The following is a 55932-nucleotide window of genomic DNA, read 5'->3' on the forward strand; positions in this document are numbered from 1 at the left end:
CGACGCCCTGCCATGAGGACGCCAGAATCATGACGACCGTGTTGAGGGGGGCATCCACCAGCCATCGCGGCGGATCGGTGACGCCGAACACCGCGAGCGCCTGGTCGAGCGCTCCGTTGGCGGAGAGGATGAACGACCAGATGACGCCGACGCCGATCCCCGAGATCGCGTACGGGATGAGGAACGGCAGTCGCAGCCAGATGCCACCGGGCAGGTTCCAGGTGAGCAGCGCCAGCGCGAGGCCGACGCCGACCGGGATCAGCAGAGTGCCGGCCACCCACAGCAGGGTGTTCATCAGCGAGCCGACGAACGCCGGATCGGTGAACATCTCGACGTAGTTGTCGATGCCGACCCAGTCGGGGTCGCCGAGGCCGTTGTACTCGGTGAAGCTGAGGAACGTGGTCCACAGCAGCGGAAGGTAGAGGAGGACGGCTACCAGGAACACGCCCGGGGCTACGAAGCCCCGGGCGGAACCTTGATATGGCGTTCTCCGCCGCCGGCGGGCGGGGCGGCCGGGGGTCCCAGTGGGACCTCCGGCCACCCGCTCCGCTGCGGGCGTCTGAGCGACAGCCATCCGGATTACTCCTGGTCGGCCCAGTACTTGTCCGCTTCGGCCTGAATGGCCTCGAGGAACGGCATCGGGTCGCCGGGGTTGGCGTTGAAGGCACCGAACTGCTCGAGCGCGACGGTGAGGATCGGCGTGGGCGTCGCCTCGAAGTAGCGCGTGAACAGGGTGTGGCTGCCATCGGCGACCGTGGTGCCGAGGTCGGAGAGCATCGGATCGTTGACCGTGGCCTTGGGGTTGAAGGCGACGTCGCCGCGAGCGGCGTTCCATGCGGTCTGCGCGTCGGGCGACATCCACCATTCGGAGTACGCCATGCCGAGGTCCTTCTGCTTCGAGTTCTCGGCGACGCAGATCGGGCCGGACTCGACCGCGACCGGGGTCGTGCCGAGGTCGGCGTTCACGGCCGGGATCACGAACATGTCGTAGTCCTCGCCCGAGACCATGCCGGCGCCATCCAGCGAGCCGTTGAAGAACGAGCCGAAGTTGATCATGGCGAAGTCGCCCTGCTTGAGCCCCACCGCGGGGTCGACCGTGCTGCCGGCGTCGCTGAACCAGCCCTTCTCCTGCTCGTCGAGCCAGATGTTCATGATGTCGACGATCTCGGGGTCGGTGTACTTCACGTCGCCGGTCGACAGACCCTTGTACAGCTCGGGATCCGTGCCCGCGACGAGCTGCTGGAACCACTGGAAGGTGAACAGGATGCTGGTCTGGTAATACGGCGTGATGCCGGCGGCCTTGAGCTTGGTCGCAGCAGCGTCGAGCTCCTCCCACGTGGTGGGCTCTTCGATGCCCTGCTCCTCGAAGATGTTCTTGTTGTAGTACATGACCCAGTACGCGATGTTCATGGGCACGCAGTACTGCTTGCCGTCGAACGTGTACTCATCGCGAAGGTCCTCGGTCGCCCAGCCCTCGTCGATGGCCTTCGTCCAGAGGTCCGTGGTCTCGGCGACAAGGTTCTCGTCGACGAGCTGCTTCAGCGAGTCACCCGTGTGCCAGGTGAACAGGCCCGGGCTCTTCTGGGTGCGGAACGACTGCTTGATGAACGCGTCGTACTGCGCGGCATCCGAGTAGCCGGTCGTGTTCAGGGTGATGTCGACGGCCTCCGCGCTCGTGGCGTTCAGCTCGTCGAAGTCCGGCTCCCATGCCGCCTTGTCGGTGTAGAAATCGAGCGTGCCGGTCGTTGCACCGGCGTCACCGCCTTCGTTGCCGCCGCCGCCCGAGCAGCCGGCCAGCAGCAGCGTGGCAGTCGCGAGCGCGGCGATGCCGGCTCCGACCATGCGTCGTGACTTCACTGGAACTCCCTTGTCCTTGTTTTGGTATCGTTACCAACCGCCCCGCAAAGGTATCAACTCTCGCGAGTCGATGCAAGGGCGTTGCGATCGGATGCGGCGGGTGCCGCGTTGCTGTGTTCTTTCGATGTTCAGTTGTGGTCTTGAGGCGGCCCGCGTCAGCTGTCGCTGGTGCGCGTTCCGCGGACGTACGCCTTCACGGTCCCGAAGCTTTCGCTCCGGGAGTTCGGTGAACGGCGGATGACGTAGGGACCGACTGCCGCAGGGACGATGAAGGTCTCTGCGTAGTGGATCGTGTACGGCGGGAACGCGTCGGTGGGGCTGACGACCTCGACCTCGTCGCCCTCGACCAGATTGAGCACATTGACGGTGCCCTCCGTGTCGTGGGCTGCCTCCTGCTCGAACCAGTGCCGGCGGACCTCGATGAACTCGAGCTCGTGCAAGCCGGTGCGCTCCTCGACCAGTCCGGGCTCGCGGCGCAACTCTTCGACCTGGCCGACCAGATTGCGCTCGACCCACTCGGTGTCGCGATCCCACTGGATGTTCTGCGCGCCGTGGTCGATGTGCACCGGGCGCGGGACTCCGTCGAGACCGACACGGCCCCAGTCCCAGAGCTTGAAAGTGAAGATGTAGGGCGTCGCCGAGATCTCGAGCACCATCGAGTTCGCACCGGAGCAGTGCACGGTGCCCGCGGGGATGGCGAAGTGATCGTGCTTGCGCGCCGGGAAGACGTTCACGTACTTCTCGGCATCGAAGGGATGATCACCGTCGGTCGCGGCACGTAGATCTGCGAGCATCGCTGCCGGATCGACATCCGTCTTGACTCCGAGGTACACGACGGCATCATCGTCCGCGTCGAGCATGTAGTAGCTCTCGTCCTGCGTGTAGGCCATGCCGAACGCGTCGCGGATGTACTCCGTGAGCGGATGCACCTGCAGCGACAGGTTGCCACCGCCCATCGTGTCGAGGAAGTCGAAGCGGATCGGGAACTCTGCCCCGAAACGCGCGAACGTGCGCTCGCCGAGGAGCTCGCGCGGCCTGCTGAGGACGAGGTCCATCGCCGGGATCTCGACGACCCGGCCGCCTGCCTCGAGCAGCAGCGAGTTCTCCTCGGGCACGCAGTCGAAGCACCACGCGTAGTTGTGGACCGTGGGGTCGAGGTCGAGCTGGCTCTTCATCCACTGCCCGCCCCAGACGCCGGGGTCGAAGAAGGGCACGACGCGGAATGGCGACGCTGTCGCGTTGGAGAGTGCTGCACGGAAATCCGCGCCGCGCACCGCACCTGCGTCGTCGAGAGACGCATTGCCGTCGACGAGCAGATCGATCCGGTCGAAGAGGGTCCGCTTGTGCCGATCCGCCGTGCGCCACTCCACGAAGAACCCGCGCTTGTACTTGCGCAGGACATCTTCGTCGCCGTTGCTCGCACGCCAGTTCGGGGTTCCGGCGCGCAGGCGCTGCTGGATCTCCCAGCGCGCGAGATCCACGAGCACGAGGGCGTCCGCTTCGCGACTCGCCGCGAGATCCGCGCCCCAGCCGACGAGCACGGTCGGCCGAGTGCGCTCCGAAACCCTCAGCTGCAGATCGGCGAGACGGTCGGCGTCGTAGAACTCGTCGAGGGTGAAGTGACTCATGACGCCGAACACGCGGTCGTCGGTGAGGTTGCGCCCGATGAGGGCATCGATCACCTCGATGTCGGCAGCGGCGGCATCCTCGACGTTGATGACGTCGGCGTCGGGCAGCACCTCGTGGATGCGGGCGGCGATCGCCGCGACGTCTCCGCCGGGGTACACGTCGACGGCGATGAGCGGGTGGTCGGTCGCGGTACCGGCGATCTGCATCGCAGTGGTCCACGCGGCGTCGCCGACGAGCACCTCGCTGCCGGCGGGCAGCGCAACGGTGGGCAGCTTCACGTAGCTGCTGCGGTCGTCGAGCATGTAATCCTCGAGCGGAATGCCGGGCGGGTCAACGGTCGTCATGGCCGTCCTTTGCTGTCGAGGTCGTCGGCGAGTGCTGCGAGTCCGCGAAGGACCGAGGTGGCGGGGTCGTCAGGAGTGACGAGTGGTGGGCGGAACGACGAGGACCACAGGTCGGCGTGCACGCGGGCTTCGAGTGCGGGAAGGATCACGTCGGCCGAACGCATCACACCCCCCGTGACGATCACGACGTCGGGGTCGAAAGCGTGGCACTGGGTCACGATGACCGCGGACCAGGTGCGAAGGTAGCGGTCCAGAATGGCTGCCGACTCGGCTTCATGGCGCGTCTCGACGAGATCGCGGATGCCGATGGTCCCCGGATCGGCGAGTCTCGAGGCGAGTTCACGCCCGAGGGTGAGGCGACCGGATGCCGCATCCGCCGCCAGTGCCCATGTGCTCGCGAGCGCCTCGGCGCAGCCGATATTGCCGCATGGGCACCGCGGTCCGTCGAGGTCGAGCGTGATGTGTCCGCCGAGGATCGCACCGTGGCCTCGCCGGCCGCGGATGATCCGGCCGTCCACGATGGCCGCGGTGCCGATGCCGGTGCCGAGGACGATCAGCAGCGCATCCCGCGATCCGCGTGCGACACCGTCCGTGATCTCGCCGATGAGGGCCGCGCGAGCGTCGTTCTCGACGACGGCCGGGCAGCCGAAGCGGGAGGCGGACCAGGCCGACAGGTCGAGGTCGTGCAGCTCGGCATACTTGCCGTGTGCGGCCAGCAGGCTCGAGCCCTGCGGGTCGACCACCCCGGGCACCGCGATCCCGATCGCGCCGGCACGCTCGCCGTCGAGGAGCGACTCCACGCGCTGCGCGACCTCGTCGAGACCGATCTGGCCCTCAACGGTGGCGAACTCGTCGTGTGTGACGAGGCGGCCGGACTCGAACACGCCGAGCTTGACGGCAGTGCCGCCGAGGTCGATCGCGACAGTGCGCACCCTCGTCCTCCTCGTCTTTGTGGTCTAGCAGTTGGTAACGTTACCTTACCTGCGATGGCGAGGATGACGCAAATCGTGTTCGGCGATCAATCCGACGGCGGGGGCGCCAGACGCACCGGCATCTCGACGACTCGCGCGGGCACCTGAGTGCGATCGCCGATTCTGAGCCGCGACAGGAGCAGCCGTGCCGCCTCGCGACCGAGCTCACGCGGATCGTGGTCGACCACCGTGACGGGCACGGGCATGAGCTCAGCGAGCTCGAAGTCGTCGAAGCTGACGAGCGCGGGCAGCTCCGCCGCGCTCGCACCACCGCGCAGGCGGCGGCCGATCTCGTGCAGCGCGCCCACGCTGTTCCGGTTGTTCGCGCTGAAGATCGCGGTCGGCGGCCGCTCGAGATCGAGAAGCCGCCGCGTGGCATCGCTCGCCGAGCCCGAGTCGTGGTGCTCACGGAACACGAGGTCCGGGTCGACCTCGATGCCGCGCTCGTCCAGCGCCCGCATGTACCCCTCGTACCGTCGCGCGCCCGTGAACGCCGAGCTGACATTGCCCAGGTAGCCGATCCGCGTGTGCCCGGCATCCAGCAGGGCACGCGTGCCGCGGTAGGCGCCTCCGACGTCGTCGAGCAGTACGACATCCACGTCGAGCCCGTAGATGCGGCGGGATGCCAGGACGAGCGGCACATCGCCGAGGCGCTCCGGTCGCAGGTGATCGGAGGGGCCACCGGAGGGGACGAGCACCAGACCCTCGACCTGACGGCCCATGAAATCCGCGACGAGCTGGCGCTCGCGTGCCGGATCGCCACCGGTGTTGCCGAGGACGATGCGTCGGCCCGTCTCGGCCACAGCCTCCTCGACACCCAGCGCGAAGTTGCCGTAGTACGGATTGCCGAGGTTCGTGATGGCGACGCCGATCAGCCCGCTCGCCTGGCCCGGCCGGAGACTCCGCGCGTTCTCATTGCGGTGGTAACCGAGCTCGCGAACCGCAGCCAGCACCCGCTCCTGAAGGTCGGGCCGCACGTTCGCGCCACCGGCGAGGGTCCGCGACACCGTCATCGGGCTCACGCCGGCGTGCTGGGCGACCTCTTTCACGGTCGGCTGCTTGCCGGGATGGCTGACACCGGCCATGTGGGTTCCTCTCGCATCGTCGGCGAACTCACGGTATACCGCAGCACGGGCGTCATGCCGTACCGAACGCGGGACCGGGGTTGGCAATGGTCGTGACCACTGCTACGCTCCCGTCCTTGATAACGTTAACAGGAACGGGTGCCGACCGCACTCGTTCCCTTACCGGCGATGTTGCCGGGGAGGAGCACGACCAGCATGCCTCAGCGAACTCCAGCCCGATCCGGACGGATCGCCCTCGCCTCCGCGGTGGGCGCACTCGCGCTTGTCGCGTCATCCATCCCGCTGTCCGCGGCAGCGGCACCGGATTCCGCGGCAGCGCCGCCAACTGCTGCGGCGGCGAAGACGTGTGCAGCCATCTCGGCCGAAGTCGACGCCGAGCTGACCGATCGCTTCGGCGATTACGGTGACACGGCCGGCCAGTGGACGGGAGCCGACTCGGCGTACAGCGTCGAATTGCCCGACGGGCGGATCGCGTGGATCTACTCCGACACCTTCCTCGGCGAGGTGAACGAGACCCACGGGCGCCCGCTCGACTCGCTGTTCATCCACAACTCGATCAACGTCGACGACGACGGCGTGATCACGACATATACGGGCGGCACGGCTCAGGCTCCGGAATCGCTGGTCAAGGTCGCGGGCGGCGATGAGGCCAAGGACTGGTACTGGTTCGGCGACGCCACCGTTCACGGCGACGAGCTGCAGGTGATGCTGGTCGAGTTCATCAAGACGGGCGACACCATGTGGGACTTCGCGTTCAAGGGCAACGCCGTTGCGACCTTCGACGCTTCGACCCTCGAGCTGCTCTCCGTCGACCCCGTCGCCACGAACGGCATCAACTGGGGGTCGGCCATCTACGAGGATCATCACTACACCTACGTGTACGGCGTGGAGGACCTCGGCGCCCAGAAGTTCGCGCACCTTGCGCGGGTACAGGGCGGTGATCTCGCGCACGGCACCTGGGAGTACCTCGGTGACGCGGGCTGGTCGACCGATCCTTCTGCCACGAAGCGGATCCTCGAAGGGGTGTCGAACGAGTTCAGCGTGAGCAAGTTCCAGGGCCGCTACACGCTCGTCACGGGAGACGCGACCGAGCTGCTGAGCTCGAAGGTCGTGATGTACCGCAGCAAGAACCTCGAGGGACCGTTCACCGGCAAAACGGTCCTCTACGCGACGCCCGAGACGAGCGGCAACATCTTCACTTACAACGCGAAGGCCCACCCCGAGCTCGGCAACGGCCACACGCTGCTGGTCACGTACAACGTGAACAGCTTCGACACGAACGATCTGTACGTGGATGTCGACAACTACCGCCCGCGGTACATCGACGTCGACGCGAAGATCAGCAACGGCAGCCACTGCGGCTGACCTGCAGCGCACGCACGGATGCCCCGTGGCCCTGGGCCGCGGGGCATCCGCCCCGGTATGCCGCGCGTGCCGGGCTGTCAATCCCCCCTGGCCGCTGGGCGAGACGTGTCTTACTGAGACCTTCCCGCACAACGCCCTGAATGGAGAAGCTCTATGAAGAAGCTCATGATCATCGTCCTGGTCACGGCTGTCGGCGCTGCCGCGTACGTCGCCGGCTCCAAGGCAGGCAGGGCTCGCTACAAGCAGATCTCCGGCACAGCCTCCGCGGTATGGAACGACCCCGAGGTCCGCAAGCTGCGCGCCCGTGTCGAGAAGCGCGCGCGGAAGGCCGCGCGAAAGCTGGGCTGATCAGGCGGCGGATTCGTCCGAGGGCACCGGGACCTCGATCAGCCGGCCGGTACGCACATCGTAGAGGAATCCGTGCACCGGGATCCTGGGGGGAACGAGCGGGTGCTCCTTGATCCGCACGACGTCGTCGACCACCGCCTGCGTCTGGTCCGAGATCGTGAGCCAGTCGATGTGCTGCCCGTGGTCGGACCCCGGTCCGGTGCCGACGTCGTAGAACCCGTCATCGCCCAGCGCCGCCGTCTCGAGGCTGTTCGCCAGAAGACCCGTGATCACCTCGTCGGTGAAGAACTCCATGCCGCAGTCGGTGTGGTGGATGACGAACCATTCGCTCGTGCCCAGCAGCTTGTACGAGATCACGAGTGACCGGATGGCGTCATCCGATGCCCGCCCGCCCGCATTGCGGATCACGTGGGCGTCGCCCTCGCTGAGTCCCGCATACTTCGCCGGGTCGAGCCGGGCGTCCATGCAGGTCAGGATCGCGAAACCTCTGGCCGGCGGGAGCGCCAACCCGCCTTTGTCGAAGGATGCCGCGTAGGCCTCGTTCGCTGACAGAACCTCATCGAGTACGGACATCGTCGATCCTTTCCACGCGGGTATGAGCCGACGGTACGCCGCCGAAAAGCACGCGCGACGACTGTGTCTGGATGTGACGCTCCAAACGAGATGCCCCTCCCCGCCGGTGGGCGAGGAGGGGCATCGAGAGGTCGGTTCAGTCGATCGATCTGTAGATCGAGCCGTTTCGCCGGTCTTCGAATTCGTAGGCATCGATGTCGCCGCAGAGCGCCGCCTCCAGTGTGGAGGGGTACTCGCGACCGCAGGACGTGCATTCGGTCATGATTCCCCCTTGCCAGATCAAGATTCCCCCTTGCCAAATGAAAATAGGTCGCTCCCCGCATCAGGGCGCGACCTACGCCTTCAGGCTAGCGAGACCGCGTCCACCACAGGTATCCCGCAAATCTCCGTTGCGTTACGAGTTGTCGCCTGCAGCCTGCTCCCCAGGGGACGGTGGATCGGGCAGACTTGGCAGCACAACCAGTGGCGTCGCCTCGCAGCGTCGCTTGGGGCTCGGTCGAGCGTCATCGACGGTGGGAGTGGAGCGACGCGTGGAGGCTATCGGCCACATCCTTCCGATCGCACTGGCGGTTGCGATCAGCTCGGTGCCGATAATGGTCACGATCCTGATCCTGCTGTCGCCGAACCGGGCCCGCTCCGCGCCGCTGTTCATGATCGGCTGGGTGATCGGGCTCATCCTGGTCGTCTCGGTGTGCACGCTCGTCGCGGAGCTGATACCGACGGCACGCTCGCCTCGCAGGCCCGACACCGCGATCGGCATCGTCGAGATCATCGTGGGCCTGGCGATGATCGTGCTTGCGGTCGTGTCGTGGCTCCGCTCTCGTCGGGCAGAGACCCCTGCTGTCCCGAAGTGGCTGAGCTCGGAGAAGTCGCTCCGTCCCTGGCAGGCGTTCGGTGTGGCACTCATTCTGAACATACGGCCCAAGGCTCTGCTGCTGGCGATTGCGGCGGGTTTGACGGTGCGGGCGGATTCCCAATCGCCAACGGATGCTGTGGTCGCGATCTTGATCTACACGATCATCGGAGCATCGACCGTCGTGACGCCGATCGTCGCGACGATGGTCGCCCCTGACCGGATGGTGCCGCGGCTGACGAGCATGCGCAGCTGGCTGACACGCAACGATGCGGCCATGACGAGCATCATCCTGCTCCTGGTCGGCGTCTTCGTGATCGGCTCGGGAATCGGACGGCTGGGATGATCGACGGCGCCTGAGGCCGAGTCGGTGCGCCGCGTCGGCTCGGCGTGGGCGATGTGGTGAATTCCCTATGAGCCTGCCGTGAGGGATCGTTTCTTGGCGCTGTCTCAAAGGCGTGACCCGAATATCGAGACATGACAGTCACCGCGCGCCCGCCCGCCGTCTCCGGTGTGCTCGCGCCGTCAACCTCGCCGACGGCCGTTCACACTCGCCCGTCTGCGCGACGGGCGCCGCGCTCCGCGTGGACCCTCGCCGCGACGACGATCATCTGGCTCACGAGTCTGATCGTGACCGCGCTCTGGGTGCAGGGCGGGGGTGTCTCGGCGCTCTTCGCCTTCGACGCCGAGACGCTCAACAGCCTGGGAAGACTCGCCGGGCTCATATCGGCGAACCTCCTTCTCTATCAAGTGCTGCTGATGGCCCGTGTGCCGATCTTCGAGCGAGGATTCGGGCGCGACGGCATCACCCGCATGCACCGGCTGGTGGGATTCTGGTCGTTCTGGCTTTTGATCAGCCATATCGTGCTGCAGGTATTCGGCTACGCGGCTCAAGCCGGCGTGAACCCTTTCGTGCAGCTGTGGGAGTTCGTCTGGGACTACCCGGGGATGCTGCTGGCCACCGCAGGCACGGCGCTGCTGGTGCTCGTCGTGATCACCTCGATCCGCCGCGCGCGGCGCGCACTGCGGTACGAGTCGTGGCACCTCCTGCATCTCTACGGCTATCTGGGCGTCGGCCTCGCGATCCCCCACATGCTGTGGACGGGTGCGGACTTCACCGCTTCCGCGCTCGCCACCGCCTACTGGTGGGGACTGTGGGCGGCGGTCGCGGCATCCGTCCTCGTCTTCCGCGTCGGACGGCCGGTGTGGCGCTCGTGGCGTCACGGGTTGCGGGTGACAGCCGTCGAGCGAGACGGGCTGCGCGGAGTCGCGGTGCGCATGCGTGGACGCAGGCTGCACGCGCTCGGCGCCCAGCCGGGTCAGTTCTTCGTGTGGCGGTTCCTGGATGGAGGCGGCTGGATGCGCGGCCACCCGTTCTCGCTCGCCGGCGCGCCGCACGGCGACGAACTGGTGATCTCCGCGCGGGTCGTCGGTGACGGCACCCAGCGGCTGACGACATTGAAGCCCGGAACGCGCGTCGTCTTCGAGGGACCCTTCGGACACATGACCGGCGAGACCCGGCAGAGCCCCAAGGTGCTGATGCTCGGTGCGGGCGCGGGGGTCGCGCCCCTTGTCGCATTGCTCGAGTCGGAGTCCTACGCCCCGGGCGGGGCGACGCTGGTCACGCGTGATCATGCGGATGGCGACGCGCTGCGGCTCGACGCGATCGCGCGACTGGTTGCGACCAGGGGCGTGCGCCACTTCACCCTGAACGGCGCGCGGTCCCGTGTCGGCGCGAGCTGGATACCCGCCACCCACTCGACGTGGGACGGAGCCGACCTCATCCGGTTCCTGTCCCCCGACCTCGACCAGCACGACGTGTATCTGTGCGGGCCGATCCCGTGGATGGACGCCGTGCGCAAGGATCTGCGGGCCGCGGGAGTCGCCGCGGACCGCATCCACAGCGAGGCCTTCACCGTCTGACCCACCCCATCCCGACCTTTTCGGAGCCATCATGAAGAAGATCATCTACGCGGTGCTCGCGACGATCAGCGGTCTCGTGCTGCTCTTCAGCTACCGCACCTCACGCGGCGATTCGGTCACCGAGTCGGTCGCGGTGGATCCAGCGTCCGTTTCGGGCTCATCGTCGTCGGGATCGAGCATCGGCAGCGGTTCGAGCGGGAGCGGTTCGAGCAGCGGCTCCTCGACAGCGGCGTCCGGCCTGACCGATGGCTCGTACACCGGTCAGGCGGTCGACACCCGCTGGGGACCCGTGCAGGTGGCGATAACAGTATCCGGCGGCACGATCACGGCGGTCGATGTGCCCGAATATCCGAACGGCAACCGACGCGACCAGGAGATCAACCAGCGGGCGCTGCCGCAGCTGGTGTCCGAGACCATCAGCGCCCAAAGCGCGAACATCGACATGGTCTCGGGCGCCACGTACACGAGCCAGGGCTACCTGCAGTCGCTGCAGAGCGCGATCGATCAGGCGACCTCGTGAGTCCTTCGGTCGAGCCTCGGCGCCGAGTGTGGGTGCAAGACATCATGGGCACCACCATCAGCATCCACATCCTCACCCGTCCGGCAGCATCCGAGATCGATTGCGATCCCGTCGTCTCAGACGCGGTCGCGGACTGCTTCGCCGACCTGCGTGACGTGGACCGCGTGTTCTCGACCTACCGCGGCGATTCCGACATCTCGCAGCTGCGGAGGGGAGAACGCACGGCGGCAGAGCTCGACCCGCGCGTGGTGCAGGTCGCCACCGCCTGCGACGATTGGGAGCGAGCCACCGAGGGATGCTTCTCGGCCCACTGGCGAGGCTGGTTCGATCCGACCGGATACGTCAAGGGATGGGCGGTCGAAACCGCCGCCCGCCGCCGTCTGGCTCCCTTGGTCAGCCGGGCGGATGTCGTCGCCGCCGGAATCAACGCCGGCGGCGACCTGCAGCTGTTCAGTTCGGATGCCGCGGACTGGAGCTGGCGGGTCGGCATCGCCGACCCCGCACGACCGGGCACCATCGTCGCGACGATCGACGTGAAGAACGGTGCCGTGGCGACCTCGGGCACCGCGGAGCGTGGCGAGCACATCATCGACCCGCGAACGGGACTCCCGGCGCGCAGCGTGCTCAGCGCGACGGTCATCGCGGACGGACTCACCGCGGCCGACGTCTGGGCCACCACTGCCGCCGTTGCCGGGATCGACGATCTGGCGTGGATCGCCGGGGCGGGCACCCGCACCGGGGTCGTGATCGGGGCGGACGGCACCGTCCGCCGGTGGCTCGGAAGCACCGAGATCAACACGCGGACCGCGTCGGTGGAGGCTCGAGCCGCCCTACGCTGACGGCAGCACGACGAGGAACGTCGTGCCTGCCGAAGAGGTCGACTCGATGGAGACCGAGCCGCCGTAACGGGTCACCGCCTCGCGGACCAGCGCCAGGCCCAACCCGAACCCGCGCCGGTTGCCGGTCTCGTCGGCGCGCGCGAAGCGTTCGAAGATCCGGTCCACATCCTCGGCCCGAATGCCGGTTCCGCGATCGACCACGCGCAGCTCTACCGAGCCGCCGACCGCCCGCGCGGAGAGGCCGACCGTGGTGCCGGATGGGGCATGCACGATCGCGTTGTCGAGGAGCGCCACGCACAGCCGGGTGAGGGTGACGCGCGGGATGGCCGCCGCGGGTCGACCGTCGACCTCGACATCGACGGCCACATCCCGCTCTGTGGCCATGGGCCGCAGCGACTGCGCGGCAGCCGCGACGCAGGCGGCGACATCCGTCGGATCGGCGGTCTGCGCAGCGTCTGCTTCTGCCGAAAGCAGCATGTCGGTGAGCACATCATCCATCACGGCGGCGTTGCGGCGAAGGTCGACGATGGTCTCGTCGATCGGCTCGCCCCGGTCGTGTCGGCGCTGCAGGATCTGGATGCGACTGGTGAGTGCGGTCAATGGGGTGCGCAGCTCGTGACTGGCATCCGACACGAAGTTTCGCTGCATCCGCAGTGCTTCGGCGAGCGGCCGGACCGAGCGACGGGCCGCGAACCATGCCACCAACGCGAGGAGGACCACGCCCAACACCCCGAGTGCGATCACCCACGGCACGACGCGATCGACGTCGACCACCACGTCGTCGAAATCGGCGTGTCCCCTGCCGGGGCCGCCGCGCTCGGGTCGAGCGGTGGCGAAGATGACGAGGATGAGGACGCCCACCCCCGCGGCGAGGATCAGCGTCGATGCCGCGCCCACCCACAGCCCCACGCGCATCGACGTCTGCCGCACACGGCGTTCATCGTTGAGGGCGCTCACGTCGGAGCCCCGATCCGGTAGCCGCGGCCGCGGATCGTCTCGATGATCTCGGGCGTCGACTTGCGACGGATGTAGTGCACGTACGTGTCGACGGAACCCGGAGCGTCGCCTGACGCGAAGACGGCCCCGAGGATCTCGTCGCGAGAGAAGACGTGCTCCGGACTCGCCGACAGCAGCTCGAGCAGCGCGGTCTCGGTCGCCGTGAGCCCGACACGCAGTCCGGTCGGTGAGTAGAGCGCCCATGAAGCGGGAGTGAACGTCCGGTCGCCGAGGTACCGACGCTGTCCGTCAGCGCGGTAGCCACGCAGCAGCGCGCGCAGCCGGGCGAGGAGTTCGTCGAAATCGAAGGGCTTCACAAGATAGTCGTTGGCACCCGCATCCAGGCCCTCGACGCGGTCGTCAACCGAAGAGAGGGCGGTCAGCAGCAGGATCGGCGTGGTGATGCGTGCGGTGCGGACAGCCGCGACGAGGCGAGCGCCATCCATCCCCGGGAGGCGTCGATCGACCAGCATCAGGTCGTAGTGACCGCTCAATGCGCGCGTGAGGGCGACGTCGCCGTCTGCGACGTGGTCGACGGTGTAGATCTCCGAGAGCACCTCGATCGTCATCTCGGCGATCTCCGCGTCGTCTTCGACATAGAGGAGCCGGGCACGGGTCACGTCTGCCGAGCTATCCACGGCCCCCCCTCGATTGCTGCTCGTCGCCCAGTGAAGCGGAACGTCTCCAAGACAACACCAAGACGTTCATGGATCAGGCCCCGGGTTCGACGATGACCTTGCCGAGCGCTCGGCCTTCGCCGACGCGCTTCAACGCCTCGGCGGTCTGGTGCAGCGGGTAGGTCCGATCGATGTGGATGCCGAGCTCGCCGGCCGCGCAGCGTTCGCCGACAGGCCCGAATCTCGCCGGTCCGCTCTGCACGGCGAGGACTCCCATCCGTCGACCCGACAGGCGCGCGGCGAGCACACCGACGGTCAGGATCCGCAGCAGGGTTCCTACGTCGCCTCCCACCGCGAGGTATCTCCCGCCCGGAGCGAGCGCACGACGGTAGGCGAACACGGAACGGTGCGCGACGAGGTCGAGGATCAGGTCGTACCGCCCGGTGACGGTGAAGTCCTCGGCGCGGTAGTCGATGACCGCATCCGCGCCGAGTGCGCGCATGAACTCGAGCTTGCCGGCGTTGTCGACACCGGTCACGTGCGCACCCGCTGCCGTCGCCAGCGGTATGGCGAAGGCTCCGGTGCCCCCGCCCCCGCCGTTGATCAGCATACGGATGCCGGGTGTCACGCCCGAAGTCCCATGCACCGCGATCGCACCGGCCTGTGGAATCGTCGATGCCTCGGCGAAGGTGAGTCCGGCAGGCTTCGGTGCGAGCACCGACTCGGCGGCGATCGCGAACTCCGCGAATCCACCGAGGCGCTGCAGGTTGTCGCCGTAGACCTCGTCGCCGACGGCGAAGCGCGTGACGGCCGGGCCGACGGCGGCCACGACGCCCGCGATGTCCGAGCCGAGGACTTTGCGCCGTGGTCGTCGAAGCCCGCCGAACCGCGAGTACAGCGGCGAGCCGACCAACGCCTCCCAGTCGCTGAGGTTCAGCCCCGTCGCGACGATCCTCACGAGGACGTCCCGCGGCCCCGGCACGGGCACGGGAAGGTTCACGACGCGCAGAACCTCGGGGGGTCCATACCGGTCGTACACCACTGCCTTCATCATCGGGGCCATGTGCACAGCGTATGGGCGAGGGCCCACCTTCCGCCTCGGATGGTGGGGGACTACGTTCTGTGGCATGACCGGCTTGCTCGAGCGGCTGCAGGATGCCATGAACAGTCATGATGCGCAGCGCATGGCGTCCTTGTTCGCCGACGATTATGAGAGCTTCCAACCCGCGCATCCGAGTCGCGGCTTCGGCGGAAGCGCCCAAGTGCTGTCCAACTGGACCTCGGTGTTCGAGGGGATTCCCGACTTCACGGCGCAACTGCTCTCGTCCGCGGTCGACGGCGACACCGAGTGGGCGGAGTGGGACTGGGCGGGCCACCATACAGACGGTGCGCCGTTCGCGGTGCGCGGAGTGGTGATCATGGTCGTGCGTGACGGGTTGGTGGAGCGGATGCGCCTGTACCTCGAGCCCGTGGAGGTCGGCGGTGGCGACATCGATGCTGCCGTCCAAGAGATGTACAGGCCGCCCGCCGCGGACTCCGCCTGAGCGGCGACGGTCAGCGGAAGTCCCGGGATTGGTGCTGCACGCCGACCCTCAGGTCTTCGAACCGATCGGCGAGCAGGTTCGTCACTCCTTCGATCGAGCGCTCCAGCATCCCTCGCACGATGAGAGCAGGAGAATCGCGGACCACCCGCCGGTAGTGGTTCCACACCCCGACCGAGCAGATCACGTTGACGAGGCCATGTTCGTCCTCGAGATTCAGGAACGTGATGCCGGATGCCGTGGCCGGCCGCTGGCGGTGCGTCACAAGACCGGCGACCTCGACGCGTCGACCCGTCTCGTGCGAACGCAGTTCGCGCGAGGTGAGCACCCCTCGCGCATCCAGCCCGGAGCGATAGTGCGTCATGGGATGGTCGTCGGTCGAAATGCCGGTCGCCCACAGGTCTGCGGCGAGCACCTCGTAGCTCGTCGGGTCGGTGAACAGGGGCGGCTGCACCGAGACGAGGGAATCGGGAAGGAACTCGACGCGATCCTGCGCGGCGGAGCCGGCGAGCCAGATCGCCTCGCGCCTCGTGAGTCCCATGCTCTCGAACGCACCGGATGTCGCGAGCGCCTCGATCTGGGCGGCCGTCAGCCCGGTACGCCGCACAAGGTCGCGGAGATCGCGGAACGGCCCGTTCGCATCGCGCGCGGCGACGATGCGCTGCGCGACCGCGGTGCCGATCCCCTTGACGCCTGCGAGGCCGAGTCGCACCGCAAGGTTGCCGTCCCGTCGGTGGTCGGCGGAAACGTCCGGAGCGTGCAGGTCGAACGGCGGCACCGGCGGCTGCACCCGGTGCGTGCACGAGTCGAGGCCGGTGGGCGGCATCACTTGCCTGGTCGCCTCGCCCGCATCCGCCGCCCCTGCTCCCCCTGCCTGCCCTTCGACGAAATCAGGAGAATCGACCAAATCAGGATCGATTCCACCGAGAACGTCCTTACTTGGTCGATTCTCCTGATCCGGAGGACGGCGCTCAGCGAACAGGTCGGGTTCGGCGCGTTTCGGCTCGGTCGCTGCGCTCCCTCGCTCAACGACCGGGGGTTCCGCGTCGGTCGCTGAGCCTGTCGAAGCGTCCGCTACCACGCCGGACCCTTCGACGAGCTCAGGGACCGGCCGGCGCTCAACGACCGGGGTCACCGGCTCGAGCAGCGCCTCGACGCCTGACGCGTGCAGATCGGGACGGCGCACCTCGACACCGTGGCGACGCGCATCGGCCACGAGCGACGCGGGCGAGTAGAACCCCATCGGCTGCGCCCGCAGCAGTCCCGCAAGGAACGCGGCGGGATAGTGCAGCTTGATCCACGAGCTCGCGTAGACCAGCAGCCCGAACGACAGCGAGTGCGACTCCGCGAACCCGAAGTTCGCGAACGCCTGGATCTTCGCATAGATCGCGTCGGCTTCTTCGCCAACCAGCCCGTTCGTGGCCATCCCTTCGTAGAGCTTCTCGCGCAGCGACTCGATCCGCTCGACCCCGCGCTTCGAACCCATCGCGCGACGGAGCAGGTCGGCATCCTCACCAGAGCACTCCCCCACCGCCATCGCCATCTGCATGAGCTGCTCCTGGAAGACGGGGATGCCGAGCGTGCGCTCGAGCACCGCCTCGAGCTTGGGATGCGCGTAGGTCACCGGCTCGTAGCCGAGCTTGCGTCGCACGAACGGGTGCACCGCCCCACCCTGGATCGGACCGGGCCGGATGAGGGCGATCTCGATCACGAGGTCGTAGAACCGCCGCGGCTGCAGGCGCGGCAGGAGACCCATTTGCGCACGCGACTCCACCTGGAACACCCCGATCGAGTCCGCACGGCACAGCATGTCGTAGACCGCCTGCTCCTCCTTCGGGATGGTCGCAAGCTCCCACTCCTCCCCCGTGGCAGCGCGGATCATGTCGAAGCAGTACTGCAGGGCGGCGAGCATCCCTAGTCCGAGCAGGTCGAACTTCACGAGCCCCATCCATGCGGCATCCTCTTTGTCCCACTGGATCACCGTGCGGTTCTCCATACGCGCGTGCTCGATGGGCACGACCTCTCCCACTGGCCGGTCGGTGAGAACCATCCCGCCTGAGTGGATACCGAGGTGGCGCGGCGCCTTCAGCAGCTCGGACGCGAACTCGATGACCTTGTCGGGGATGTCGTGCTCCGGTCCCGTGGACAGCGTCGCTCCCCACTGCTCCACCTGCTTGGACCAGGCGTCCTGCTGCCCGGGCGAATGTCCGAGTGCCTTGGCCATGTCGCGCACGGCATTCTTCGGCCGGTACTGGATGACGTTCGCCACCTGCGCGGCGCGCTCCCGCCCGTACTCCGCATAGACCCATTGGATGATCTCCTCACGGCGGTCGGAGTCGAAGTCCACGTCGATGTCGGGCTCCTCATCGCGCAACGAAGACAGGAACCGCTCGAACGGCAGGTCGTACGCGATCGCATCGACGGCCGTGATGTCCAGCAGATAGCAGATGGCGCTGTTGGCGGCAGAGCCGCGACCTTGACACAGGATGCCGCGCCGCCGCGCCTCCTGCACGATGCCGTAGACGATCAAGAAGTAGCCGGGGAAGTCCTTGAGCTCGATGACCCCGAGCTCCTTCTCGATGCGCTTGCGGTTGTCTTCGGTGAGATCGGGGTACTTGCGCGGCACGGCCTCCCACACGATCTGGCGCAGCCACGACATCGGAGTATGTCCCTCCGGCACCTTCTGCTTCGGCAGCGCGGGCTTGGCACGCCGCAGCGGAAAGGCGAGCTCATCGGCGAGCGCGACGGTGCGGGCAACGGCATCCGGATGCCGCACGAACCGCTCCGCCATCTCAGCACCCGACCGCAGATGTGCCCCCGCGTGCGCCGGCAGCCATCCGTCGAGCTCGTCGAGCCCCCGGTTCGCGCGCACGGCCGCCACCGCAGCGGCGAGCAGCTGCCGCTGCGGCACCGCGTAGTGCACGTTGTTCGTCGCGAGGAGCGGCAGCCCGCGTTCCCGGGCGAGCCCGGCGAGCACTTCGTTGTCACGCGTGTCGAGCGGATTGCCGTGATCGATCAGTTCGACATGGACGGCATCCTGGCCGAACAGCCGCACCAGCCGATCGAGCTCGAGCGCCGCGGCATCGGCCCCGTCGGCAGTGAGTGCACGGCGCACCGCGCCCTTGCGGCATCCGGTCAGGACGGCGAAGTGCCCGTCCGCCTGCGCGGCGAGCTCGTCGAGGTGGTAGACCGGCCGTCCCTTCTCGGCCCCTTGCAGCTGAGCGTGCGTGATGGCGCCGGCGAGCCGGTGATAGCCCTCCTCGCCCCGGGCGAGCACGAGCAGATGCGCACCGGTGGGGTCGGGCTCGCCGTTCTGCGGCTTGGGAAGCTCGAGCGAGAGCTCGGCACCGAAGACCGTCTTCAGCTGCAGCGTTTCGGAGGCTTCGGCGAAGCGCACAATGCCGTAGAAACCGTCGTGATCGGTGATCGCGAGCGCATGAAGGCCGAGCCGCTCGGCCTCTTCGGCCATCTCTTCGGGCGAGGACGCGCCATCGAGGAACGAGAACGACGAATGCGCGTGCAGTTCGGCATAGGGGATCACCTCGGCCGGACGATCGATCTTCGGCGCGACATAGGGTCCGCGCTTGCGCGACCACGCGGGACTGTCGCCGCCGTCGGCACCCGCGGGTGGACCGCCCGGCCGCCGGCGATCGCTCAGCACCCGCTCGATCTCGGACCACGGCACCGAGGGGTTGTCGAAGCCCATCAGCCAGCCACCGTCCTGGGAGGTTCGGCGCGTTTCGTCTCGCTTCGCTCGCTCAACGACCGGGGGTCGGTGCTCGGTCGTTGAGCGGGGGAGCGAAGCGACCGAGACGGAACGCCCTCAGTCATAGCTCGCCTCGACCGTCCATGCATCGCCCTCGCAGACCAGGAGCCAGGCGCTGCCGTCGGCATCGACGACCTGGAACCGATGCGCGCGACGTGCGCGCGCGGCGTCCCACCCCCGCTCGACGATCGGCCAGGGGCCGGTCCATGCCTCGATCGTTCGTCGGCGACCGCCCTCGGCGAGCATCGCCGGCACCGCCGACACGTTCCCCCGCTCGTCGACGTCGACGAGCTCGCCTCCGAGCGCCGTCACCTCGACGGGGATCGGCTCGGCGAACACGGTTGCCGGCAGCGGCTCGGGCAGACTCCCCGGCCATGGCCGTGCACGCTGCGCCGCGAGTCCGCCCCGGCCGCGGGCATCCCGATCGCGCGCATCCCGATCACCCCATGGCACGAGCACCTGGCGTTCGATGAGCCACCGCCCACCCCCGATCGCCGGCGTGACGACGCCACGGTGTCCGAGCATCGCCTGCACGCGCGAGAGGGCGTGATGCACGCGCTCTTCGGGACCGCCTCCGAAGATCGCCGGAGCATGGTGGGATGCCGCATCCACCGCCTCGGGAGAGATCCGCACCACCGCGACCCCGCTGCGGAGCGGGTCCTCCTCAATGGGGCTCCGCCCCAAACCCCCGGCTTGCTGACGCGCGCCAATGGGGCTCCGCCCCAAACCCCCGGCTTGCTGACGCTCGCCCACTTCCTCAGCGAGCTGCCACCGCACCCGGTCGACCACGGCCGAGGCGTCGAACGAGCCGGGATGCAGCCATACCCGCTCGCTGCGCTCGCCCCGGTCGCCGAGCAACTCGACCCGCAGCTCGGTGCACACCAGGTCGACGGCGCCGAGTCCGGCGATGAATGCATCTGCCGCCATCCGCATGCCGAACGCGACCTGGTCGGCGAGTTCGAGCGGCGGCTCGAACGCGACCTCGCGATGGAGCTCGGGAGGAGGCGTACGCGGCTCGACGGGTCGCGAATCGCATCCGGACGCGAAGTCGTGCAGGCGGATGCCGCGCTCGCCGAATCGCTCTCTCACTCGGTCGGGTGCCATTGCGGCGAACTCTCCGAGCGTATGGACCCCGAGCCGAGCGAGCAGTCCCACCAGATCTGCCGGGGCGACACCGGGAGCGAGCGCCGAGCCGGTGCCGAGCGACGAGACCTCGAGCACCGCGACGGACAGCGGAGCGAGGAAGCCCGCCGCCCCGCCGGCGGGCACGACGAAGACCGGGTCACCTGCGGTGGTGGCTGCCTTCGCCGCCTGTTCGGCGGTGAAGGGGCCGTCGGCGACCCCCGCCCGCACCCCGTCGAGCCCGGACTCGCGAAGCACTCCGAGCAGGACGCGCGCCGCCTCGGCCTCTCCGCCGTAGTACCGTGACGGACCACGCGCCCGCAGGGCGCACAGCCCCGGTCTCACCACCTGCACGCCCGGGGCGCGCTCCTCGATCCGCGTCACGACCGGCGCGAACGCACGGTGATCACGCGCGGCATCGGCAGTGATGACCTTCAGGCCCGGGCAGCGCGCCTGCGCATCGCGTCGGCGCTGCCCTCTGCGAACGCCCTCGGCGCGAGCGGACGCTGAGCAGGCCGTGACGAGGTTGTGCTCCATCACGGCGACAGGCAGCTCGGCATCGAACGGGGTCGCACCATCGCGGGTGAGCGCGGTGACCGGCCAGTCGGGGAACCACAGCACCAGGCTGCGCGCCGGAGACTCGACAGCCATCTCAACTCACCGCCCTCGCGGCGACCGGCTCGAACCGCGGCTGCGCGAATCGCCCGGGCGCTGTCGCCGACGTCCGCGAAACAGTGCCGATCGCCGAGACTGCGCCGATCGCCGGTGCGACCGCGACTCCGCCGGCGGCATCCGGAAGCAGCAGTCGCTCCTGCCGGGGCCGTGGCCAGCGGCGGCTCGACGATGTGACCGTGATCGCACGCCCGTCGAGATAGCCATGACCGTGCCCGACACCCGTCCACACCGGGTCTCGGGCCTCGAGCACCGCCTCAGCCTGGGGCCATGGTCCTTGCACGAGCAGCACCGCTCCCCGATCGCGCAATCGGGCGGCGAGCCGTGACACCTCGGCATCCGGAGCGCGACCGGGTGGCCGCACGGCGACCACCGGCAGCACCTCGGAGACGGTGGCGGTGACCGCGAGCCACCGGGGACCGGGATCGGGGATCAGGACGAGCCGCGAGAGATCGACCCCCATCCCCTCTGCCGCTTCGGCACCGAGCCGGGGCATGCCCACCACCCCGCACCAGGCTCCGGACTGCGACGGATGGCCGAGGAGGGCGAGCAGCAGCGAGGTCGAACGCGGCAGCGAATACGCCGCCCCCGGGCGCAATCCCCCACCTGGAAGCAGCGAGGCCAGCGCAGGATGCACCGGCAGCACCGGCGCGTCGAGCCTTCGCCCCTGCACCCGCTCGAGCTGAGTTCGCAGCCGCAATATCTCTTCGGACTGCTCAGGTTCCTCGAGCGGCTCTGGTGCGTGCGATGTCGTGAGTTGCACGCTCGCCCTCATTTCCACAGACTAGAACAGATGTTCTAGCACGTCAACCGCAGGAGATGAGGTTACCTCAGACTTCCGACACTTATGTTCGAGAGTTCACCAGCGTGTGATCACGCATCGGTCAGCTCAGCGGTGGTCGCGATGCGGGCGAATCCACCCGCCTGCAGATCGAGCGCGGTCGTCGCCATGAGCTCGGCCGCCGTGCGCGTGACGATGCCGAGGCCCGCGACATCCGCCTGCAGATCGAACGTGCGCGTCGCATCGAGCACCACCGTGACCTCGTAACCGAGGTTGCCTGCCATCCGCGCCGTCGTCTCGACGCACATATTGGTCTGGATGCCGCACAGCACCAGTTCGCCGATGGCCCGTTCCGTGAGCCATGCGTGCAGATCGGGGTCGCCGTAGAACGCGGAGTTCACGTTCTTCGTCACGAACAGCGCTGGGTCGATCGCCGCGACCGGATCGACGAGCGCATTGCCCGGATTGCTCGGGTGCAGCGGGGATCCCGCCGAAACGGAGTCGTGACGCACCACGACGATCGGCTCACCCGCCGAGGCCCACGTCGCCGCAAGCCCTGCGACGTTGGCCTCGCAGTCGGGGTTCGTCGTCGCGCCCCAGAAGTCGAGGTCGTCGAAGGCTCGCTGCATGTCGATCACGATGAGGGCTCGGGTCATGAGCCCATCCCATCACGGGGTGGGGACGTCGAGAACCACAGGCGTTTCGTCTCGCTTCGCTCGCTCAACGACCGAGGCGTTGTGAACCGCTACGCGGCGAGGGCGAGATATGGCTCCCAGCGCGGATCGGTGCGATCGGTTCCGCGAACGGTCCACTGCACGCCTCGCGGCGGGCGCGGCGTGATCCGCAGGTCCCAGTTCATCTCCTGGGGGGTCCGGTCGCCCTTGACGTTGTTGCAGCGCAGACAGCATGCGACGAGGTTCTCCCACGAGTCCGCGCCGCCGCGTGAGCGCGGCAGAACGTGATCGATCGTCGACGCGGACTTGTCGCAGTAGGCGCAGCGGTGAGCGTCTCGACGCAGCACTCCACGCCTGGTGACGGGGATGTGCCGGCCACCGGGCACCCGCACATACCTGGTCAGGATGATGACCGCAGGGCGGTCGTACGCGCGCCTCGTCCCCCAGACCGGATCGCCGTCCGTGTGTTCCACGATGACGGCCTTCTCGTTCATGACGAGCACGAGAGCCCGTTTGAACGACACGACGGCGAGCGGCTCATAGCCCGCATTCAGCACCAGAGTGCGCATTCCTCATCCTCTCGAACGGCCGGGACGGCTTCCCGGTGATTCGAACTACCAGACGATGAAATGGACTCAGGGGCATGAAAAAAGGCGCTGTCTCACAGACAGCGCCTTGACGCCACGGCAATGCCGCAGCATCCACTCGTGTGATGCCGAAGGACAAGACGTCCAAGCGCATCCATGGTTCGGATGCGTGGTGTGCTGCCCATCGGCTCCCCTTCGCTTCTCTCAGCGTCGGCTTTCAGGCTAACGTACGCCGAAGACGCGAGGGTCACACGCGACTGTGAACAGGCGGTGGCGTGTCGGGAACTATCCGGCGTTGGCGTTGAGCCACGCCAGCGGGTCGACGACCGAGCCGTTGATGTGGACCTCGAAGTGCAGGTGGTTGGCAGTCGAGCTGCCGGTGCTTCCGACCTGGCCGATCATCTGGCCGGCGGCCACCGTCTGTCCGGACTGGACCAGCCGCGTGCCGTAGGTCATGTGACCGTAGAGGGTGGAGACCTGCTGGCCGCCGATGACGTGGTCGATGGTGACGCAGACGCCGTACCCGCCGAAGCTCTCCTGCGAGACCCTGACGACCCCGGCTGCTGCGGCGTAGATGGGCGTTCCGGCGGGAGCCAGCATGTCCTGACCCTGGTGGTAGCCCGAGTCCCACAGTCCGCGTCCCTGGATGAAGCTGAGGAGCGGCCAGCGGACTTCGCCGCTACCCGGCGACACCAGCGTGATGTCGCCCGAGAAGGTCGAAGCAGAAGAAGAGGAAGCGGCGGCGGTCGCCAGCTGACGTGCTCGCGCTGCGGCGGCGGCGGCGGCTGCCTCCTTCGCCTTCTTCTCGTCGATCTCTTCCTGCGTCGTCGCCGAGTAGCTCTCGCGCGTCAGTTCGGATGCGCTGGCATCGGAGGCCACGACGAGGGATTGGGCGTTGTCGGCTGCGACCTGCTGGACGGTGAGGGCTTCGTCCTGCGGGCTCGCTGCACCGAAGGCCGGGATCGCGATCGTGGCGACGAGGCCGCCGACCATCGTCAGGATGGCAAGGCTGCGAATGGGCTTGGCGATACGGCCGGACTTCTTCGCCGCCGGGCGACGAGACGCGGGGCGCACCGCTTTCGCGGGTCGCGCGACGCTGGAACGCGCACGCGAACGACGGGTCAGACTCGTCGCGGCGCTCTCTTCATCGTTCGCGGGCGAATCGATCGCTTCAGCCAATAGGTCCTCCGGCGCCTCTGCGCCGTGGCGCTGTCTCGTCGGCATTCAGTGTTCGGGCACGATATGCGGGCTTCACCACGCGAACGACGAGTCGATGAGGCGATTCGCGCGGGATCCGTTGGCGGGCTTCTCGCCTAGTGGACTTTTCGAGGCTACCGGAAGGTAACGAATATGTCACGTTCGCCCGACTGGCAGTCGCCTGTGCATGCGCGGAACGCGGCGCGCGGCATCCGCTCGCCTCGCCGGATGCGACTCGATCAGACGCGATCGTCGACGAGGAAGATGTGCGACGCGACCTCGATGGGCAGCTCGAGACCTTCGTCGCTGCCGTGCATCTCCACCAGGACGTAGCCCTCGTTGTAGCGGTAGTCGCCCGTCGCTCCAGGCAGGACGCCGGCGCCCTTGAGCTGCTGCAGCAGCTCGGGGTCGACCTGAGCGGGCTCGGCGAGCCGTCGCACGGTGCCCGTGATCGGCTCGCCCGCGTCGTTGAGGCGGCGGACGAGACCGACGACCCCCTTGCTGAAGCCACCCGCGGGGACGTCGCCCAGCTGGTCGAGACCGGGAATCGGGTTGCCGTAAGGAGATTCGGTGGGATGGCCCAGCAGCTCGACGAGCCGGCGCTCCACCTGCTCGCTCATCACGTGCTCCCAGCGGCACGCCTCTTCGTGCACGTACGCCCAGTCGAGACCGATGACGTCCGACAGCAGTCGCTCGGCCAGGCGATGCTTGCGCATCACGTCGATGGCCTTCTGGCGACCGGCGCCGGTCAGCTCGAGAGAGCGGTCCTCCGTCACCACGACGAGGCCGTCTCGCTCCATCCGTCCGATGGTCTGCGACACGGTAGGACCGGAGTGGCCGAGGCGCTCCGAGATGCGGGCGCGCAGCGGAACGATGTTCTCTTCCTCGAGCTCCAGGATCGTTCGCAGGTACATCTCGGTGGTGTCGATGAGATCTGTCATTCGCGGCATCCTCGGGCTCTTGGGGGGTGTCTCCAGCCTATCCAGTGCGGAGGATGCCACGGCCTGCGCGGCGCGCCTCCCCCGCCCTCGCCGACATCGCGTGCAACGGGATCGGTGGCGCAATCGCGTGCTCCCTAGAATCGAGCCATGCCCCACGTCGAGCTTCCCCGTGATCTCCTTCCCTCAGACGGACGCTTCGGCTGCGGGCCGTCGAAGGTGCCGCAGGCGCACCTGGATGCGCTCGTCGGCCGCGGATCCGCGCTCATCGGCACGTCGCATCGTCAGGCGCCCGTCAAGGACCTCGTCGGCCGGGTCCGCTCACGCGTCACCGAGCTGTTCCGCGCGCCGACCGGCTACGAGGTCGTCATCGGCAACGGCGGTTCGACTGCGTTCTGGGATGCCGCGGCCTTCGGCCTCATCGAGGCCCGCAGCCAGCACCTGGTGTTCGGCGAGTTCGGCGCCAAGTTCGCCGCCGCGGCCAAGACACCGTGGCTGCAGGCACCCGACGTCCGCGAGGTGCCGGCAGGGACGCGCACGGTGGCGCAGCCACTCGACGGCATCGACGTATACGCCTGGCCGCACAACGAGACCTCGACCGGCGTCTCGGCTCCGGTCTCGCGGGTGCGCGGCGATGACGGGGCGCTCACCGTCATCGACGCCACGAGCGCCGCAGGAGGTATCGACTTCTCGGTCCACGAGGCGGACGTGTACTACTTCGCGCCGCAGAAGAACCTCGGCTCGGACGGGGGCCTGTGGTTCGCCATCGTCTCGCCGGCCGCCGTCGAGCGCATCGAGCGGATCGCGGCGTCCGGCCGCTACATCCCCGAGTTCCTCAGCCTCAAGAATGCGCTCGACAACTCGCGCCTCAACCAGACCCTCAACACGCCCGCCCTCGCGACCCTGTTCCTGCTCAATGAGCAGCTCGCGTGGATCATCGACGAGGGCGGTCTGCAATGGGCGGATGCCCGCACGCGCGAGTCGTCGCAGGCGCTCTACGACTGGGCCGAGGCATCCGCCTTCGCCACCCCGTTCGTCGCCGACCCCGCCGACCGATCGCAGGTCGTCGTCACGATCGACTTCGACGACTCGGTGGATGCGGCTGCCGTTGCGGCGAGCCTGCGGGCGAACAGTGTCGTCGACACCGAGCCGTACCGCAAGCTCGGCCGGAACCAGCTGCGCGTGGCGACGTTCGTCTCGATCGAACCGGATGACGTCCGCCAGCTGATCCGCTGCATCGACTACACGATCGAGCGCCTCTAGCATCGAGCGAGGAGATCACGATGGAGACGGACTCGACCACGGCCGCTCCGGCGGAGCCCGCGGCGGCGCATCAGCCGAGACCGCAGGCGCGCACGCTCGATCGCCGCGAGGACGTGCTCCGCGCGGCGATGAGCGTCTTCGGGCAGCGCGGCTACAACAAGGGCGCTCTCGTCGAGGTGGCCGAACAGGCCGGAATGACCCACGCGGGAGTCCTCCACCACTTCGGCAGCAAGGAAGCCCTGCTGGTGGCGATGCTGCAGTACCGCGATGGCCAGGAGGCCGCCGGCGTTCCCGGTCGCGCGCAGACCGAGGGCCCGGCATTCCTGGGGCACATGCTCGACACGGTGGTGGAGAACACCGGCCGACCGGGTGTCACCCAGACCTACACCGTTCTCTCGGCCGAGTCGGTCACCGAGGGCCACCCCGCGCAGAGCTACTTCCGCGACCGCTTCACCGTGCTTCGCGACAAGATCGCCGGCGTGCTCGCGGAGGTCGCGGGTCGCGACGCCGAAGAGAGCGAAGTGCGCGACGATGCGACGGCCCTCATCGCTCTGATGGACGGCTTGCAGGTGCAGTGGCTGCTCGACCCGCATGCCGTGGACATGCCGCGCGTAGTCGAGAAGGTCATGGACGAGCTGGTCGACCGGCTGACTACGCGAGCACCCGCACCGCCGTTCCCGCGCCCGCAGGACTGAGAGCCTCAGTCTTCGGAGTCGTCACCCTCGACCGGGTCGTACTCGTCGTCGTCGGCTTCGTCAGGCTCGTCGTCGTCCGAATCGTCTGAGGCGTCTTCGGAGTCCTCCTCGAGGTCGTCATCCTCGATCTCGAACTCCTCCACGTCCGACTCGTCGTCATCCGAATCGTCCTCGTCGAACTCTTCGTCGTCGAACTCTTCGTCGTCGGAGTCCTCGTCGTCGGAGTCGTCGTCGTCGTCGGAGTCATCGTCATCGTCAACGTCAACGGAGTCGTCGAGCTCGTCGATGTCGACGCCGTCGACATCGCCCGCGTGCAGGATCGGAGACCCATCGTCGTCGAAGTCGGCGGCATCCAGATCGTCGACGTCGTCGAGGTCGACATCCGCGTCGTCGGCGTCGGTCTCGTCGACCACGGTCTCGGCGAGCGCGGCCTGAGCGGCCTGGTAGTCGGCGAGTCGCTCGGTCCACGGCACCCAGTCGTGCGCGAGCAGCGCACCCTCGCCGGGCAGCAGCTCCACTTCGAGGACCGTCGGCTCGGCGTCCTCGAGGCGAGCGAGGCTCACCGTCCAGAACCACCCCGGGTACCCGGCGAGCGTGTTCTCGAATCGCAGCGACACGACGCCGTCGGCCTCGAGGCGGTAGTCCGCCGGTTCGCCCACGGATGCGGCGGGGGTGATCTCGTGAAGCGCGGCCAGCGCCAGGTCGCGTGCGTTCAGCAGGGCAGGATCAGCGACCGCGACGGGCGCGGCTACGTCCTGCGCGGCCACGTCGTCCGCGACCGCGTCATCGGGCGCGTCATCCGAATCAGGCGTCGAGTTCATCCGCCACCTTGCGCAGAACCGCAGCGACCTTCTTGGCGTGGGAACCGCTCGGGTAGCGACCGCGGCGCAAGTCCCCGCCGATGCCGTCGAGGAGCTTGACGAGGTCTTCGACGATGATGGCCATGTCGTCGGCGGGCTTGCGCGACCGCTTGGCCAGGCTCACCGGCGCCTCGAGAACGCGGACTGAGAGGGCCTGCAGACCCCGCTTGCCGTCGGCCACGCCGAACTCGAGTCGCGTGCCCGGCTTCGGGGCGGCTGTGCCGGCGGGCAGGGCGGTGGCGTGCAGGAACACGTCCTGGCCGTCATCGGCGGCAATGAAGCCGAAACCCTTCTCCTCGTCGTAGAACCTGACCTTGCCGGTGGGCATCGAAACCTCGCTGTGGATCGCACCGCTGTCTGCGGGCATGACGGAACAGAGAACGACTGATCCCCTCCCCCCAGCCTACGGCAAGGCGTACCGACCGATAGGCTGAACCGGATGAGCAATCCCACTCCCGGGGCGGTCCCGCCCGTGCGCCGGATCGACCGCGTCCTCGCATTCATGTCGCTCGGCCTCGCCGTGGTGGCGATCGGATGCTTCTTCGCGATCGTCATCGCGCGCCCTGCCGGCGTGACCGACTTCACCGAAGGTATCTGGCCCCTCGTGGTCGTGTTCCCGTTGATCGCGTTGCCGATCGCCTTCCTGATGATCATCGCGCTGCTGATCATGAGCTTCGTCCGGAGGGCTCGGGCCAACCGAGCGGACTGAGTGGTCTCCGACGAGCGTGCCCTAGCGACCTGGCTGGCCGAGCGCGATGATGTCGCTCTGGCACGCCTCCTCGCCGATCGCGGTGTCTCACCGTCGATCGGCTGGCACGACTTCTTCGACGCCGCCGAAGGCCTGCTGGATCCCGCATCCCTCGATCGCGCACTCAGCCGGCTGCCCGGCCGTGAACTCGCGGCACTCGCAAACGGGGACCCCGGTCCATCGAAGCACCTCGGTTCGCTCGCGCTGCTGGGTCAAGACGGTCGGCCGCTCGCATCGGTGGTCGATCGTCTCACCGCGCTGATCAGCGAGCGGCCGGACGCGATCGCCGGCGAGCCGCTCACCGATCATCCGCGTGCATCCGGCGAGACATCCGCCGCCGCGGCGGCCGAAAAGGCGTTCACCACGTCGGGCGCACTGGCGGATGTGCTGCTGGCCTGCCTCCATACGCCCCTTGCGCGCACCGGTGCGGGCGCCATCAGCGCGGCAGACCGCAAGCGCCTCATCGAGGCCGGCGCCGTCGGATCTCCCGAAGAACTCGAAGACCTCGTCGAGTCCGCCTCCGCGGCCGGCCTCACGCGGCCACTCGAGCGCGAGTGGGTCGTGACCGAGGCCGGCGAGCGATGGTTGGAGTCGGCGACGGCCGACCGGTGGACCACGGTCGCGGAGGGCTTCCGTGCCGCGCTGCCCGAGGGCCTGCGCACGGCGTCGGGCGGGTTCGCCGGCGCCGAGTACTGGCCGCGCGCTTACCCGCTCGACTCGGAGTGGCCGGCGCGCGCGGCACGCCTGCGGCGCATCGCTGAACTGTGGGGCCTGCTCGACGCCGACGGCGCCGAGCCGCCGTGGACCGTCGCGCTGCGAACCGGCGAGAATCCCGATCCCGCTCCCCTGACGGCCCACTTGCCTCCCGAGATCGATCGCGTTTACCTGCAGGCCGACCTCACGGCGATCGCGCCGGGGCCGCTAGCCCCTCATCTCGACCTGCGCCTGCGCGGCATCGCCCGGCGCGAGTCTCGCGCACAGGCATCCACCTACCGCTTCACGGGCGATTCGCTCGGCGCGGGCATGACCGAAGGCGAGACTGCCCAGTCGATCCGCGAATTCCTCGCCACGATCTCGCTCACCGGCATCCCGCAGCCGCTGGACTATCTCATCGAGAGCACCGCTGCTCGCCACGGTCTCGTGCGAGTGCGGGTCGACGTCGCCACGGATCGAACGCGCGTCGAGAGCCCCGAGCGCGGCCTGCTAGACACCATCGCCGTCGACCAGGCGCTGCGCCCGCTGGGCCTGGTGCATGACGGTGATTCCCTCGTCTCGCGGGTCACCCGAGAGGCCGTGTACTGGTCCCTTGCCGATGCTCGCTACCCCGTCGTCGCGATCGGTCCGTCGGGCACGCCCGAGCCCCAGCACCGGCGTGCTTCGAAGTCCCCGAGCACCGCACCCGGTGATCCGCGCGACGTCTACGCGCGCCTCATCGGGATCCTGCGCGGAGGCCACAGCATCGACGGCGAGGCGGCGTGGCTCGGTCGCGAGCTGGAGCAGGCGGTGCGCGCCCGCGCAGCGATCATCGTCGTGGTCCGGATGCCGGACGGCAGCGAGCGCACGTTCACCCTCGAGGCCTCCGGGCTGGGCGGCGGGCGTCTGCGCGGGCGCGACAAGGGAGCCGACATCGAGCGGACGCTGCCCGTCTCGAGCATCGTCAGCGTCCACGCCGCATGACGGCAGCCCCGGTCCTGCGCACGGATTGCCCGGGTAGGATCGATCCTTATGGCTGACGGTCCCCTCATCGTGCAGAGCGACCGGACGGTGCTGCTCGAAGTCGCCCATCCGGATGCGGAGAGCGCGAGACACGAGCTCGCCATCTTCGCCGAGCTCGAACGTGCGCCCGAGCACATCCACACGTACCGCATCACCCGGCTGGGCCTGTGGAACGCACGGGCCGCCGGCCATGACGCCGACGACATGCTTGCGACGCTCGACCGATGGACCCGGTTCCCGGTGCCGCCATCGGTCTCGATCGACATCCGCGAGACCGTCGGGCGCTATGGGCGTCTGGTGATCGAGCGCGATTCGGTCGCCGGGCATGGTGACGGCGTTCTCGTGCTGCGATCGACGGATGCCGCGGTTCTCGCCGAGGTGTCGAAGAACAAGCGCATCCAGCCGCTGCTCGTGGGCCAGCCCTCCCCCGGCACGTACGTGGTCGACGCCTGGGCCCGTGGCCACATCAAGCAGGAGCTGCTCAAGATCGGCTGGCCCGCAGAGGATCGCGCGGGGTACACGCCGGGGACGCCGCATCCGATCGAGCTCGACGAGTCGGAATGGCAGCTGCGGCCCTACCAGCGCCAGGCGGTGGACATCTTCACCGAGGGCGGCTCCGGGGTCGTGGTGCTGCCGTGCGGCGCGGGGAAGACGCTCGTCGGCGCGGGCGCCATGGCTGAGACGAAGACCACCACGCTCATCCTCGTCACCAACACCGTGAGCGCCCGTCAGTGGCGCGATGAACTGCTGAAGCGCACGTCTCTCACCGCCGAAGAGATCGGCGAGTACTCGGGCCAGATGAAAGAGATCAAGCCCGTCACGATCGCGACCTACCAGATCCTCACAGCGAAGCGGAAAGGCCAGTACGCCCACCTCGCACTCCTGGACGCCCTGGACTGGGGTCTCATCGTCTACGACGAAGTGCACCTGCTGCCGGCACCGGTGTTCAAGCTGACCGCCGATCTCCAGGCGCGGCGGCGACTCGGTCTGACGGCCACGCTCGTGCGCGAGGACGGCCGCGAGGGCGACGTCTTCAGCCTGATCGGACCCAAGCGCTTCGACGCGCCGTGGAAGGAGATCGAGGCCCAGGGCTTCATCTCGCCCGCCGTCTGTTACGAGGTGCGGGTCGATCTCCCGGCCGGCGACCGGCTGGAGTACGCCGCCGCGGCCGACGACGAGCGCTACCGCCTCGCGGCGACCGCACCCGCGAAGATCGGGGTCGTGCGACAGCTCGTCGAACGCCACAGGGGCGAGCGGATCCTGGTGATCGGGCAGTATCTCGACCAGATCGATGTGCTCGCCGAGGCGCTCGACGCGCCGAAGATCACGGGCGCGACGCCCGTCGACGAGCGCGAGGTGCTGTACCAGGCCTTCCGGGTGGGCGAGATCTCTCTGCTCGTGGTGTCGAAGGTCGCGAACTTCTCGATCGATCTGCCCGAGGCATCCGTCGCCATTCAGGTGTCGGGGTCGTTCGGCTCGCGGCAAGAAGAGGCGCAGCGTCTCGGACGCCTGCTGCGGCCGAAGGAATCCGGCAACACTGCGAGCTTCTACACCTTGATTGCGCGCGACACGGTGGATCAGGATTTCGCCCAGAACCGTCAGCGATTCCTCGCCGAGCAGGGCTACAGCTACACGATCCTGGACGCGGACGGGATCGCGGCCTGATCAACCCGGCTTCCGCGAGCAGGCTCGCCGGTTCGCCCGACCCTGACGAGTCATCGGAGCAGACTGTCCACCGGGACGTCGGTGTCGGTGAGGGCGCCCCCGTCGACGCGGTCACCGGTTCGAATGAGTTCTTTGATGGCTTTCTGAACGCCCCCCACGTTCACATTCATCCCGCCGACGACTCGGCCATCGTCGACCCACCATGCGATGAATTCCCGCCCCTCGACATCACCGCGGATCAGCAGCTCGGCATCCTTCATGAGCGGCGGATAGCCCGACAGCTCCATGCCCAGATCGAACTGATCCGTGTAGAAGTAGGGGATCCCGTCGTGCACCGCGTCGGCGCCCATCATCACGCGAGCCGCGACGGCACCCGCTCTGCGCGCGTTGTCCCAGTGCTCGCTGCGCAGGTGCCGCTGGATGACGGGATGGTAGGCGTTCGCCGCATCTCCCGCTGCGTAGACGTCCGGCGCACTCGTGCGCAGTGAGGCATCGGTGAGGATGCCGTTGTCGAGAGTGATTCCGGCCGCCTCGGCGAGTGCCGTGTTCGGCACCGCCCCCACTCCGATCAGCACGAGGTCGGCAGGCACGGTTTCGCCGTCGACGACGACGCCCGCCGCGCGACCATGACCGACGATCCGCTCCACCTGTACGCGGGTGCGCAGATCCACGCCGTTCTCGATGTGGAGGCGACGGAACACCTCACCCATCACGGGGCCCACCGCGAGCGCCAGCGGCACGGGGTCGCGCTCGAGCACGGTGACCTCATTCCCCAGCGTCCGCGCGGTCGCCGCGACCTCCATCCCGATCCACCCCGAACCGATCACGACGAGCCGCCTCCCGCCTTCACGCAGCTCGGCGGCCAGCGTGTCCGAGTCCTCGAGGCGCCGGAGCGTCTGCACACCCTGCAGGTCGTGTCCCTCGAGAGGCAGCACACGAGGTGATGCGCCCGTCGCCACGAGCACCGCGTCGTACGCGAGCATGCCTCCGTCGGTCTCGAGCCGATGCGCGACGGGGTCCAGCCGGGTCGCCGTCGTGGAGATGCGCAGCTCGATGTCGCGGTCGGCGTACCAGGGGGCGGGATGGAGGACGGCTGCATCCAGACCCTCCTCGCCCGCCAGATAGCCCTTCGACAGCGGTGGGCGCTGATATGGCGGATGCGGCTCAGCGGCCACGATCGTCACATCGCCGGCGAAACCGTCCTTGCGCAGCGTCTCGGCGGCTTTTCCGGCGGCCACTCCCCCGCCGACGATCACGATGTGCGACACGGCTCCTCCTCGATGGATCCGCCACTCCCACCCGATGCGCGCGGAGGGTGGCACCCCTTGCTGTGGGTGCTCCGACGATAGATCCGGCGGTCTCTTTTGTCAAGATCCGTCGTTTTAGAGATATGCTCGCCACATGGAATCGATCGCCGTCAACCGCGTGGAAGCCGTCGGCGTATTGAGCGACCCGCTTCGGGGTGCGCTCTACCGTCTGGTCGCGGCATCCGATCACCCCGTCTCCCGCGATGAGGCGGCACAGGCCACGGGCGTGCCGCGGAGCACGGCGGCGTTCCACCTCGAACGCCTGGTCGAGGTGGCCCTCCTGACCGTCGAGCACCGGCGACTGAGTGGACGTTCCGGGCCCGGAGCAGGCAGACCCACGAAGCTGTACCGCGCGTCGCAGGTCGACGTCATGGGGAGCGTTCCGGAGCGACACTACGAATTCGCCGGCGAGCTCCTGGCGGCATCCATCGAGCGCGCCGAGCGCGATGGCATCACCGCGCGCGAAGCTCTCGGCGCGGAGGCCTACGAACGGGGGCTCGCCCTTGGCCATGCGGGCGGGACCCTCGAAGACGCCCTCGTCGCGTGCGGATACGCCCCGGCCGAAGACGGCGGGAGCGCGATCACTCTCGAGAACTGCCCTTTCCACGCCTTGGCCGCGCGTCACACCCCACTCGTCTGCGGTGCGAACCTCGCTCTCCTGCAGGGCGTGGTGGACGCGACCGGCGATGAGCGGATCCCCACGCTCGAGCCTTCCGAGAGACGGTGCTGCGTCGTGGTGCGTCCACCGGCACGGGCCGGCTCGCCGGCCTGAGTCCGGCCGCTCCGCCGGATATCCAGCGCGGTGATGGGATACCTCGCCATAATGGCACCATGACCGCACCTCGCATCCTCGTCGTCGACGACGAGCCGAACATCCGCGACCTGCTCATCACGAGCCTCCGATTTGCAGGATTCCAGGTCAAAGCAGTGTCGAACGGCGCTCAGACGATCTCGGCAGTCCTCGAGGAGGAGCCGGACCTGATCATCCTCGACGTCATGCTCCCCGACATGAACGGGTTCAGCGTCACCAAGCGGCTGCGCGGTGCCGGATACACCGCGCCGATCCTCTTCCTCACCGCCAAAGACGAGACCGAGGACAAGATCACAGGCCTCAACGCCGGCGGCGACGACTACGTCACGAAGCCGTTCAGCCTCGACGAGATCGTCGCCCGCATTCAGGCGATTCTGCGGCGCACCATGCAAGCCGACGAAGAGTCGATGATCCGCGCCGGTGAACTCTCGATGGACCAGGACACGCACGACGTGCTCGTGGGCCATGTCTCGATCGACCTGAGCCCCACCGAGTTCAAGCTGCTGCGCTACCTCATGCTGAACCCCAACCGCGTGCTGTCGAAGGCCCAGATCCTCGACCACGTGTGGGAGTACGACTTCAACGGAGACGCCGGAATCGTCGAGAGCTACATCTCGTACCTGCGCCGCAAGATCGATCCGCACTCCTCCGAGCCGCTCATCCAGACCAAGCGCGGCTTCGGCTACATGCTCAAAGCGGGCAAGACCGCCTGAGCGGCGGCCGATCCGAGGGGGCTGCTCTGGCGAAGAAGACGGATGCGGTCACCGGCTGGTGGCGCGGCATCAGCCTGCGCGCCAAGGTCACGGGTGTCACCGTCACCCTGCTGGCCGTTGGGCTCATCGCCGCGGGGCTCGGCACGGCGGTGTTCCTTCGCAACGCGCTGATCGCGAGCGTCGATGCCCAGCTCGTTCAGCTGGTGGGCACGGATGTGACAACCCCGCTCTTCACGGTGAGAGTCGTCGACGGTCAGGCTTACTTCATCCCGGACAGCACCGCCGCGCCCACGAGCTACTTCGTCGCCGTGTACAGCCCCGACGGGGCTCTGCTGGCGAGCGCCGGTGGAAGCGGAGCCCCCGACCCGATCTTCCCCGAGAGCAAGACCGTCGAGAACACGGTGACACAGGGAACGTCGCCGTTCCCGATTCCGAGCTCCGCGGGAGGTGCGCCCTACCATGCGAGCATCGACCTGATCGAGGTCGCCGGTGTGAGGGACAACTACACGCAGCTCGTGGCCCTCCCCCTGGCTCCTACGAATCAGGTCGTGGCGCAGTACATCGGCATCTACAGCCTGCTCGCACTCGTCATCCTGATCGGCAGCGCATTCCTCACCCGCTGGCTGGTCACCCTCACGTTCCGAAGCCTCGGGCAGGTCGAGTCGACCGCCATGACGATCGCCGCCGGCGACTTCAGCCAGCGCATGACCGACATCGAGCCGATGAAGACCGAGGTCGGGCGTCTCAAGCGGGCGATCAACGCCATGCTCGACCGCGTCGACGCCGCCCTCTCGCAGCGGGACGCCACCGTCCGCCAGATGCGCCGTTTCATCGGCGACGCCAGCCATGAGCTGCGCACCCCTCTCGTGACGGTGCGCGGCTATGCCGAGCTCTACCGGATGGGCGCGATCAGCGGCGACGACAACATCCACCAGGCGATGGACCGCATCGAGAAGGAGGCCATCCGGATGGGCCTCCTTGTGGAGGACCTGCTCGCCCTCGCGCGTTTGGACGAGCGGCGGGATGTCGTGATCGGTCCTGTCGATCTGCGGCCGGTGGCACGGGATGCCGCGCTCGATGTGCGCGCCGCATCCCCCCTGCGTCAGGTCACCGTCATCGACACGACGCTCGAAGACGACGAACCCGCTCCCGTCCCATCCCCCCCGGCCGAGCCGCCGGGAAAGCGGCGCGCACCGTCGGCGCCCTCGGCGATCGCCCGCGCCGGAGGCGCCACCCTCTCGCTGCTGCGCCGTCGGCCGCGCCCGGTGTCGGCCAGCGACGTGACAGGGGCGAACGAGTTCCCTCGGCTGACGCCTGTCGAGCTCGGCGAGCAGGAGGGCTTCGCCACCGGGCTCGCGGCGCCGATCGTGCACGGCGACGAAAACCGGATCCGGCAGGTGGTCGCCAACCTCCTCGGCAACGCGCGACGCTTCACATCGGAGGACTCCCCCATCGAGCTGCGGGTCGGCGTCGACTTCGGAACGCGGATGGGGTGGATCGAGGTCGTCGACCACGGCGAGGGCATCCCCGACCCGATCAAGGAGAAGATCTTCCAGCGTTTCTGGCGAGCCGACACGTCGCGCGCCCGCGAGACCGGCGGCACCGGCCTCGGGCTGTCGATCGTCCTGTCGATCATCGAGGCCCTGCACGGCTCGGTGGCCGTCCTCGACACTCCGGGCGGTGGCGCGACGTTCCGAGTCGGCTTCCCCCTCGTCGACGAACGGGATGCCGCCGAGCACCTGCATCTCGAGACCCAGCCGATCGAGCGCCTGACGCTCAGCGACGGCGACTGACACCACCCAGTTCACCTCTCCTCCCCAGCCCGTCCCGCCGTGGAGGTCTACACCGTGGACGACGGATGCCGCGGCACCGAGCAGCACCGCATCTAGCGTTTCGGAACAGCGGGTCAGGCATCCGGCCGCCCGACTGACTCGAAGGAGCCTCCCTTGGCCGTCTACTCCGTCGACAGCGACGCCGTCCTCGCCACCACCGCCGCAGTCCGCGGCACCATCGATCGCCTGCAGAACGAGACCAACGCGATGATGAGCCACCTCTCACAGCTGCAGGCGTCCTGGACCGGATCGGCGTCGGTGGCGTTCCAGAGCATCGTGGATCAGTGGCGTGCGACGCAGCGCCAGGTCGAAGACTCGCTCGCCGGCATCAACACGGCGCTCGGCGTGGCAGGGCGTCAGTACGCCGAGGCCGAGCTGGCGACCGCGAACCTCTTCCGCTGACGCTGGAAACGACGGATGCCCCGACCCAAAGGGCCGGGGCATCCGTTCTGTGCTCTATCTGGACTTAGAAGTCCATGCCACCCGTCGGGTCGCCGGCCGGAGCCCCGACCTTCTCGGGCTTGTCGGCGACGACTGCCTCGGTCGTGAGGAACAGCGCGGCGATCGACGCGGCGTTCTGCAGCGCGGAGCGCGTGACCTTCGCCGGGTCGATGATGCCCTGCGCGAAGAGGTCGCCGTACTCGCCGGTCGCGGCGTTGAGGCCGTGACCCGCGGGAAGCTCGGCAACCTTGTTCGCGACGACGCCCGGCTCGAGACCCGCGTTCAGCGCGATCTGCTTGAGCGGAGCCTCGATCGCGACACGCACGATGTTCGCGCCCGTGGCCTCGTCACCGACGAGGCTGGTGATGGCCTCGGTCTCGTAGGCGATCTTGCCGGCCTGGATGAGTGCGACGCCACCGCCGGGGACGATGCCCTCCTCGACGGCCGCCTTCGCGTTGCGAACGGCGTCTTCGATGCGGTGCTTGCGCTCCTTCAGCTCGACCTCGGTGGCCGCGCCCGCCTTGATGACGGCCACGCCGCCGGCGAGCTTCGCAAGACGCTCCTGGAGCTTCTCGCGGTCGTAGTCGCTGTCGGTGTTGTCGATCTCGCGGCGGATCTGAGTCACGCGACCCTCGAGCTGAGCCGAGTCGCCGGCACCCTCGATGATCGTGGTCTCGTCCTTGGTGATGATGACCTTGCGAGCACGGCCGAGCAGGTCGAGGGTGGTGTTCTCGAGCTTGAGACCGACCTCCTCGGTGATGACCTGGCCACCCGTGAGGATCGCGATGTCCTGCAGCTGCGCCTTGCGACGGTCCCCGAAGCCGGGAGCCTTGACGGCCGCCGACTTGAAGATGCCGCGGATCTTGTTGAGCACGAGAGTCGCGAGCGCCTCACCATCGACGTCCTCCGCGATGATGACGAGCTCCTTGCCGTCCTGGATCACCTTGTCGACGATGGGCAGAAGGTCCTTGATGTTCGAGATCTTCTGGTTCGCGATCAGGATGTAGGCGTCCTCGAAGACCGCCTCCTGGCGCTCGGGGTCGGTGACGAAGTAGGGGTTGATGAATCCCTTGTCGAAACGCATGCCCTCTGTGAGCTCGAGCTCTGTGCCGAAGGTCTGCGACTCCTCGACGGTGACGACACCCTCCTTGCCGACCTTGTCGATCGCCTCGGCGATGAGTTCGCCGATCGTGGGGTCAGCGGCCGAGATGGAAGCGGTCGCGGCGATCTCCTCCTTCGAGGTCACCTCCCGGGCGTCTTCGAGCAGCTGGTCGGTGATGGCCTTGACGGCCTTCTCGATGCCCTTCTTGAGCGAGATCGGGTCCGCGCCGGCGGCCACGTTGCGGAGGCCCTCCTTCACGAGCGCCTGAGCCAGAACGGTGGCCGTCGTGGTTCCGTCACCGGCGACGTCGTCGGTCTTCTTGGCGACCTCCTTGACGAGCTCCGCGCCGATCTTCTCGAACGGGTCGTCGAGTTCGATCTCCTTGGCGATCGAGACGCCGTCGTTCGTGATCGTGGGGGCGCCCCACTTCTTCTCGAGCACGACGTTGCGACCGCGGGGGCCGAGCGTCACCTTGACGGCGTCAGCCAGGATGTTCAGGCCGCGCTCGAGGCCACGACGGGCCTCTTCGTCGAAAGCGATGATCTTTGCCATATGTGTTCGTCCCTCCCGGACGTAAGCGATGGTCATTGGCACTCGACAGGAGTGAGTGCTAATCCATTCTGGCACTCGCCCCTATCGAGTGCAAGCCGCGAGGACGCGGTGCGACACGGAAGGCACCGCCACCGCCCTGTGCGGACGGGTCGACCTTCCGGTTGCATGCCGGTCACCGCACCACGTCGGTGGGGTGCGGTGGCACGGGAGGGATGTCGCCCTCGGCGGGGCGACTCCGGCTACGACGCTGAGCGACTCAGGCTACGACGCGAACCGATTCGGCCTGCGGGCCCTTCTGGCCGGCGCCGACCGTGAACTCGACCGTCTGGCCCTCTTCGAGGACGCGGAATCCTGACATGTCGATGTTGGAGTAGTGGACGAAGACGTCCTGCCCATCGGCCACGGTGATGAACCCGAAACCCTTCTCGGCATTGAACCACTTGACGGTGCCCTGGGTCATACGAATCTCCTGTTGCGGTTGAAGACAGGCTTCATCGTAGGCACGCCGCAAAGCCGCCCAAGGGCTAGGAAACCAACTGTTGACATACGTGCGCCCAAGTTTTACCGACTGGAAACACGGCGTCGCGCGGGTCGTCAGGGAGCGGGCGTCGGAGTCGCCCCGGCCGCCGTCCGATCCAGCCCGATGACGACGGTCAGCTGCGGTACGGCCGGGTCGGCGGGTTGATACGTGTCGCTCTGCACGACGAGCGCGCCACCGATGACGCCGGCGAGACCCGCCGCGGCAGCCTGGTCCTCCGGCGCGAGGTAATAGACGGTCGTCTCGGGGAAGTCATCCGATCCGGCTTCGCTCGCGAGCACGTTGTCGATGGGCCAGCCCGCCGCGACGACGACATCCTTCATCTGCGTCGCCAGGCCGTCCTGCGGGGTCGCGTTCAGGATGACGACCTCGTACGAGGTGTCCACCACCGGCTCGACGGTCGGCACCGGGGTCACCGTGGGCTGAGGAGTCGGGAAGAGCTCGATGCGGCCAGAGGCCAGGAGTGTGCCGAAGATCCCGAGCACGACCAGCACGATGGTCGCCACCGCCGCCCAAAGCAGCACGACCCAGGCGCGCATGCGGGGGTTCTCGGCACGGTGTGCGCCGACTCGACCCGCGTCCGGAAGGTCGTCGAAGCGATCCCGCGGGAAGGTCGTTTTCGGCACCAGATGATGTTACCGGGCCGCCGCCCGGCGCTTTCGTGCGCCGGGCCGGGGCGCCGGCTACCCGGCGTCGCCGGAGGCGTGGCTGAGGCGCAGCTCTCGCCGCGCGTCGCGAAGCCTGCGGAGGCGTTTCACGAGCATCGCGTCGTGCTCCTGTGCCTCCGCGGTGTCGATGAGACGCCCGAGCAGCTGGTAGTACCGGGCGGGCGACATCCCGAGGTCTGAGCGGATCGCCTCTTCCTTCGCACCCGCGTGGCGACGCCATTCGCCCTCGAAGGCGAGGATGGCGCGATCGCGATCAGTGAGGGGCACCCGCTCACGCTAACCCCGGCTCGCCGCCTCCCCGTGACGCCACTCCACGAAAGCGCCGAGCGGGTCGACGGCGGCGAGCGGAACGCCGTCGCGGCCGAGCACGAAGCCCGGCCACGTCACCGGATCGATCCGCGGATGCCACGCGTCATGCAGTCCGGGCGGATCGATCGAGATCCACACGGCGTCGAGGTCGAGAACCGCCGTGATCAATCGCTCACGACCCGCGCGGGGGATGTGCGGCAGGACGCCCGGCGTGGTGACGACGAGCGTCGCACCTGCCGGCGCTCGGCGCGCCGCGGCCCGGAGCACATCGGGGTCGGACGCGTCTCCCCGGATCATCAGCGGCGGATCGGCCGCCGCGATGTCGAGCGCGGCCTCGATGCGGGCTGCCCTTCCCGTCTCACCCGGCCACACCAGTGTGGTGAGGAAACGGCGATCGGCCGGGTCCGCGGGGTCGAGCGGGGCGAGATCGATCCCGGCTCGCCAGACGACCTCGGGCAGGCGGAGCGGCGGGTCACCCGATGCCGCGCAGCTGAGCACCACCCTCGACACGCCGCCGGCCGGATCAAGGTCCACCCCGCCCGCATAGCGGTACGAATAGCGGTCGGGGTAGAGGCACAGTCCTGCGCTCGCGCCGAGTTCCAGGAGGGCGAGCGGGCCGTCGACGCCGCTGAGCGCGGGAAGAAGCGCCGCGCACCGCTGCGGTTCGTTCGTCTGCAGGCTCCGCCGAGACGCTTCGGCGACCACTTCGTCCGCGTGCGCAGCGAGCCACGCCGCCCACGTCGGGTATGCGGCCTCCGGCGCGCCGAGCAGCCGCGTCACCGCGAAGACGAGCGGCGGCTGTCGATGCGTCTCGGGAATGCGCGCGATCACCGCCGCTGTCGGCTCGTCGGCGGCAACTCCTGCTGCCCAGTCGGCGTACAGCGCTGAGCGGCCAGGTGCCTCATCCCGAGCGAATCGCAGGTAACGGGCCGCGACGGCGGCATCGGCGGGGGTCGGCACGGCTTCATTCTCGCGGGGAACGTGCAGCCGCGGTGGCACGGGCGGCGCCCGCCTGCGGTTGAATGGAACCGACTGCCCTTGAAATCCGAGGAGAACTCATGACCTACGCCGTTGACAAGAGCGACTCGCAGTGGCGCGACGAGCTCACCCCCCAGCAGTACGCGGTGCTCCGTCAGGCGGGCACCGAGCGAGCCTGGACCGGCGAGCTGCTCGACGAACATCGAGCCGGGCTGTACACGTGTGCCGCGTGCGGTGCCGAGCTGTTCCAGAGCGGGACGAAGTTCGACTCGCACTGCGGCTGGCCGAGCTTCTACGAGTCGATCCGGCCGGAAGCGGTCGAACTCATCGATGACAGCAGCCACGGCATGCAGCGCACCGAGGTGCGATGCGCAAACTGCGGTTCACATCTCGGGCACGTCTTTCCCGATGGCTTCGGCACGCCCACCGGCGACCGCTACTGCATGAACTCCCTCTCATTGGACTTCACGCCCGGCTCCGACGCATGACGGGTGCCCTCGAGGCGGTCCGGGCCCGTCGCTCGTGGTCGAGGGTGACGGATGCCGCTCCCTCGCATGCCGAGCTGCTGACGCTCGTCTCGGCCGCGGGCCGCGTCGCCGACCACTCGTCGCTGCGGCCGTGGCGGCTGATCGAGCTGCGCGGCTCGGACCGCGAACGACTCGGACGGGCGATCAACAAGGCGAACGGCGACCGCGGCTCGTCGTCGAAGCCGCTCCGTGCCCCGCTGCTGATTGCGATCGTGGCCAGCTATCGCAAGAGCAGCAAGGTTCCGCGCTGGGAGCAGGAGGCCGTCGCGTCGGGCGTCGCCCACGTCCTCAGCCTGCTGCTCGACGAGGCGGGATGGGGAGTCCTCTGGCGGACGGGTGACTACACCCGCTCGAAGGCGATCGCGAAGGCGCACGGACTCGGCAAGAACGAGGAGCTGCTGGGCTGGCTATACGTGGGGGGAAAGCCTCCCCGCTCTCGCCTGGGCAGGCGCCGGGCCGTTGATGCGCGCCACCACATCGCGCGCATGCCGAAGGCCAAGGCTGCCAAGGCGGACGACCACGCCGAGTAGGCGCCGACCCCTCAGCGCCGCCTCCGCCGCCAGGGTTCGGCGGCGACGGCGACCGACAACAGCGCCACGACGACCATCGCGATCTCCTGGACGAGGCCCGGGCTGCCGGCGGCCGGCCACAGCGCGTCGATGATGACGGAGGCCACCAGCTGTCCGACGACGACGCCGAGTCCGAGCAGCAGCACTCCGGTGTAGCCGACCAGTGCGGCCGACAGCATGATGTACGCGACGCCGATCGCTCCACCGGTGTAGATCCACGGGTCCGCCGGCAATGCCTCGGGCGCGCCGGCGATCGCCACGCGGACGAGCGCAGCGGCGACGAGGATGATCGTGCCTCCGATGAAGTTCACGAGGGTCGCCGTCAACGGCGTGCCGACGCGCTGACGCAGCCGGCCGTTGGTCGCCTGCTGCCACGCGATGCCGACACCGGCCGCGAAGGGCAGCGCGAGCATCCAGAGCGGGATGCCGCTGACCCCGCCTCCGACGAGAGCCAGACCGACTGCGGCGAGCGCGAGCAGGCCGCCGAACACCCGGGGCACAGTGACGGCCACCACTCCCGCGGGTCCGTAGCCGATGCGGTCCAGGAACAGTCCGTTCACGGCCTGCCCGGCGACGACTCCGACCGTGAAGAGCGAGACCCCGATCACGCCGACAGCCAGGCCCTGCGTCGCGACCGTGAGCGCACCCGCCGCCCCGCCCGCCATCATCCACCATGGGATCGTGCGGGCGCGGATGCCATCGGTGAGGGCTTTCGCCCCGCGACGACCGGCGGGCAGCGCGGCCGAGAGCACCAGGAGGATGACGAGTCCCGAGCCGAACGAGATCGCCGCGGCGACGAGCCCATCGTCGAGGCGGGCGCCGAGCTGGCCGTTCACACGGGCTTGCAGGGCCGTCAGGATGCCGACGAGGGCCGCACCGCTCAGCAGGATCCAGGCCGGAACGTGCGCGCGTCCGTCGGCGCCCGTCATCACGAGCCGACTACGGGACTTGAACCCGTAACCCCCTAATTACAAGTTAGGTGCGCTACCAATTGCGCCAAGTCGGCAGAGCGTCCAGTGTACCGGCGGCGGGCGCTGGTACGTGGTCGCTGTGGACCCGCCCGCCTACGGGGTCGCGGTCGGCGAAGGTGTCTCTTCGGACTCCTGGTAGTACGCGTCGCTCGCGATCGTCAGGACGAACTGGGCGAACTCCTTGGGGTCGTCGAGGGCTCCGACGTAGGGGGTCCCGTTGACGAGCACCATCGGGGTGCCGGTGAGCGCGACGTCATCGGTGTCGGGCAGACCGCTGAGCGCCCGGTCGGTGGCTTCCTTGGCCCACGTCGAGAACGACTGCTCCTCGATGCACTTGCTGACCCGCTTGGGGGCGTCTGAGCCGACCGCGACAGCGAGCGTCGCGAGCTCGGCGTCGGTGAGACCATCCGACTCGACATCGGGCTGCTGGGTGAGGAGTGCGTTGTTGAACGCGAAGAACTTGGCGGGCGAGTACGTCGCCACGCACGCCGCAGCACTTGCAGCCCGCAACGAGTACTTCGTGCCGTTCGATTTCGCCGTCAGCATGGCCACCGGATAGTACGACAGCGTCGCGGCGTCCTGATTGACCCACTCGGACAGCTGCTGCACGTTCGCGAGCTGGAAGTCCTTCGAACCGGACGAGAGGTAGTCGACGTACACGCGGATGTCGACCATCGACTGGTCGGTCGGCGTCGCGGTCGGGTCGGGCGTCGCCTTGGCCGTCGGCGTGGCGGTAGGGGTCGCGTCGGTCTGACTCGTGTCGCTCATCGGACCGACGCCACTGACGTCCGTCACCATGAACCCGTCGTCGCTCACATTGGCAGGTTGCATGAGCGGCTTGGATGCCGCGGACGAGACGGCCCACGTCACCACCACCGCAGCCACGGCCACGATCGCGATGACCGCGATCGAAATCGAGGCCGTGCGCATCGCACGCGCCCGCGACTGCTTGACGTGGACCTGCTGCGCCTTCTCGCGCACTGCGTCCCGGCGCTCGCGGGGAGCGGCGGGGTTCGGTGACTCGTCGCTCGACATGGAACCTCTCGGGACGGACGGGGGCCGGAAATCGGCAATGGGCCACAGGGATGGCGGCCGTTGACGATGCTAGTCAGCCAGTCTGGGAAATGCCCAGACGGAGCCTCCACGCGACCCGTGTCATACTAGGGGGGCGCCCAACGCTGGGCGTGCGGGCAACCACCCGCTCATTCCTCACTACGGATCGTCCGGCACGTACCTGCCGGTGAAGGAGAAGAGAACATGGCGTCAGTCACGTTTGACAACGCAACCCGCTTGTACCCCGGGGGCACCCGTGCCGCCGTCGACAAGCTGAACCTCGAAGTCGCCGACGGCGAATTCCTGGTTCTGGTCGGCCCCTCGGGCTGCGGAAAGTCCACCTCGCTGCGAATGCTGGCCGGCCTCGAAGAGGTCAACTCGGGCCGCATCCTCATCGGCGACCGCGACGTCACCGACGTCCCGCCGAAGGACCGCGACATCGCGATGGTGTTCCAGAACTACGCGCTGTACCCGCACATGACGGTCGCCGAGAACATGGGCTTCGCGCTCAAGATCGCCGGCGTCGGCAAGGAGGAGCGTGCAGCTCGCGTCCTCGAGGCCGCCAAGCTCCTCGACCTGGAGGAGTACCTGACCCGCAAGCCGAAGGCCCTCTCGGGTGGCCAGCGTCAGCGCGTCGCGATGGGCCGCGCCATCGTGCGTCAGCCCCAGGTGTTCCTCATGGACGAGCCGCTGTCGAACCTCGACGCCAAGCTCCGCGTTCAGACCCGCACGCAGATCGCGTCGCTGCAGCGCCGTCTCGGCGTCACCACGGTCTACGTCACGCACGACCAGACCGAGGCCCTCACCATGGGTGACCGCATCGCGGTGCTCAAGGACGGCATCCTGCAGCAGGTCGGCACGCCCCGCGACCTGTACGAGCGTCCGAACAACGTGTTCGTCGCCGGCTTCATCGGCTCGCCCGCGATGAACCTGTTCGCGGCCGACCTCGCTGAAGGTGGCGTGCAGTTCGGCTCCGAGGTCGTTCCGCTCGACCGCGACACGGTCGGCCGTGCGAACGGCAGCGGCGTCACGGTCGGCGTCCGCCCCGAAGACATCGTCGTCGGCCCGGCCGACGGCAAGGGTCTCTCGGTCGTCGTCGACCTCGTGGAGGAGCTCGGCGCAGACGGCTACCTTTACGGCCACACCGACATCGCCGGCAAGCGCACCGACATCGTCGCGCGCGTCGACGGCCGCCGTCACCCGAACGCGGGTGACACGGTCACGCTGGCAGCGACGGCCGGTCACGTCCACGCGTTCGACCTCGAGACGGGCGAGCGCCTGAACGACGCTCCGGTCATCTCCGGCACGTAAGGTTCTGCAACCGCGGCGCGGAGGGTCATCGACCTTCCGCGCCGCGGTTCTCTTTCCACCGCCTGCCGGGAGAGCGATGCCAGACGCACTCAGCATCACGGCGAGTTCGGTCGATCCGGGACTGCTGACGCTTCCCTGGTCCACCACGCTCGCCGAGTGGCCGTCGAGCCACATCGTCTTCCTCCCCAAAGGGCTGTCTCGCCACCTGGTGCGCTTCGCGAATCTGTCGGGCCGAGTGGTCGCCATCAAGGAGACCACGGAAGAGATGGCCCGCCGCGAGTACGACATGCTCGGCAACCTGGCGCGACTGGATGCGCCGTGCGTCGAGCGCGTGGCGGTCATCGCGGGACGGCGGGCCCACGCGCCCGGAGGCTCCGCGCAGCGTGGGGAGGATGTCGACGGCGACATCCTGCCGTCCGCGCTCGTCACGGCGCACCTGAAGTTCTCGCTCCCCTACCGGGCGCTCTTCACCCAGGTGCTGCGCCCGGATACCGCCACACGACTCGTCGATGCCCTCGCCGTGCTCCTCGTCCGCCTTCACAACGTCGGGTTCTTCTGGGGCGACGTGTCGCTGTCGAACACGCTCTTCCGGCGCGATGCGGGCGCGTTCGCCGCGTACCTCGTGGATGCCGAGACCGGCGAGCTTCACGAGAACGGGCTCACGCGAGGTCAGCGTGAGCACGATCTCGATGTCGCGAGGACGAACATCGCGGGCGAGATCATGGATCTCGAGGCCGGCGGGCGGCTCGAGGGAGGCGTGGACGCGATAGCGATCGCCGACGGCATCGTGTCGTCGTATCACTCGCTGTGGACGGCGCTCACCGACAGCGAGACGTTCCGCACCGACGAGGCGTGGCGGCTCACAGAGCGGGTCCAGCGACTCAACGACCTCGGATTCGATATCGGCGAGATGTCGATCCAGACGACGACGGACGGTACCCGGGTTTCGATCCAGCCGAAGGTGGTGGATGCCGGGCACCACCAGCGCCGGCTCATCCGCCTGACGGGTCTCGACGTCGAGGAGAATCAGGCTCGCCGACTGCTCAACGACCTCGACGAGTTCCGGGTGCGGGTCTCACGCCTCGGAGACGACGAGGAGATGGCCGCCCACGAATGGCTCACGCGGGTGTTCGAGCCCGTCGTGAAGGCGATCCCGTGGGACCTTCGCGCGAAGCTCGAGCCGGCCGAGGTCTTCCACCAGGTGCTCGAGCACCGCTGGTACATGTCGCAGGCACACGGCCGGGCCGTGCCACTCGCTGAGGTGCTGACGAGCTACATCGACGATGTGCTCCGGCACCGTCGCGACGAGGCGCAGCTCATGGCTCCCGTCACAGAGACCGTGTCACTCCCGGTGATCACCGCCGATCTGCCGTTCGTCGTCGAGGACGACGGGGTCGACTGGCGCGATCTGGTCTGAGGCGGATCAGACCTCCATCCGCACCGGGTTCCCGATCATCCCGACGAACCCGCTCAGCCACTGCGCGGCGAGCACCCCGTCCGGGCGGGGCGAGCTCTCCCCCGATCCCGCGAACCCGCCGCCGCTGAGCGGCGGCGGGAGCTAGTAGCCGACGGTGAAGCGCTCGCGCGAGTGCTTGGGCTCTTCGATCTCGTCGACCACGGCGATCGCGAAGTCCTCGCCGGAGATGTACGAATCGCCGTTCTCGTCGGTCACGATGACGTCTCCGCCGGTTCGGTACGAGCCGGTGCGCTCGCCCGGGTTGTAGGCACCGAAGCCGCCGGCCGGATGGATGTAGAACCAGTCATGTCCGCTGTCGCCGGCGCGGAGATCCTCGAGGATGCCGATCGCCTCGAGAGCCTCGGGCTTGTACTCCTCGGTGAAAGAGGGCAGGTCGACGACCCGCTCACCGTCCTCTGCGACGAGGCTGCCGCCCGCGCCGCCGATGATGCCGACCCGGACGCCGCGCGGGAGCTCCGCGAAGAGCTCGGCGATGCTCGGGCGCAGGCTGCCCAGCATGTCGCCGCGAGGGGCGACAGCCGAAACGATGACCTCGACTCCCTCGAGCTCCTCGATCAGGCCGGGCACGTCGAGGAGGGTGCCCTCGATGTACGTCGCGCCCTCGACGCGCTCCGCAGGCACCGAGCGTGCGACCGAGACGACCGTGTGACCGCGCTCCACCGCCTCGGCGACGATGTGGCGTCCGGCATAGCCGGTTCCTCCGATGACGGCGATGCGAGCCATGGTCTTCCTTTCGACGGATGTCTCAGAGCCAAGCGCCGCGGGCGGCGGCTTCATTCCCACGCCCTTCGACAGGCTCAGGGAGCGGACTGGTGAATCAGGCTGAATGAGCCCTGGTGGTGGCGACCTGATACAGGGCGACGGATGCCGCGATCCCGGCGTTGAGCGACTCGGTCGTCGCCGAGATCGGGATCGACACGACCTGGTCGCAGGTCTCGGTCACGAGGCGTGAGAGTCCCTTGCCCTCCGACCCCACCACGATCACGACGGGTCGGTCGGCGAGCTCGACCGCCGGCAGCGACACGTCGCCGCCGCCGTCGAGCCCGAGGACGAAGACGCCCTGCTTCTTGAAGTCCTTGAGCATCGAGGTCAGGTTGGCGGCGATGGCGACGGGGATGCGGGCTGCCGCTCCGGCGCTCGTCTTCCACGCCGCGCTGTTCACGCTCGCCGACCGTCGTTGCGGCAGGATCACGCCGTGTCCGCCGAACGCGCCCGTCGAGCGGATGATGGCGCCGAGGTTGCGCGGATCGGTGACACCGTCGAGAGCGACGAACAGCGGCGTCTCGCCGCGGTCGATGACCTTCTCGAGCAGGTCCTGCGGGTGCGCGTACTCGTAGGGCGGCACCTTCAGCGCGACGCCCTGGTGCACGCCGTCGAAGCCCGCCATGCGATCGAGCTCGGGTCGGGTGACCTCCATGACGGGGATCTCGCGGTGCGTGGCGATAGACAGCATCTCCTTGACGCGGTCATCCATCTCGACGCGCTGCGCGATGTAGAACGCGGTCGCCGGGATCTTGGCGCGCAGCGCCTCGAGGACGGAGTTGCGGCCCGTGACCGTTTCGGTGTCGTCGTCCTTCTTGGCACGGGTCTGGCGGTTGACACCGCCCCTTCCGGTTCCTGATCCCGTCGAAGGGTTGCCGCGACCACCGGCGGCCGCGTAGCGCTCGGCGGCCGCCTTGCGCTTGCCCGCCGGGTGCCACGCGCGATCCTCGGCCTTCGGCGTCGGTCCGCGGCCCTCCAGCGAGCGCTTGTTCTTGCCTCCGGTCCCCTTCAGGGGACCCTTCTTCTTCGGCTTGCCGGCGCCGGGGCGCCCAGGCTTGCTGCCTGCCATTAGTTCTCCTTAGAGCTGACGGGCGCATCGGCAAGAGCCCAGTGCGTGCCGTCGGCGGTGTCTTCGAGGGCGATGCCGGCCGCCGCGATCGCGTCGCGGATGCGGTCGGCCGCCGCCCAGTCCTTCGCGGCGCGCGCATCGGCCCGCTGCGTGATCATTGTCTGCACCAGCGCGTCGAGGGCGGAAGCCTCGGCCGTGGACTCCGCAGTTCGCCAGTGCGGGTCGAGCGGGTCGATTCCGAGGATGCCGGTCATGATCGCGACATCCGTGAACGCCGACAGTGTCGCCTCGCGCTCGCCGGTCTCGAGCGCGGTGTTGCCGTCTCGCACGCGCTCGTGCAGCACGGCGAGAGCCTGCGGCACGCCGAGGTCGTCGTCCATCGCGGCCGCGAAGCGTGCCGGGACCGAGCCGTCGATGTGCAGATCGCCGGTTTCGTCCTGGAGTGCCCGGATCGCGCGCTGCAGGAACCCACGGATGCGGTTCAGCGCCGCATCCGCCTCTTCGAACGACGAGTCTGTGATGTCGAGGCTCGAGCGGTAGTGCGCCGCGGCGAGCGCGTAGCGCACGACGAGCGGATCGTGTCGGGCAAGCACGTCCTCGGCCAGCCAGAAGTTGCCGAGCGACTTCGACATCTTCTGATCGCCGACCGTGACGAGACCGTTGTGCACCCAGTAGCGGGCGAACGGGTCGCCGGTCGCAGTGGACTGGGCGAGCTCGTTCTCGTGGTGCGGAAAGCGCAGGTCGAGTCCGCCGCCGTGGATATCGAACTCGGGCCCCAGGTAGCGGCGCGACATGGCCGAGCACTCGATGTGCCAGCCCGGCCGTCCCGCTCCCCACGGCGATGTCCAGGTCGCCGACGCGGGCTCGCCCGCCTTGGAGCCCTTCCAGAGCGCGAAGTCGCGGGGGTCGCGCTTACCGCGCGGATCCGCATCCTCCGCGGGCTCCATCGCATCCAGCGACTGCCGCGTCAGATCGCCATAGGACGACCATGAGCGCACGTCGAAGTACACGTCACCGATTCCGGTCCCTGAGCCTGTCGAAGGATAGGCATGCCCTGCCTCGATCAGTCGCGTGATGAGCTCCTGCATCTGCGGGATCGACGCGGTGGCGCGGGGCTCATAGGTCGGCGGGCGGATGCCGATAGCCGCATACGCGCGCGAGAACTCCAGCTCCATCCGATACGCGAGCGCCCACCAGGGCTCTGCCTGCGTCGCGTTGACGAGCACCTTGTCGTCGATGTCTGTGACATTGCGCACGAAGGTCACGCGCCCGTGGCGGGTTTCGAGCCAGCGGCGCAGGATGTCGAAGCTCAAAGCGCCGCGCAGATGCCCGATGTGCGGGCCCGACTGCACGGTGGGTCCACAGACATAGATCGTGACGTTCTCGGGATCGAGGGGCACGAAGTCGCGCAATGCCTGCGCCTTGGTGTCGTAAAGCCGAACTGTCACCGCACCAGCCTACCGGCGGGGCATCGGCCGAACCTGTGCGACGGAGGCGCTAGAACTGTAGGGTGCTCCACGTCCTCGCCGTCCTCGCGGCCGCCATGCTGTTCGGAACGACGGGCACCGCCCAGGCTCTCGGCCCCGAGGGCACCACCCCGCTGTCGATCGGGGTGATGCGCATGGTGATCGGCGGCACCGGACTCGCGATCTTCGCCTTCCTCCTGGCCTGGCGGCATGCCCGCCTCCGCGCCGCGGATGCACCACGGCCGGGCTTCGGCATCCGCCCCTTCTCGCTCATGGTGCTGACCGGCATCTGCATCGTGATCTACCAGCCGCTCTTCTTCCTCGGCACCGCCCGCAACGGCGTCGCCGTCGGCACCGTCGTGGCACTCGGGTCGGCGCCGATTCTCGCCGGTCTGCTCGAGTGGGCGCTCACCAGACGCGTGCCCTCGGCGACCTGGATGCTCGCCACCACCCTCGCCACGGTCGGCGTCGTGCTGCTCGGCTTCGGCGGCGAGGCCGGTGGCACGGGGGGCAGCGATCCGATCGGCATCCTCAGCTCGATCGGCGCCGGTGCATCGTTCGCGGTGATCGCGAACGCTCAGCGACGACTCCTGGATGCCGGGTGGGACCCGTTCACGGTCGTCGGAGGGATGGGGGCCAGCGCTGCCGTGCTGTCGGCGATCATCCTGCCCTTCGTCGACGTCGCGTGGCTTGCGACCCCAGCGGGTCTCATCATGGCGCTCTGGCTCGGCATCGCCACCATCGCCATCGCCTACGTGCTCTTCACATGGGGCCTGAGCGGTCTCACCGCGGCCACGGCCGCCACCCTCACCCTCGGCGAACCGCTCACGGCCAGCATCCTGGGCATCACGGTGCTCGACGAGCGGCTCTCAGCCCTCGCGATCCTCGGCCTCATCGTGCTCGCAGCGGGTCTCGCGCTGCTCGCGTGGGGGTCCCGATCACCACGGGATCCGCAGCCGTTCGCGCTCGAAGGGTGACCCCGGCCACCCTCTCCGTCGTGCGACACTGACAGCGCGATGAACAGCCCCGTAGAGATCCACGTCGACGACCTGAGCGGCGAGACCACGCTCGCACTCATCACCGCCCACCTCGCCGGCATGCACGACACGTCGCCGCCCGAGAGCGTCCACGCGCTCGACATCGATGGGCTGCGGCATCCGGCCATCACATTCTGGTCCGCGTGGGTCGACGGCGAGCTCGCCGGGATCGGAGCACTCAAGAGGCTGGACGCAGAACGCGGCGAGCTCAAGTCCATGCGCGTGGACGACCGCTTCCTCGGCCGTGGCGTGGGCCGCGCGATTCTGCGGCACATCGTCGTCCATGCGCGCGAGAACGGGCTGACGAGCCTGTGGCTCGAGACCGGCTCGACGCCGGAGTTCCTTCCCGCTCTGCGGCTCTACGAGAGCGAAGGCTTCGTGCGCTGCGGCCCGTTCGAGGACTACTCGCTCGATCCGTTCTCGGTGTTCCTCACGCGCACGCTCTGAAAGGTCCGACCTCACGCCGGAATGACCAGCGCGACGGCGAATGCCGCAACGCCCTCGCCTCGGCCGGTGAAGCCGAGCGCGTCGGTGGTGGTCGCCGACACCGACACGGATGCACCGCCGAGCGCGGCCGACAACACGGCCTCTGCCTCACCGCGGCGCGTCGAGAATCGCGGCCGATTCGCCTGAACCTGCACCGACACGTTGCCGACCCGCCATCCGGCCTCGCCCAGGAGTCCGAGCGTCCGGCCGAGGAACACGTCGGCATGCGCGCCGGCGTACTCGGGATGATCGGTGCCGAAATGGGTTCCGATGTCGCCGAGGCCGGCCGCGGCGAGCAGGGCGTCGACGATCGCGTGGGCGACGGCGTCGCCATCCGAGTGGCCCGAGAGCGCGGGCTCTCCCGGCCACTCCAGGCCGGCCAGCCACAGCGACCCTTCGCCGCCGAAGCCGTGGACGTCGGTGCCGAGCCCCACACGAGGATTGGCGGGGCGCGCGTCGAGACCGATCGACACCGGAGCGAGCGGGCTGGTCGCGACGAGCGACCGTGCCCTTTCGAGGTCAGCAGGTGTCGTGATCTTGAACGAGCGAGGATCACCCGCCACAACGAACACGCCGTGGCCGGCAGCGCCCACCAGGGCCGCGTCGTCGGTGAATTCGCGATCGGCGCCGCGGTAGGCGGCATCCAGGATGTCGCGACGGAAGCCCTGCGGGGTCTGCGCCGCCGCCAGCTCGTCGCGGTCGACGGCGTGCAGCACCTCGGTATCGGTGACGCGCTTGATCGTGTCGACGACGGGGAGCACCGGCAGGGCACCGTCACGGCCGGAGTCGATCGTGGCGATCACCCGCTCGAAGACCGCGGGCGGTGTGAGCGCCCTCGCTGCGTCGTGGACGAGCACGATCTCGACATCGGCCCACAGTGCCGCGAGACCGCTCGCCACGGATGCCTGGCGCGTGTCTCCGCCGGTGACGACCGAGACGAGGTCACGGCGGTCGCCTGCGGCTTCGAGGGCCTCAGTCAGCGCATCGCCCTCGCGCCCCCGCGGCGCGACGATGACGACCTGAGCCTCCGGCGCCGCGAACACCCGCGTGAGCGCGTGGCGCAGAATCGTGTGCTCGTCTATGCCGACGAAGGCCTTGGGCCCGCCGGCTCCGAGACGTTCACCGGATCCCGCCGCTACGACGATGACCGCGATACGAGGGACCGGCGTGATGCTCACGGCAACACGCTACCGGGCTTGCCGAGTCAGCTGGCCAGGACCTCGTCGAGGATGACGCCGGCGTGCTCTTCGTCCGTCTTCTCGGCGAGCGCGAGCTCGGAGATGAGGATCTGCTTCGCCTTCGCGAGCATGCGCTTCTCACCAGCGGAGAGCCCGCGATCCTGATCGCGGCGCCACAGGTCGCGGACGACCTCGCTCACCTTGATGACATCTCCGGAAGCGAGCTTCTCGAGGTTCGCCTTGTAGCGGCGCGACCAGTTGGTCGGCTCCTCGGTGAAGGGTGCTCGCAGCACCTCGAAGACGCGCTCGAGGCCCTCTTTTCCGATCACATCGCGCACACCGACCAGGTCGACGTTGTCGGCCGGAACCTCGATCGTCAGGTCTCCCTGGGTGACGCGGAGTTTGAGATAGACCTTCTCTTCACCTTTGATGACTCGGGTCTTCACTTCCGCGATCGTTGCGGCCCCGTGATGGGGGTAAACGACCGTTTCGCCAACCTCAAAAAGCATGGAGTTATGTCCTTTCGGCAACCTCCAGGATACCACAGGGGACATACGCTAAAGTTCTCCGCCCCACCCTTGGGCCGCTCCTCGCTCAGGCGCGCGCGTCCCCTAGACTGAGCGGGATGCCGTCGTCCGTCCTGGGAGGATCCGTGACCTTCATACACCGCACCCCTGGCGCGGCACTCACCGCGAGGCCCACGCGCCTCATCGCAACCGTCGCCGTCGGTGCCGCGCTCGCGCTGGGAACCACCGGTTGCAGCATGATCTCGCCGCAGTCCACGACGATCACGTATTCGGCCGCCGAAGGCGTCAACATCCACGGTTCCGGTCCCCTCGAAGTGCGGAACGCCTTCATCGTGGCGACCTCGGACGGTCGGGACGGCAACTTCGTGGCCGCGATCGTGAACCAGACCGATCAGTCCGAGACGCTTCACCTCGAGTTCGGTGAGGGCGCATCCTCGATCGAGAAGACCATCCGCGTACCTGCGAACACCGTCGTGAGCCTGGGCACCGCAGACACCGAGCCGCTGCTCCTCGAAGGGATCGATACCCTGCCGGGTGCCGACATCCCGGGGTACTTCCAATCCGGCGATGCCGAAGGCGTGCTGCAGTCGGTTCCCGTCCTCGACGGCGAGCTCAGCTACCTGGCAGACCTCGTACCCACGCCGGTCGAGACCAGCGACTGACGACCGGCGGGGCGGCGGCCGGGGTCACGCCTCGAAGCGATACCCCAGCCCGCGAACCGTGACCAGCATGGACGGCTCGCTCGGGTTGGCCTCGATGCGCGATCGGATCCGCTTGATGTGCACGTCGAGCGTCTTGGTGTCGCCGAAGTAGTCGCTCCCCCACACCCGGTCGATGAGCTGGCCACGCGTGAGCACGCGGCCGGCGTTGCGCATGAGCACTTCCAAAAGCTCGAATTCCTTGAGCGGCATGCTGATCTCCGAGCCCTCGACGGCGACGGTGTGGCGATCGATGTCGAGCAGCACGCGCCCGCTCTCGAGGACGCGGTCGTCGAGATCGGACTCACCCTGCGACTGACGACGCATCACGGCGCGCATCCGCGCGAGCAGCTCGCGCGACGAGTAGGGCTTCGTGACGTAGTCGTCGGCCCCGAGTTCGAGTCCCACGACGATATCGACCTCGGAGTCCTTCGCCGTCAGCATGATGATCGGCACGCCCGAATTCATCCGCACCTGGCGGCATACCTCGGTGCCCGGCATCCCCGGCAGCATCAGGTCGAGCAGGATGATGTCGGCTCCGCGCTCGCGGAACGCCGCGAGCGCTGCGGGCCCGTCCTCTGCGATCTCCACCTCATATGCCTCGCGGCGCAGGAGGTAGGCGAGCGGGTCGGCGAGATCCGGCTCGTCCTCGACGATCAGGACGCGGGTCATACGGTGTCTCCGTTCGTGGATACTGCTCGCGGCGCTTTGGCCGCGGATTGCCGCGGCTTGTTGCGCTTGCGCTTGGGTTTGGGCTGCACCTGATCCGGCGGAGCGTCGCTCTGCGGGAGGCGGATCGTGAAGGTCGAGCCGCGGCCGGGGCGCGACCACAGCACGACTTCCCCGCCATGGCGCTGTACCGCATGCTTCACGATCGACAGGCCGAGTCCGGATCCGCCGGTGCGACGGGATCGCGCCTGGTCGGCGCGATAGAACCGCTCGAACACCCGGTCCTGATCTCCCTCGGCGATGCCGATTCCACGGTCGGCGACGGCGATCTCGACGACGCCGTCCACGACTTTCACGCCGACCCCGACGCTGGATCCCTTCGGCGAGTAGGCGATGGCGTTCGCAACGAGATTTCCCACGGCCTCGCCGAGGACTTGCGCATCGCCGCGCACGTACATGCCGCGCGTCCCACCCCGCACCACCTCGACGCCCGCCGAGTCGGCCAGGATGGCGTGGGCCTCGACCGCCGAAGCGACGATCTCGTCGACGGAGACCACCCGCTCTTCGGTGAGCTCGTCGGCGGACTGCAGCCGCGAGAGGTTCATGATGCGCGAAGTCAGCAGCGCGAGACGGGATGCCTCGGCGGTCAGCCGGGCGGCGAAGATGCGGACCTGGGGCGGATCGTCGGCGGCGGATTCGATCGCCTCGGCGAGGAGGCTCACCGCGCCGACGGGCG

57 protein-coding genes and 1 tRNA gene (2 of these 58 cut by a window edge) are annotated in these 55932 nt (G+C 68.4%); 23 read left to right on the plus strand and 35 right to left on the minus strand.

Going from position 1 to position 55932, the window contains the following annotated elements:
• The 5 genes from ABD188_RS16455 to ABD188_RS16475 all read right to left on the minus strand — a co-directional run.
• Positions 1-445 carry the 5' portion of a carbohydrate ABC transporter permease gene (locus tag ABD188_RS16455; RefSeq protein WP_344064746.1) on the minus strand. It extends 374 nt beyond the left edge of the window, so only the first 445 of its 819 coding nucleotides appear in the window; its start codon is at positions 443-445; the stop codon falls past the left edge of the window.
• Positions 446-579: 134 nt separating this feature from the next.
• On the minus strand, positions 580-1857 hold the full coding sequence (locus tag ABD188_RS16460; protein ID WP_344064749.1) for an ABC transporter substrate-binding protein: 1278 nt from the start codon (positions 1855-1857) through the stop codon (positions 580-582).
• A gap of 155 nt (positions 1858-2012) precedes the next feature.
• On the minus strand, positions 2013-3830 hold the full coding sequence (locus tag ABD188_RS16465; protein ID WP_344064752.1) for a class I mannose-6-phosphate isomerase: 1818 nt from the start codon (positions 3828-3830) through the stop codon (positions 2013-2015).
• The gene (locus ABD188_RS16470; RefSeq protein ID WP_344064755.1) at positions 3827-4762 is read right to left on the minus strand and encodes an ROK family protein; all 936 of its coding nucleotides are present in this window, start codon (positions 4760-4762) and stop codon (positions 3827-3829) included. The genes ABD188_RS16465 and ABD188_RS16470 overlap by 4 nt, the downstream gene beginning before the upstream one ends.
• A gap of 86 nt (positions 4763-4848) precedes the next feature.
• A complete protein-coding gene (locus tag ABD188_RS16475) occupies positions 4849-5886 on the minus strand; it encodes a LacI family DNA-binding transcriptional regulator (RefSeq protein ID WP_344064758.1) in 1038 nt (345 codons plus the stop codon).
• Between the two features lie 195 nt (positions 5887-6081).
• Here ABD188_RS16475 and ABD188_RS16480 point away from each other — a divergent pair, with 195 nt between their 5' ends.
• The gene (locus tag ABD188_RS16480; RefSeq protein WP_344064761.1) at positions 6082-7251 is read left to right on the plus strand and encodes a glycoside hydrolase family 183 protein; all 1170 of its coding nucleotides are present in this window, start codon (positions 6082-6084) and stop codon (positions 7249-7251) included.
• Positions 7252-7404: 153 nt separating this feature from the next.
• A complete protein-coding gene (locus ABD188_RS16485; protein ID WP_344064764.1) occupies positions 7405-7599 on the plus strand; it encodes a hypothetical protein in 195 nt (64 codons plus the stop codon).
• Here ABD188_RS16485 and ABD188_RS16490 read toward each other — a convergent pair whose 3' ends face one another.
• Positions 7600-8172, minus strand: coding sequence for a beta-class carbonic anhydrase (locus tag ABD188_RS16490; RefSeq protein WP_344064768.1), 573 nt, complete (start codon positions 8170-8172; stop codon positions 7600-7602).
• Between the two features lie 136 nt (positions 8173-8308).
• Positions 8309-8434: a hypothetical protein gene (locus ABD188_RS16495; protein ID WP_344064771.1), complete on the minus strand. Its 126-nt coding sequence runs from the start codon at positions 8432-8434 to the stop codon at positions 8309-8311.
• Positions 8435-8702: 268 nt separating this feature from the next.
• Between ABD188_RS16495 and ABD188_RS16500 the strand changes: the two genes are divergently transcribed.
• The 4 genes from ABD188_RS16500 to ABD188_RS16515 all read left to right on the plus strand — a co-directional run bounded on the left by ABD188_RS16500 (position 8703) and on the right by ABD188_RS16515 (position 12307).
• Positions 8703-9371: a GAP family protein gene (locus ABD188_RS16500; RefSeq protein ID WP_344064774.1), complete on the plus strand. Its 669-nt coding sequence runs from the start codon at positions 8703-8705 to the stop codon at positions 9369-9371.
• A 131-nt stretch (positions 9372-9502) separates the two neighbouring features.
• On the plus strand, positions 9503-10948 hold the full coding sequence (locus ABD188_RS16505; protein WP_344064777.1) for a ferredoxin reductase family protein: 1446 nt from the start codon (positions 9503-9505) through the stop codon (positions 10946-10948).
• A gap of 31 nt (positions 10949-10979) precedes the next feature.
• Positions 10980-11468: an FMN-binding protein gene (locus ABD188_RS16510; protein WP_344064780.1), complete on the plus strand. Its 489-nt coding sequence runs from the start codon at positions 10980-10982 to the stop codon at positions 11466-11468.
• 44 nt (positions 11469-11512) lie between these two features.
• Positions 11513-12307, plus strand: a complete 795-nt coding sequence (locus ABD188_RS16515) for an FAD:protein FMN transferase (RefSeq protein WP_344064783.1) — start codon at positions 11513-11515, stop codon at positions 12305-12307.
• On the opposite strand, the gene ABD188_RS16520 is transcribed toward ABD188_RS16515, so the two are convergent.
• The 3 genes from ABD188_RS16520 to ABD188_RS16530 form a co-directional block, all read right to left on the minus strand.
• Positions 12299-13264: a sensor histidine kinase gene (locus ABD188_RS16520; protein WP_344064786.1), complete on the minus strand. Its 966-nt coding sequence runs from the start codon at positions 13262-13264 to the stop codon at positions 12299-12301. The genes ABD188_RS16515 and ABD188_RS16520 overlap by 9 nt on opposite strands.
• Positions 13261-13941 carry a response regulator transcription factor gene (locus ABD188_RS16525; protein ID WP_344064788.1) on the minus strand — a complete coding sequence of 227 codons (681 nt, stop codon included), beginning with the start codon at positions 13939-13941 and terminating at the stop codon, positions 13261-13263. The genes ABD188_RS16520 and ABD188_RS16525 overlap by 4 nt, the downstream gene beginning before the upstream one ends.
• A 73-nt stretch (positions 13942-14014) precedes the next feature.
• The gene (locus ABD188_RS16530; RefSeq protein ID WP_344064791.1) at positions 14015-14983 is read right to left on the minus strand and encodes an NAD(P)-dependent alcohol dehydrogenase; all 969 of its coding nucleotides are present in this window, start codon (positions 14981-14983) and stop codon (positions 14015-14017) included.
• 64 nt (positions 14984-15047) lie between these two features.
• Here ABD188_RS16530 and ABD188_RS16535 point away from each other — a divergent pair, with 64 nt between their 5' ends.
• The gene (locus tag ABD188_RS16535) at positions 15048-15464 is read left to right on the plus strand and encodes a nuclear transport factor 2 family protein (RefSeq protein WP_344064793.1); all 417 of its coding nucleotides are present in this window, start codon (positions 15048-15050) and stop codon (positions 15462-15464) included.
• 10 nt (positions 15465-15474) lie between these two features.
• On the opposite strand, the gene ABD188_RS16540 is transcribed toward ABD188_RS16535, so the two are convergent.
• The 7 genes from ABD188_RS16540 to ABD188_RS16570 form a co-directional block, all read right to left on the minus strand.
• On the minus strand, positions 15475-19167 hold the full coding sequence (locus ABD188_RS16540) for an error-prone DNA polymerase (RefSeq protein ID WP_344064795.1): 3693 nt from the start codon (positions 19165-19167) through the stop codon (positions 15475-15477).
• A 117-nt stretch (positions 19168-19284) separates the two neighbouring features.
• The gene (locus tag ABD188_RS16545) at positions 19285-21000 is read right to left on the minus strand and encodes a DNA polymerase Y family protein (RefSeq protein ID WP_344064798.1); all 1716 of its coding nucleotides are present in this window, start codon (positions 20998-21000) and stop codon (positions 19285-19287) included.
• 1 nt (position 21001) lies between these two features.
• Entirely contained in the window at positions 21002-21784 is a 783-nt protein-coding gene (locus ABD188_RS16550; protein WP_344064801.1) for a hypothetical protein, read from the minus strand.
• A 110-nt stretch (positions 21785-21894) separates the two neighbouring features.
• Entirely contained in the window at positions 21895-22458 is a 564-nt protein-coding gene (locus ABD188_RS16555) for a cysteine hydrolase family protein (protein ID WP_344064804.1), read from the minus strand.
• Between the two features lie 89 nt (positions 22459-22547).
• On the minus strand, positions 22548-23045 hold the full coding sequence (locus ABD188_RS16560; RefSeq protein WP_344064807.1) for an HNH endonuclease: 498 nt from the start codon (positions 23043-23045) through the stop codon (positions 22548-22550).
• Between the two features lie 303 nt (positions 23046-23348).
• Positions 23349-24287, minus strand: a complete 939-nt coding sequence (locus ABD188_RS16565; protein ID WP_344064810.1) for a M23 family metallopeptidase — start codon at positions 24285-24287, stop codon at positions 23349-23351.
• Positions 24288-24499: 212 nt separating this feature from the next.
• Entirely contained in the window at positions 24500-25201 is a 702-nt protein-coding gene (locus tag ABD188_RS16570; RefSeq protein WP_344064812.1) for an iron-dependent transcriptional repressor DtxR, read from the minus strand.
• Positions 25202-25348: 147 nt separating this feature from the next.
• Between ABD188_RS16570 and serC the strand changes: the two genes are divergently transcribed.
• Entirely contained in the window at positions 25349-26461 is a 1113-nt protein-coding gene (serC, locus tag ABD188_RS16575) for a phosphoserine transaminase (RefSeq protein WP_344064815.1), read from the plus strand.
• Between the two features lie 20 nt (positions 26462-26481).
• Positions 26482-27156, plus strand: a complete 675-nt coding sequence (locus ABD188_RS16580; RefSeq protein ID WP_344064818.1) for a TetR/AcrR family transcriptional regulator — start codon at positions 26482-26484, stop codon at positions 27154-27156.
• A gap of 5 nt (positions 27157-27161) precedes the next feature.
• Here ABD188_RS16580 and ABD188_RS16585 read toward each other — a convergent pair whose 3' ends face one another.
• Both ABD188_RS16585 and ABD188_RS16590 read right to left on the minus strand, forming a co-directional pair.
• Positions 27162-27977 (minus strand): DUF3027 domain-containing protein, encoded by an 816-nt coding sequence (locus ABD188_RS16585; protein WP_344064821.1) that lies wholly within the window; start codon positions 27975-27977, stop codon positions 27162-27164.
• On the minus strand, positions 27961-28344 hold the full coding sequence (locus ABD188_RS16590; RefSeq protein ID WP_344067183.1) for a cold-shock protein: 384 nt from the start codon (positions 28342-28344) through the stop codon (positions 27961-27963). Before ABD188_RS16590 ends, ABD188_RS16585 begins: the two co-directional genes overlap by 17 nt.
• 111 nt (positions 28345-28455) lie before the next feature.
• On the opposite strand from ABD188_RS16590, the gene ABD188_RS16595 reads away from it, so the two are divergent.
• The 3 genes from ABD188_RS16595 to ABD188_RS16605 are packed head-to-tail and all read left to right on the plus strand — an operon-like array spanning position 28456 to position 32145.
• Positions 28456-28725, plus strand: a complete 270-nt coding sequence (locus ABD188_RS16595) for a multidrug ABC transporter ATPase (RefSeq protein ID WP_344064824.1) — start codon at positions 28456-28458, stop codon at positions 28723-28725.
• Positions 28726-30441: a helicase-associated domain-containing protein gene (locus ABD188_RS16600; RefSeq protein WP_344064827.1), complete on the plus strand. Its 1716-nt coding sequence runs from the start codon at positions 28726-28728 to the stop codon at positions 30439-30441. It abuts the gene before it with no gap.
• A gap of 48 nt (positions 30442-30489) precedes the next feature.
• Positions 30490-32145, plus strand: coding sequence for a DNA repair helicase XPB (locus tag ABD188_RS16605; protein ID WP_344064830.1), 1656 nt, complete (start codon positions 30490-30492; stop codon positions 32143-32145).
• Between the two features lie 50 nt (positions 32146-32195).
• Here the strand turns inward: ABD188_RS16605 and ABD188_RS16610 are convergent, their stop codons facing one another.
• Complete coding sequence (locus ABD188_RS16610) at positions 32196-33413, minus strand: NAD(P)/FAD-dependent oxidoreductase (protein ID WP_344064834.1); 1218 nt, start codon at positions 33411-33413, stop codon at positions 32196-32198.
• Positions 33414-33546: 133 nt separating this feature from the next.
• Here ABD188_RS16610 and ABD188_RS16615 point away from each other — a divergent pair, with 133 nt between their 5' ends.
• From ABD188_RS16615 to ABD188_RS16630, 4 genes are all read left to right on the plus strand, one after another.
• Positions 33547-34224 carry a helix-turn-helix transcriptional regulator gene (locus ABD188_RS16615; protein ID WP_344064837.1) on the plus strand — a complete coding sequence of 226 codons (678 nt, stop codon included), beginning with the start codon at positions 33547-33549 and terminating at the stop codon, positions 34222-34224.
• Positions 34225-34283: 59 nt separating this feature from the next.
• Positions 34284-34976: a response regulator transcription factor gene (locus ABD188_RS16620; RefSeq protein ID WP_344064840.1), complete on the plus strand. Its 693-nt coding sequence runs from the start codon at positions 34284-34286 to the stop codon at positions 34974-34976.
• Between the two features lie 149 nt (positions 34977-35125).
• Positions 35126-36769, plus strand: coding sequence for a sensor histidine kinase (locus ABD188_RS16625; RefSeq protein WP_344064844.1), 1644 nt, complete (start codon positions 35126-35128; stop codon positions 36767-36769).
• A 153-nt stretch (positions 36770-36922) separates the two neighbouring features.
• Positions 36923-37210: a WXG100 family type VII secretion target gene (locus ABD188_RS16630; RefSeq protein ID WP_344064847.1), complete on the plus strand. Its 288-nt coding sequence runs from the start codon at positions 36923-36925 to the stop codon at positions 37208-37210.
• A 64-nt stretch (positions 37211-37274) separates the two neighbouring features.
• Here ABD188_RS16630 and groL read toward each other — a convergent pair whose 3' ends face one another.
• The 5 genes from groL to ABD188_RS16655 form a co-directional block, all read right to left on the minus strand.
• Positions 37275-38903: a chaperonin GroEL gene (gene groL, locus ABD188_RS16635; protein WP_344064849.1), complete on the minus strand. Its 1629-nt coding sequence runs from the start codon at positions 38901-38903 to the stop codon at positions 37275-37277.
• Between the two features lie 256 nt (positions 38904-39159).
• Positions 39160-39363, minus strand: a complete 204-nt coding sequence (locus tag ABD188_RS16640) for a cold-shock protein (protein WP_292829120.1) — start codon at positions 39361-39363, stop codon at positions 39160-39162.
• Positions 39364-39497: 134 nt separating this feature from the next.
• The gene (locus ABD188_RS16645) at positions 39498-40067 is read right to left on the minus strand and encodes a LytR C-terminal domain-containing protein (protein WP_344064858.1); all 570 of its coding nucleotides are present in this window, start codon (positions 40065-40067) and stop codon (positions 39498-39500) included.
• A 57-nt stretch (positions 40068-40124) separates the two neighbouring features.
• Complete coding sequence (locus ABD188_RS16650) at positions 40125-40376, minus strand: DUF3263 domain-containing protein (protein WP_344064861.1); 252 nt, start codon at positions 40374-40376, stop codon at positions 40125-40127.
• A 9-nt stretch (positions 40377-40385) separates the two neighbouring features.
• Positions 40386-41378 (minus strand): DUF2332 domain-containing protein, encoded by a 993-nt coding sequence (locus ABD188_RS16655; protein ID WP_344064863.1) that lies wholly within the window; start codon positions 41376-41378, stop codon positions 40386-40388.
• 98 nt (positions 41379-41476) lie between these two features.
• Here ABD188_RS16655 and msrB point away from each other — a divergent pair, with 98 nt between their 5' ends.
• Together msrB and ABD188_RS16665 are read left to right on the plus strand one after the other, a co-directional pair.
• Positions 41477-41884: a peptide-methionine (R)-S-oxide reductase MsrB gene (gene msrB / locus ABD188_RS16660; protein ID WP_344064866.1), complete on the plus strand. Its 408-nt coding sequence runs from the start codon at positions 41477-41479 to the stop codon at positions 41882-41884.
• Complete coding sequence (locus ABD188_RS16665; protein WP_344064869.1) at positions 41881-42453, plus strand: nitroreductase family protein; 573 nt, start codon at positions 41881-41883, stop codon at positions 42451-42453. The genes msrB and ABD188_RS16665 overlap by 4 nt, the downstream gene beginning before the upstream one ends.
• Positions 42454-42464: 11 nt before the next feature.
• On the opposite strand, the gene ABD188_RS16670 is transcribed toward ABD188_RS16665, so the two are convergent.
• The 3 genes from ABD188_RS16670 to ABD188_RS16680 all read right to left on the minus strand — a co-directional run bounded on the left by ABD188_RS16670 (position 42465) and on the right by ABD188_RS16680 (position 44498).
• Positions 42465-43421, minus strand: coding sequence for a DMT family transporter (locus ABD188_RS16670; protein ID WP_344064872.1), 957 nt, complete (start codon positions 43419-43421; stop codon positions 42465-42467).
• A gap of 4 nt (positions 43422-43425) precedes the next feature.
• Positions 43426-43498, minus strand: a tRNA-Thr gene (locus tag ABD188_RS16675).
• 58 nt (positions 43499-43556) lie between these two features.
• On the minus strand, positions 43557-44498 hold the full coding sequence (locus ABD188_RS16680) for a DsbA family protein (protein ID WP_344064875.1): 942 nt from the start codon (positions 44496-44498) through the stop codon (positions 43557-43559).
• Positions 44499-44720: 222 nt separating this feature from the next.
• On the opposite strand from ABD188_RS16680, the gene ABD188_RS16685 reads away from it, so the two are divergent.
• Together ABD188_RS16685 and ABD188_RS16690 are read left to right on the plus strand one after the other, a co-directional pair.
• Positions 44721-45827, plus strand: coding sequence for an ABC transporter ATP-binding protein (locus ABD188_RS16685; protein ID WP_344064878.1), 1107 nt, complete (start codon positions 44721-44723; stop codon positions 45825-45827).
• Positions 45828-45903: 76 nt separating this feature from the next.
• Positions 45904-47244, plus strand: coding sequence for a DUF4032 domain-containing protein (locus ABD188_RS16690; RefSeq protein WP_344064881.1), 1341 nt, complete (start codon positions 45904-45906; stop codon positions 47242-47244).
• Positions 47245-47385: 141 nt separating this feature from the next.
• Here the strand turns inward: ABD188_RS16690 and ABD188_RS16695 are convergent, their stop codons facing one another.
• From ABD188_RS16695 to cysS, 3 genes are all read right to left on the minus strand, one after another.
• Entirely contained in the window at positions 47386-48027 is a 642-nt protein-coding gene (locus tag ABD188_RS16695) for an NAD(P)-dependent oxidoreductase (protein ID WP_344064884.1), read from the minus strand.
• A gap of 94 nt (positions 48028-48121) precedes the next feature.
• Complete coding sequence (rlmB, locus tag ABD188_RS16700; RefSeq protein ID WP_344064887.1) at positions 48122-49135, minus strand: 23S rRNA (guanosine(2251)-2'-O)-methyltransferase RlmB; 1014 nt, start codon at positions 49133-49135, stop codon at positions 48122-48124.
• Positions 49135-50583: a cysteine--tRNA ligase gene (gene cysS / locus ABD188_RS16705; protein WP_344064890.1), complete on the minus strand. Its 1449-nt coding sequence runs from the start codon at positions 50581-50583 to the stop codon at positions 49135-49137. The genes rlmB and cysS overlap by 1 nt, the downstream gene beginning before the upstream one ends.
• 62 nt (positions 50584-50645) lie before the next feature.
• Between cysS and ABD188_RS16710 the strand changes: the two genes are divergently transcribed.
• A complete protein-coding gene (locus ABD188_RS16710) occupies positions 50646-51578 on the plus strand; it encodes a DMT family transporter (RefSeq protein WP_344064892.1) in 933 nt (310 codons plus the stop codon).
• 39 nt (positions 51579-51617) lie between these two features.
• Positions 51618-52085: a GNAT family N-acetyltransferase gene (locus ABD188_RS16715; protein WP_344064895.1), complete on the plus strand. Its 468-nt coding sequence runs from the start codon at positions 51618-51620 to the stop codon at positions 52083-52085.
• An 11-nt stretch (positions 52086-52096) separates the two neighbouring features.
• Here the strand turns inward: ABD188_RS16715 and ispD are convergent, their stop codons facing one another.
• The gene (gene ispD, locus ABD188_RS16720) at positions 52097-53302 is read right to left on the minus strand and encodes a 2-C-methyl-D-erythritol 4-phosphate cytidylyltransferase (protein ID WP_344064898.1); all 1206 of its coding nucleotides are present in this window, start codon (positions 53300-53302) and stop codon (positions 52097-52099) included.
• A gap of 26 nt (positions 53303-53328) precedes the next feature.
• Positions 53329-53811: a CarD family transcriptional regulator gene (locus tag ABD188_RS16725; protein WP_344064901.1), complete on the minus strand. Its 483-nt coding sequence runs from the start codon at positions 53809-53811 to the stop codon at positions 53329-53331.
• 116 nt (positions 53812-53927) lie between these two features.
• Here ABD188_RS16725 and ABD188_RS16730 point away from each other — a divergent pair, with 116 nt between their 5' ends.
• Entirely contained in the window at positions 53928-54491 is a 564-nt protein-coding gene (locus ABD188_RS16730; RefSeq protein ID WP_344064904.1) for a DNA modification methylase, read from the plus strand.
• Between the two features lie 24 nt (positions 54492-54515).
• Here ABD188_RS16730 and ABD188_RS16735 read toward each other — a convergent pair whose 3' ends face one another.
• Positions 54516-55199: a response regulator gene (locus ABD188_RS16735; RefSeq protein WP_344064907.1), complete on the minus strand. Its 684-nt coding sequence runs from the start codon at positions 55197-55199 to the stop codon at positions 54516-54518.
• Positions 55196-55932, minus strand: the 3' portion of a protein-coding gene (locus ABD188_RS16740; protein WP_344064910.1) for a sensor histidine kinase. Its footprint extends 490 nt past the window's final position; only the last 737 of its 1227 coding nucleotides appear in the window; its start codon lies off the right edge, out of view; its stop codon occupies positions 55196-55198. Before ABD188_RS16740 ends, ABD188_RS16735 begins: the two co-directional genes overlap by 4 nt.

This window comes from Microbacterium pumilum (genome assembly GCF_039530225.1).
GTDB lineage: Bacteria > Actinomycetota > Actinomycetes > Actinomycetales > Microbacteriaceae > Microbacterium > Microbacterium pumilum.

Excerpts from the sequence above, each read along its gene's own strand:
- ABD188_RS16535 (WP_344064793.1), top strand. The coding sequence starts at position 15,048 with ATGACCGGCTTGCTCGAGCGGCTGCAGGATGCCATGAACAGTCATGAT.
- ABD188_RS16485 (WP_344064764.1), top strand. The coding sequence starts at position 7,405 with ATGAAGAAGCTCATGATCATCGTCCTGGTCACGGCTGTCGGCGCTGCC.
- ABD188_RS16560 (WP_344064807.1), bottom strand. The coding sequence starts at position 23,045 with ATGCGCACTCTGGTGCTGAATGCGGGCTATGAGCCGCTCGCCGTCGTG.
- ABD188_RS16685 (WP_344064878.1), top strand. The coding sequence starts at position 44,721 with ATGGCGTCAGTCACGTTTGACAACGCAACCCGCTTGTACCCCGGGGGC.
- ABD188_RS16505 (WP_344064777.1), top strand. The coding sequence starts at position 9,503 with ATGACAGTCACCGCGCGCCCGCCCGCCGTCTCCGGTGTGCTCGCGCCG.
- ABD188_RS16510 (WP_344064780.1), top strand. The coding sequence starts at position 10,980 with ATGAAGAAGATCATCTACGCGGTGCTCGCGACGATCAGCGGTCTCGTG.
- ABD188_RS16690 (WP_344064881.1), top strand. The coding sequence starts at position 45,904 with ATGCCAGACGCACTCAGCATCACGGCGAGTTCGGTCGATCCGGGACTG.
- ABD188_RS16580 (WP_344064818.1), top strand. The coding sequence starts at position 26,482 with ATGGAGACGGACTCGACCACGGCCGCTCCGGCGGAGCCCGCGGCGGCG.
- ABD188_RS16480 (WP_344064761.1), top strand. The coding sequence starts at position 6,082 with ATGCCTCAGCGAACTCCAGCCCGATCCGGACGGATCGCCCTCGCCTCC.
- ABD188_RS16475 (WP_344064758.1), bottom strand. The coding sequence starts at position 5,886 with ATGGCCGGTGTCAGCCATCCCGGCAAGCAGCCGACCGTGAAAGAGGTC.
- groL (WP_344064849.1), bottom strand. The coding sequence starts at position 38,903 with ATGGCAAAGATCATCGCTTTCGACGAAGAGGCCCGTCGTGGCCTCGAG.
- ABD188_RS16490 (WP_344064768.1), bottom strand. The coding sequence starts at position 8,172 with ATGTCCGTACTCGATGAGGTTCTGTCAGCGAACGAGGCCTACGCGGCA.
- ABD188_RS16540 (WP_344064795.1), bottom strand. The coding sequence starts at position 19,167 with ATGGGCTTCGACAACCCCTCGGTGCCGTGGTCCGAGATCGAGCGGGTG.
- ABD188_RS16570 (WP_344064812.1), bottom strand. The coding sequence starts at position 25,201 with ATGACAGATCTCATCGACACCACCGAGATGTACCTGCGAACGATCCTG.
- ABD188_RS16725 (WP_344064901.1), bottom strand. The coding sequence starts at position 53,811 with ATGCTTTTTGAGGTTGGCGAAACGGTCGTTTACCCCCATCACGGGGCC.
- msrB (WP_344064866.1), top strand. The coding sequence starts at position 41,477 with ATGACCTACGCCGTTGACAAGAGCGACTCGCAGTGGCGCGACGAGCTC.
- ABD188_RS16545 (WP_344064798.1), bottom strand. The coding sequence starts at position 21,000 with ATGGCTGTCGAGTCTCCGGCGCGCAGCCTGGTGCTGTGGTTCCCCGAC.
- ABD188_RS16595 (WP_344064824.1), top strand. The coding sequence starts at position 28,456 with ATGAGCAATCCCACTCCCGGGGCGGTCCCGCCCGTGCGCCGGATCGAC.
- ABD188_RS16565 (WP_344064810.1), bottom strand. The coding sequence starts at position 24,287 with ATGCCGACGAGACAGCGCCACGGCGCAGAGGCGCCGGAGGACCTATTG.
- ABD188_RS16585 (WP_344064821.1), bottom strand. The coding sequence starts at position 27,977 with ATGAACTCGACGCCTGATTCGGATGACGCGCCCGATGACGCGGTCGCG.
- ABD188_RS16670 (WP_344064872.1), bottom strand. The coding sequence starts at position 43,421 with ATGACGGGCGCCGACGGACGCGCGCACGTTCCGGCCTGGATCCTGCTG.
- rlmB (WP_344064887.1), bottom strand. The coding sequence starts at position 49,135 with ATGGCAGGCAGCAAGCCTGGGCGCCCCGGCGCCGGCAAGCCGAAGAAG.
- ABD188_RS16605 (WP_344064830.1), top strand. The coding sequence starts at position 30,490 with ATGGCTGACGGTCCCCTCATCGTGCAGAGCGACCGGACGGTGCTGCTC.
- ABD188_RS16665 (WP_344064869.1), top strand. The coding sequence starts at position 41,881 with ATGACGGGTGCCCTCGAGGCGGTCCGGGCCCGTCGCTCGTGGTCGAGG.
- ABD188_RS16735 (WP_344064907.1), bottom strand. The coding sequence starts at position 55,199 with ATGACCCGCGTCCTGATCGTCGAGGACGAGCCGGATCTCGCCGACCCG.
- ABD188_RS16730 (WP_344064904.1), top strand. The coding sequence starts at position 53,928 with ATGCCGTCGTCCGTCCTGGGAGGATCCGTGACCTTCATACACCGCACC.
- ABD188_RS16530 (WP_344064791.1), bottom strand. The coding sequence starts at position 14,983 with ATGGCCCCGATGATGAAGGCAGTGGTGTACGACCGGTATGGACCCCCC.
- ABD188_RS16615 (WP_344064837.1), top strand. The coding sequence starts at position 33,547 with ATGGAATCGATCGCCGTCAACCGCGTGGAAGCCGTCGGCGTATTGAGC.
- ABD188_RS16715 (WP_344064895.1), top strand. The coding sequence starts at position 51,618 with ATGAACAGCCCCGTAGAGATCCACGTCGACGACCTGAGCGGCGAGACC.
- ABD188_RS16495 (WP_344064771.1), bottom strand. The coding sequence starts at position 8,434 with ATGACCGAATGCACGTCCTGCGGTCGCGAGTACCCCTCCACACTGGAG.
- ABD188_RS16555 (WP_344064804.1), bottom strand. The coding sequence starts at position 22,458 with ATGACCCGAGCCCTCATCGTGATCGACATGCAGCGAGCCTTCGACGAC.
- ABD188_RS16640 (WP_292829120.1), bottom strand. The coding sequence starts at position 39,363 with ATGACCCAGGGCACCGTCAAGTGGTTCAATGCCGAGAAGGGTTTCGGG.
- ABD188_RS16590 (WP_344067183.1), bottom strand. The coding sequence starts at position 28,344 with ATGCCCACCGGCAAGGTCAGGTTCTACGACGAGGAGAAGGGTTTCGGC.
- serC (WP_344064815.1), top strand. The coding sequence starts at position 25,349 with ATGCCCCACGTCGAGCTTCCCCGTGATCTCCTTCCCTCAGACGGACGC.
- ABD188_RS16695 (WP_344064884.1), bottom strand. The coding sequence starts at position 48,027 with ATGGCTCGCATCGCCGTCATCGGAGGAACCGGCTATGCCGGACGCCAC.
- ABD188_RS16620 (WP_344064840.1), top strand. The coding sequence starts at position 34,284 with ATGACCGCACCTCGCATCCTCGTCGTCGACGACGAGCCGAACATCCGC.
- ABD188_RS16465 (WP_344064752.1), bottom strand. The coding sequence starts at position 3,830 with ATGACGACCGTTGACCCGCCCGGCATTCCGCTCGAGGATTACATGCTC.
- ABD188_RS16515 (WP_344064783.1), top strand. The coding sequence starts at position 11,513 with ATGGGCACCACCATCAGCATCCACATCCTCACCCGTCCGGCAGCATCC.
- ABD188_RS16680 (WP_344064875.1), bottom strand. The coding sequence starts at position 44,498 with ATGTCGAGCGACGAGTCACCGAACCCCGCCGCTCCCCGCGAGCGCCGG.